Annotated in this window: 58 protein-coding genes, 1 tRNA gene and 1 riboswitch (1 of these 60 only partly in view); of the genes, 36 read left to right on the top strand and 23 right to left on the bottom strand. The window is 64.4% G+C overall.

From position 1 onward, the window contains the following. Positions 1 to 67 carry the final stretch of an ATP-dependent Clp protease proteolytic subunit gene (locus RM190_RS12650; protein ID WP_311759812.1) on the top strand. The gene continues 572 nt to the left of window position 1, outside the view, so only the last 67 of its 639 coding nucleotides appear in the window; the start codon falls outside the window, past its left edge; it ends in the stop codon at positions 65 to 67. Then, on the top strand, positions 64 to 570 hold the full coding sequence (locus RM190_RS12645) for a GNAT family N-acetyltransferase (protein WP_311759811.1): 507 nt from the start codon (positions 64 to 66) through the stop codon (positions 568 to 570). The genes RM190_RS12650 and RM190_RS12645 overlap by 4 nt, the downstream gene beginning before the upstream one ends. A 10-nt stretch (positions 571 to 580) precedes the next feature. On the opposite strand, the gene RM190_RS12640 is transcribed toward RM190_RS12645, so the two are convergent. Continuing rightward, entirely contained in the window at positions 581 to 1735 is a 1155-nt protein-coding gene (locus RM190_RS12640; protein ID WP_311759810.1) for a BamA/TamA family outer membrane protein, read from the bottom strand. Positions 1736 to 1949: 214 nt separating this feature from the next. Between RM190_RS12640 and fghA the strand changes: the two genes are divergently transcribed. The 5 genes from fghA to RM190_RS12615 all read left to right on the top strand — a co-directional run bounded on the left by fghA (position 1950) and on the right by RM190_RS12615 (position 6893). After that, positions 1950 to 2783: an S-formylglutathione hydrolase gene (fghA, locus tag RM190_RS12635; protein ID WP_311759809.1), complete on the top strand. Its 834-nt coding sequence runs from the start codon at positions 1950 to 1952 to the stop codon at positions 2781 to 2783. Between the two features lie 192 nt (positions 2784 to 2975). Next, positions 2976 to 4778, top strand: coding sequence for a methanol/ethanol family PQQ-dependent dehydrogenase (locus tag RM190_RS12630; RefSeq protein ID WP_311759808.1), 1803 nt, complete (start codon positions 2976 to 2978; stop codon positions 4776 to 4778). 107 nt (positions 4779 to 4885) lie between these two features. After that, a complete protein-coding gene (locus RM190_RS12625; RefSeq protein ID WP_311759807.1) occupies positions 4886 to 5545 on the top strand; it encodes a c-type cytochrome, methanol metabolism-related in 660 nt (219 codons plus the stop codon). Next, positions 5545 to 6363, top strand: coding sequence for a substrate-binding domain-containing protein (locus RM190_RS12620; protein WP_311759806.1), 819 nt, complete (start codon positions 5545 to 5547; stop codon positions 6361 to 6363). Before RM190_RS12625 ends, RM190_RS12620 begins: the two co-directional genes overlap by 1 nt. Next, complete coding sequence (locus RM190_RS12615) at positions 6360 to 6893, top strand: PQQ-dependent catabolism-associated CXXCW motif protein (protein WP_311759805.1); 534 nt, start codon at positions 6360 to 6362, stop codon at positions 6891 to 6893. The genes RM190_RS12620 and RM190_RS12615 overlap by 4 nt, the downstream gene beginning before the upstream one ends. On the opposite strand, the gene RM190_RS12610 is transcribed toward RM190_RS12615, so the two are convergent. After that, positions 6874 to 7803: a YncE family protein gene (locus tag RM190_RS12610; RefSeq protein WP_311759804.1), complete on the bottom strand. Its 930-nt coding sequence runs from the start codon at positions 7801 to 7803 to the stop codon at positions 6874 to 6876. The two genes, RM190_RS12615 and RM190_RS12610, sit on opposite strands and share 20 nt — an antisense overlap. Further along, positions 7800 to 8351 (bottom strand): SRPBCC family protein, encoded by a 552-nt coding sequence (locus RM190_RS12605; RefSeq protein WP_311759803.1) that lies wholly within the window; start codon positions 8349 to 8351, stop codon positions 7800 to 7802. The genes RM190_RS12610 and RM190_RS12605 overlap by 4 nt, the downstream gene beginning before the upstream one ends. Before the next feature lie 192 nt (positions 8352 to 8543). On the opposite strand from RM190_RS12605, the gene RM190_RS12600 reads away from it, so the two are divergent. From RM190_RS12600 to RM190_RS12565, 8 genes are all read left to right on the top strand, one after another. After that, positions 8544 to 9749, top strand: a complete 1206-nt coding sequence (locus RM190_RS12600; protein WP_311759802.1) for an ABC transporter substrate-binding protein — start codon at positions 8544 to 8546, stop codon at positions 9747 to 9749. Between the two features lie 8 nt (positions 9750 to 9757). Further along, positions 9758 to 10732: a YVTN family beta-propeller repeat protein gene (locus RM190_RS12595; RefSeq protein ID WP_311759801.1), complete on the top strand. Its 975-nt coding sequence runs from the start codon at positions 9758 to 9760 to the stop codon at positions 10730 to 10732. A gap of 29 nt (positions 10733 to 10761) precedes the next feature. Next, positions 10762 to 11334 (top strand): hypothetical protein, encoded by a 573-nt coding sequence (locus RM190_RS12590; RefSeq protein ID WP_311759800.1) that lies wholly within the window; start codon positions 10762 to 10764, stop codon positions 11332 to 11334. Between the two features lie 39 nt (positions 11335 to 11373). After that, positions 11374 to 12096 carry an ABC transporter ATP-binding protein gene (locus tag RM190_RS12585; protein WP_311759799.1) on the top strand — a complete coding sequence of 241 codons (723 nt, stop codon included), beginning with the start codon at positions 11374 to 11376 and terminating at the stop codon, positions 12094 to 12096. After that, positions 12093 to 12911: an ABC transporter permease gene (locus tag RM190_RS12580; protein ID WP_311759798.1), complete on the top strand. Its 819-nt coding sequence runs from the start codon at positions 12093 to 12095 to the stop codon at positions 12909 to 12911. The genes RM190_RS12585 and RM190_RS12580 overlap by 4 nt, the downstream gene beginning before the upstream one ends. Then, a complete protein-coding gene (locus RM190_RS12575) occupies positions 12908 to 13501 on the top strand; it encodes a hypothetical protein (protein ID WP_311759797.1) in 594 nt (197 codons plus the stop codon). The genes RM190_RS12580 and RM190_RS12575 overlap by 4 nt, the downstream gene beginning before the upstream one ends. Next, the gene (gene mobA / locus RM190_RS12570; RefSeq protein WP_311759796.1) at positions 13498 to 14100 is read left to right on the top strand and encodes a molybdenum cofactor guanylyltransferase MobA; all 603 of its coding nucleotides are present in this window, start codon (positions 13498 to 13500) and stop codon (positions 14098 to 14100) included. Before RM190_RS12575 ends, mobA begins: the two co-directional genes overlap by 4 nt. A 137-nt stretch (positions 14101 to 14237) precedes the next feature. Then, complete coding sequence (locus RM190_RS12565; protein ID WP_311759795.1) at positions 14238 to 15500, top strand: Nramp family divalent metal transporter; 1263 nt, start codon at positions 14238 to 14240, stop codon at positions 15498 to 15500. A 39-nt stretch (positions 15501 to 15539) separates the two neighbouring features. On the opposite strand, the gene RM190_RS12560 is transcribed toward RM190_RS12565, so the two are convergent. The 12 genes from RM190_RS12560 to RM190_RS12505 form a co-directional block, all read right to left on the bottom strand. Next, the gene (locus tag RM190_RS12560; protein ID WP_311759794.1) at positions 15540 to 16271 is read right to left on the bottom strand and encodes an ABC transporter permease; all 732 of its coding nucleotides are present in this window, start codon (positions 16269 to 16271) and stop codon (positions 15540 to 15542) included. Beyond that, positions 16268 to 16969, bottom strand: coding sequence for an ABC transporter ATP-binding protein (locus tag RM190_RS12555; protein ID WP_311759793.1), 702 nt, complete (start codon positions 16967 to 16969; stop codon positions 16268 to 16270). Before RM190_RS12555 ends, RM190_RS12560 begins: the two co-directional genes overlap by 4 nt. Next, positions 16966 to 17634, bottom strand: a complete 669-nt coding sequence (tenA, locus tag RM190_RS12550; protein ID WP_311759792.1) for a thiaminase II — start codon at positions 17632 to 17634, stop codon at positions 16966 to 16968. The genes RM190_RS12555 and tenA overlap by 4 nt, the downstream gene beginning before the upstream one ends. After that, positions 17631 to 18581 carry an ABC transporter substrate-binding protein gene (locus RM190_RS12545; protein WP_311759791.1) on the bottom strand — a complete coding sequence of 317 codons (951 nt, stop codon included), beginning with the start codon at positions 18579 to 18581 and terminating at the stop codon, positions 17631 to 17633. The genes tenA and RM190_RS12545 overlap by 4 nt, the downstream gene beginning before the upstream one ends. Continuing rightward, positions 18578 to 19540 (bottom strand): HesA/MoeB/ThiF family protein, encoded by a 963-nt coding sequence (locus RM190_RS12540; protein ID WP_311759790.1) that lies wholly within the window; start codon positions 19538 to 19540, stop codon positions 18578 to 18580. Before RM190_RS12540 ends, RM190_RS12545 begins: the two co-directional genes overlap by 4 nt. Continuing rightward, positions 19537 to 20133, bottom strand: a complete 597-nt coding sequence (locus RM190_RS12535; protein WP_311759789.1) for a thiamine phosphate synthase — start codon at positions 20131 to 20133, stop codon at positions 19537 to 19539. The genes RM190_RS12540 and RM190_RS12535 overlap by 4 nt, the downstream gene beginning before the upstream one ends. Next, positions 20130 to 20894 carry a thiazole synthase gene (locus RM190_RS12530; RefSeq protein WP_311759788.1) on the bottom strand — a complete coding sequence of 255 codons (765 nt, stop codon included), beginning with the start codon at positions 20892 to 20894 and terminating at the stop codon, positions 20130 to 20132. The genes RM190_RS12535 and RM190_RS12530 overlap by 4 nt, the downstream gene beginning before the upstream one ends. Position 20895: 1 nt before the next feature. After that, positions 20896 to 21093, bottom strand: coding sequence for a sulfur carrier protein ThiS (thiS, locus tag RM190_RS12525; protein WP_311759787.1), 198 nt, complete (start codon positions 21091 to 21093; stop codon positions 20896 to 20898). After that, a complete protein-coding gene (locus RM190_RS12520) occupies positions 21077 to 22054 on the bottom strand; it encodes an FAD-dependent oxidoreductase (protein ID WP_311759786.1) in 978 nt (325 codons plus the stop codon). The genes thiS and RM190_RS12520 overlap by 17 nt, the downstream gene beginning before the upstream one ends. Continuing rightward, positions 22051 to 22866, bottom strand: coding sequence for a bifunctional hydroxymethylpyrimidine kinase/phosphomethylpyrimidine kinase (gene thiD / locus RM190_RS12515; protein ID WP_311759785.1), 816 nt, complete (start codon positions 22864 to 22866; stop codon positions 22051 to 22053). The genes RM190_RS12520 and thiD overlap by 4 nt, the downstream gene beginning before the upstream one ends. Positions 22867 to 22936: 70 nt before the next feature. Beyond that, positions 22937 to 23041, bottom strand: a riboswitch (TPP riboswitch). Positions 23042 to 23083: 42 nt separating this feature from the next. After that, positions 23084 to 24082 carry an NAD-dependent epimerase/dehydratase family protein gene (locus tag RM190_RS12510; RefSeq protein WP_311759980.1) on the bottom strand — a complete coding sequence of 333 codons (999 nt, stop codon included), beginning with the start codon at positions 24080 to 24082 and terminating at the stop codon, positions 23084 to 23086. Continuing rightward, the gene (locus RM190_RS12505; RefSeq protein WP_311759784.1) at positions 24079 to 25245 is read right to left on the bottom strand and encodes a nucleotide sugar dehydrogenase; all 1167 of its coding nucleotides are present in this window, start codon (positions 25243 to 25245) and stop codon (positions 24079 to 24081) included. The genes RM190_RS12510 and RM190_RS12505 overlap by 4 nt, the downstream gene beginning before the upstream one ends. Before the next feature lie 138 nt (positions 25246 to 25383). Here RM190_RS12505 and RM190_RS12500 point away from each other — a divergent pair, with 138 nt between their 5' ends. Further along, positions 25384 to 26898: an aldehyde dehydrogenase (NADP(+)) gene (locus RM190_RS12500; protein ID WP_311759783.1), complete on the top strand. Its 1515-nt coding sequence runs from the start codon at positions 25384 to 25386 to the stop codon at positions 26896 to 26898. A 76-nt stretch (positions 26899 to 26974) separates the two neighbouring features. On the opposite strand, the gene RM190_RS12495 is transcribed toward RM190_RS12500, so the two are convergent. Beyond that, positions 26975 to 28948, bottom strand: a complete 1974-nt coding sequence (locus RM190_RS12495; protein ID WP_311759782.1) for an alkyl/aryl-sulfatase — start codon at positions 28946 to 28948, stop codon at positions 26975 to 26977. A 71-nt stretch (positions 28949 to 29019) separates the two neighbouring features. Here RM190_RS12495 and RM190_RS12490 point away from each other — a divergent pair, with 71 nt between their 5' ends. Continuing rightward, entirely contained in the window at positions 29020 to 29361 is a 342-nt protein-coding gene (locus RM190_RS12490; RefSeq protein WP_311759781.1) for a hypothetical protein, read from the top strand. A gap of 146 nt (positions 29362 to 29507) precedes the next feature. After that, positions 29508 to 30137 (top strand): HAD family hydrolase, encoded by a 630-nt coding sequence (locus RM190_RS12485; protein ID WP_311759780.1) that lies wholly within the window; start codon positions 29508 to 29510, stop codon positions 30135 to 30137. Between the two features lie 289 nt (positions 30138 to 30426). Here the strand turns inward: RM190_RS12485 and aroQ are convergent, their stop codons facing one another. The 3 genes from aroQ to RM190_RS12470 form a co-directional block, all read right to left on the bottom strand. Next, positions 30427 to 30867: a type II 3-dehydroquinate dehydratase gene (gene aroQ, locus RM190_RS12480; RefSeq protein WP_311759779.1), complete on the bottom strand. Its 441-nt coding sequence runs from the start codon at positions 30865 to 30867 to the stop codon at positions 30427 to 30429. 79 nt (positions 30868 to 30946) lie between these two features. Continuing rightward, on the bottom strand, positions 30947 to 31648 hold the full coding sequence (locus RM190_RS12475; RefSeq protein WP_311759778.1) for a response regulator transcription factor: 702 nt from the start codon (positions 31646 to 31648) through the stop codon (positions 30947 to 30949). Continuing rightward, the gene (locus RM190_RS12470; RefSeq protein WP_311759777.1) at positions 31641 to 33509 is read right to left on the bottom strand and encodes a PAS-domain containing protein; all 1869 of its coding nucleotides are present in this window, start codon (positions 33507 to 33509) and stop codon (positions 31641 to 31643) included. The genes RM190_RS12475 and RM190_RS12470 overlap by 8 nt, the downstream gene beginning before the upstream one ends. Positions 33510 to 33629: 120 nt before the next feature. On the opposite strand from RM190_RS12470, the gene RM190_RS12465 reads away from it, so the two are divergent. From RM190_RS12465 to RM190_RS12420, 10 genes are all read left to right on the top strand, one after another. Then, on the top strand, positions 33630 to 35615 hold the full coding sequence (locus tag RM190_RS12465; protein ID WP_311759776.1) for an AMP-binding protein: 1986 nt from the start codon (positions 33630 to 33632) through the stop codon (positions 35613 to 35615). Further along, positions 35612 to 35866, top strand: a complete 255-nt coding sequence (locus RM190_RS12460) for a hypothetical protein (protein ID WP_311759775.1) — start codon at positions 35612 to 35614, stop codon at positions 35864 to 35866. Before RM190_RS12465 ends, RM190_RS12460 begins: the two co-directional genes overlap by 4 nt. 62 nt (positions 35867 to 35928) lie before the next feature. After that, the gene (locus RM190_RS12455; protein ID WP_311759979.1) at positions 35929 to 36687 is read left to right on the top strand and encodes an ABC transporter ATP-binding protein; all 759 of its coding nucleotides are present in this window, start codon (positions 35929 to 35931) and stop codon (positions 36685 to 36687) included. A gap of 9 nt (positions 36688 to 36696) precedes the next feature. After that, positions 36697 to 37677, top strand: a complete 981-nt coding sequence (locus tag RM190_RS12450) for a branched-chain amino acid ABC transporter permease (RefSeq protein WP_311759774.1) — start codon at positions 36697 to 36699, stop codon at positions 37675 to 37677. 106 nt (positions 37678 to 37783) lie between these two features. Beyond that, entirely contained in the window at positions 37784 to 38860 is a 1077-nt protein-coding gene (locus RM190_RS12445) for a branched-chain amino acid ABC transporter permease (protein WP_311759978.1), read from the top strand. A 43-nt stretch (positions 38861 to 38903) separates the two neighbouring features. Then, the gene (locus tag RM190_RS12440) at positions 38904 to 40184 is read left to right on the top strand and encodes an ABC transporter substrate-binding protein (protein ID WP_311759773.1); all 1281 of its coding nucleotides are present in this window, start codon (positions 38904 to 38906) and stop codon (positions 40182 to 40184) included. Between the two features lie 53 nt (positions 40185 to 40237). Next, positions 40238 to 41062: an ABC transporter ATP-binding protein gene (locus tag RM190_RS12435; RefSeq protein ID WP_311759772.1), complete on the top strand. Its 825-nt coding sequence runs from the start codon at positions 40238 to 40240 to the stop codon at positions 41060 to 41062. A gap of 21 nt (positions 41063 to 41083) precedes the next feature. Further along, entirely contained in the window at positions 41084 to 42301 is a 1218-nt protein-coding gene (locus RM190_RS12430) for a phenylacetate--CoA ligase family protein (protein ID WP_311759771.1), read from the top strand. A 32-nt stretch (positions 42302 to 42333) separates the two neighbouring features. Continuing rightward, positions 42334 to 44109 (top strand): peptidoglycan-binding protein, encoded by a 1776-nt coding sequence (locus tag RM190_RS12425; RefSeq protein WP_311759770.1) that lies wholly within the window; start codon positions 42334 to 42336, stop codon positions 44107 to 44109. Further along, complete coding sequence (locus RM190_RS12420) at positions 44106 to 44543, top strand: DMT family transporter (RefSeq protein ID WP_311759769.1); 438 nt, start codon at positions 44106 to 44108, stop codon at positions 44541 to 44543. The genes RM190_RS12425 and RM190_RS12420 overlap by 4 nt, the downstream gene beginning before the upstream one ends. A gap of 120 nt (positions 44544 to 44663) precedes the next feature. Here the strand turns inward: RM190_RS12420 and ykgO are convergent, their stop codons facing one another. Both ykgO and RM190_RS12410 read right to left on the bottom strand, forming a co-directional pair. Continuing rightward, the gene (gene ykgO, locus RM190_RS12415; RefSeq protein ID WP_011746405.1) at positions 44664 to 44789 is read right to left on the bottom strand and encodes a type B 50S ribosomal protein L36; all 126 of its coding nucleotides are present in this window, start codon (positions 44787 to 44789) and stop codon (positions 44664 to 44666) included. Positions 44790 to 44867: 78 nt separating this feature from the next. Beyond that, positions 44868 to 44942, bottom strand: a tRNA-Val gene (locus RM190_RS12410). A gap of 203 nt (positions 44943 to 45145) precedes the next feature. On the opposite strand from RM190_RS12410, the gene RM190_RS12405 reads away from it, so the two are divergent. The 4 genes from RM190_RS12405 to RM190_RS12390 are packed head-to-tail and all read left to right on the top strand — an operon-like array spanning position 45146 to position 47581. Beyond that, positions 45146 to 46009, top strand: coding sequence for an N-formylglutamate amidohydrolase (locus RM190_RS12405; RefSeq protein ID WP_311759768.1), 864 nt, complete (start codon positions 45146 to 45148; stop codon positions 46007 to 46009). A gap of 14 nt (positions 46010 to 46023) precedes the next feature. After that, on the top strand, positions 46024 to 46914 hold the full coding sequence (locus RM190_RS12400) for an SPFH domain-containing protein (RefSeq protein WP_311759767.1): 891 nt from the start codon (positions 46024 to 46026) through the stop codon (positions 46912 to 46914). After that, positions 46914 to 47180, top strand: coding sequence for an NfeD family protein (locus RM190_RS12395; RefSeq protein ID WP_311759766.1), 267 nt, complete (start codon positions 46914 to 46916; stop codon positions 47178 to 47180). Before RM190_RS12400 ends, RM190_RS12395 begins: the two co-directional genes overlap by 1 nt. After that, positions 47177 to 47581, top strand: a complete 405-nt coding sequence (locus tag RM190_RS12390) for an NUDIX hydrolase (protein ID WP_311759765.1) — start codon at positions 47177 to 47179, stop codon at positions 47579 to 47581. Before RM190_RS12395 ends, RM190_RS12390 begins: the two co-directional genes overlap by 4 nt. On the opposite strand, the gene pyrF is transcribed toward RM190_RS12390, so the two are convergent. After that, positions 47578 to 48270 carry an orotidine-5'-phosphate decarboxylase gene (gene pyrF / locus RM190_RS12385; protein WP_311759764.1) on the bottom strand — a complete coding sequence of 231 codons (693 nt, stop codon included), beginning with the start codon at positions 48268 to 48270 and terminating at the stop codon, positions 47578 to 47580. The genes RM190_RS12390 and pyrF overlap by 4 nt on opposite strands. Before the next feature lie 153 nt (positions 48271 to 48423). On the opposite strand from pyrF, the gene clpB reads away from it, so the two are divergent. The 4 genes from clpB to RM190_RS12365 all read left to right on the top strand — a co-directional run bounded on the left by clpB (position 48424) and on the right by RM190_RS12365 (position 54449). Beyond that, complete coding sequence (clpB, locus tag RM190_RS12380; RefSeq protein ID WP_311759763.1) at positions 48424 to 51051, top strand: ATP-dependent chaperone ClpB; 2628 nt, start codon at positions 48424 to 48426, stop codon at positions 51049 to 51051. A gap of 144 nt (positions 51052 to 51195) precedes the next feature. Next, on the top strand, positions 51196 to 52830 hold the full coding sequence (locus tag RM190_RS12375) for an alpha-D-glucose phosphate-specific phosphoglucomutase (protein WP_311759762.1): 1635 nt from the start codon (positions 51196 to 51198) through the stop codon (positions 52828 to 52830). Positions 52831 to 52920: 90 nt separating this feature from the next. Beyond that, the gene (msrP, locus tag RM190_RS12370; RefSeq protein WP_311759761.1) at positions 52921 to 53823 is read left to right on the top strand and encodes a protein-methionine-sulfoxide reductase catalytic subunit MsrP; all 903 of its coding nucleotides are present in this window, start codon (positions 52921 to 52923) and stop codon (positions 53821 to 53823) included. Further along, the gene (locus RM190_RS12365) at positions 53823 to 54449 is read left to right on the top strand and encodes a protein-methionine-sulfoxide reductase heme-binding subunit MsrQ (protein ID WP_311759760.1); all 627 of its coding nucleotides are present in this window, start codon (positions 53823 to 53825) and stop codon (positions 54447 to 54449) included. Before msrP ends, RM190_RS12365 begins: the two co-directional genes overlap by 1 nt. 141 nt (positions 54450 to 54590) lie before the next feature. Here the strand turns inward: RM190_RS12365 and RM190_RS12360 are convergent. Further along, positions 54591 to 54774, bottom strand: a 184-nt coding sequence (locus RM190_RS12360) for a hypothetical protein (protein ID WP_311759759.1), incomplete at its 5' end; no start/stop codon positions are given.

Genomic DNA, 54774 nt, shown 5'->3' with positions numbered 1-54774 from the left:
CACTCAGGAAGCGCTGGACTATGGACTGCTGGGCAAGGTGATCCGGTCGGTGGACGAACTGAAATGACGGCGGGCGGGATCCTGATCCGTCCCGCCACGCTTCAGGACCGGGATGCGATCTGGTCGATTCTCGAACCGGTCTATCGGGCGGGCGAGACCTATTGCATCCCCACCGACATCTCGCGAGATGAGGCGCTGGCGGATTGGTTCGCCGCGCCTTTTTCCGTCTTCGTGACCGAGTTTCAGGGGATGGTGCTTGGCACCAGCCATGTCGGTCGCAATCGCCCCGGCCCGGCAAGCCACGTCGCCAATGCCAGCTTCGCCACCCATCCGGACGCACGGGGCAGGGGTATTGCGCGGGCGTTGGTGACGCATGCCAAGGACTGGGCGCGCGACCAGGGCTTTCGGGCGATGCAATTCAACTTCGTGGTCGCGACCAATTCCGATGCTGTCCATTCCTGGCAGCGCGCGGGGTTCGAGATCGTCGGCCGGCTGCCGCGGGCATTCCTGCATCCCCGGCTGGGCTATGTCGACGCGCTGGTGATGTTCCAGGATTTGGCCGCGGATTGATCCGCGGCGGTCAGTCCATCTGCCGCATCCACGCGTGGCCGAACTGGATATAGAAAATCGTGTCCTCGGGGCCTTTGGCGACATCCAACCCCGCATCGATGCCCATCTTGCGCGCGATGCGATAACGGAAGCCCGCGCCATAGGTCCATATCCCGTCCTCGGCGTGAAACAGGCGCGAATCCTCGACATGGGTTTCGCCATAGCCGCCGAAGACCACTCCGGCCCAGCGGGGGGTGAACTGTCGCCTCAGCTCGATTTCCGAGGTCAGTGCGCTGTCCCCGGAATAGCGCCCGTGCTGGACCCCGCGCAGTGCCACGCTGGGCGCCATGAAGAAGGGCGCGCCGCTGCTGACCGCGTCATATTCCGTCAGGATGCCAAAGGACCAGGCATCCCCGAACTCGGTAAAGCTGGTGACCACGGCGGACAGGTTGTTGAAATCCGCATCGCTGCCAATGGCGTCGTCATAGCGGTCGAATTTCAGGACCGCGTTGATCCCGCTTGTAGGAGAGACAGGGTTGTTGCGCGTGTCGTAATGCAGCGAGGCGCCCAGCGAGATATATTGCTGCGGGTCGATCACGTCGTTGATCGCGCTTCGCACGCGGCCGCCCAACTCGGTTTCTTCCTCGGACCCGCCCAGCGAGATTTCAGTATGGCGATAGGTCAGGCGCGGGCCCAGCCAGAAGTTCGTTTCACCAAGCTTGAACCGTGCCGCCGCAATCCCCCCAAAGACCGAGTTGTTGTAATCGACCGAGCGGTCCAGCCCGAAGGGGAAGATCGGCAGCGTGATATCCGCCCCACCGAAGGCAAGCTGATAGCGCGCCTTGCCTTCGCGGAACTGACCCGTCCTCATGATGCCGCCCGCCTTGGAATCGTTCCCCGTCAGGGCAAGCCCGACCATCGTGCGCGCGCCCTGTCCGCCCGGACCCAGCGCGCTGTTGATGAACTGGCCGACGACGCCGAAGCCACCCTGAACGGCGGGCTCGGTGATAATGACCGGGATCGGGATGAAGCCGCCCCGCGCCAACAGGGCCGAGGCATCGAACATGTGGTCGTCAGGGTCGACGAAGATCGAAAAGTCGAACGCGTCCGCCGCGTCCGCTGAAAGCGAAATCACGAAAGCTGAAGCGAAACCAAGGAATGCGGACGACCGGGGCAGAGTGGACATGGTAGACCTTCCCGCTGTTGGCGCGCCTCAAGGTAGCATGCAGACGGTGGACAGCACGGGGTAATTGCGGTTTTCTGCGCGCCGTGTCCTTGGGGTCACGCCCACGCAGCCGCCCGGCCATTTGTTGCAGAAACGCCGATTGCCGATTGCCGGCCGGTCGCGGAATTGCTTTCCAGCACGTCAGAGCAACCGTTTCGCTTGAAGGGAAAGACCGATGAAGTTCGAAACCGTTTCCGAGAACCGCAGTTTTGGCGGCATCCAGGGCGTCTATCGCCACCAGTCCGAGGCCACGGGCACGACGATGACATTCGCCGTCTACCTTCCGCCGGCTGCCGAGCACGGCAAGGTTCCGGTCCTGTGGTACCTGTCGGGCCTGACCTGCACGCATGAAAACGCAATGACCAAGGCCGGGGCGCAAGAATGGGCCGCTGAATACGGGATTGCGTTGATCTTCCCGGACACCTCGCCGCGCGGCGAGGGCGTGGCCGATGACGAAGCCTATGACCTTGGTCAAGGTGCGGGCTTTTATGTCGATGCGACCCAGAAGCCTTGGGCACCGCATTTTCGCATGTGGCACTATGTGACGCATGAACTGCCCGAACTGGTCTTCTCGAACTTTCCGCTGGACCGCGAGGCGCAGGGAATCACCGGGCATTCCATGGGCGGCCACGGCGCGCTGACCATCGCGATGACCATGCCCGAACGCTACAGGTCCGTCTCGGCTTTCGCGCCCATCGCGAATCCGTCGGATTCCGACTGGGGCCGCAAGCAGTTCACCGCCTATCTGGGTGATGACCACGCCGCCTGGGAGAGCCACGACGCAAGCGTCCTGATGCGCGAGCGCGGTTATCCGGGCGAGGTCCTGATCGACCAAGGGGCGTCGGACCAGTTCCTGGACCTGCTGAAGCCCGCGTCTTTGGCCCAGGCCATGATCGAGCGCCGCCAGCCCGGCGAATTCCGGATGCAGAAAGGCTATGATCACAGCTATTTCTTCGTTCAGACCTTCGTCGCAGACCACATCCGCTGGCATGCGGAACGGTTGGGCTGATACCGCCACAGGGGAATTCCACTGTCTTTTTCGCAGGTGGAATTCCCTCCCGGATTACCTTGATTCCCTAAGACTTTAGTTTGGCGAAGCGGTCGGCTTCGTTGACGCAGGGGCGCGCGGACAGAAACACTCCCCGAGGAGGGCCACCCCGCGAATGAGGAGTCGCGCTGGCCTACAAGCGGAGGGAAATTCATGAAGAATTTGATGAAGGGCGCCGTCATGGCGTTGCTGCTGTCCGGCACCTCGGCAATGGCCAATGACAGCGTTCTTGCAGAAATCGCAAAGCCCGAACAATGGGCAATCCAGACGGGTGACTATGCCAACACCCGCTATTCCACTCTGGACAAGATCAACAAGGACAACGTCAAGGACATGCGCGTGGCATGGACCTTCTCGACCGGCGTACTGCGCGGTCACGAAGGTTCGCCGCTGGTGATCGGGGACGTCATGTTCGTCCACACCCCGTTCCCGAACAATGTCTTTGCGCTGGACCTGAACGACAACGGCAAGATCCTGTGGCGTTATGAGCCGCAACAGGATCCGAACGTGATCGCGGTCATGTGCTGCGACACCGTCAGCCGCGGTCTTGCCTATGCAGATGGCATGATCCTGCTGCATCAGGCGGACACCACGCTGGTGGCGCTGGACAGCAAGACCGGTGAGGTCAAGTGGTCGGTCAAGACCGGCGATCCGGCAGTTGGCGAAACCAACACCGCGACCGTTCTTCCGGTCAAGGACAAGGTCATCGTCGGTGTCTCGGGCGGCGAATACGGGGTGCGCGGTCGTGTGACCGCCTATAACCTCAAGGACGGCACCGAAGCGTGGAAAGCCTATTCCACCGGTCCGGACGCAGAAATGCTGGTCGACCCCGAAAAGACCACCGTGCTGGGCAAGCCGATCGGCAAGGACAGCTCGCTGAGCAGCTGGGAAGGCGATCAGTGGAAGATCGGCGGCGGTACCACCTGGGGCTGGTATTCCTATGACCCGGACCTGAACCTGATCTATTACGGGACCGGCAACCCTTCGACCTGGAACCCCTCGCAGCGCCCTGGCGACAACAAGTGGTCGATGACCATCATGGCCCGCGACGCCGATACCGGTATGGCCAAGTGGTTCTACCAGATGACGCCGCATGACGAATGGGACTTCGACGGGGTCAACGAGATGATCCTGACGAACCAGCAGATCGACGGCAAGGACCGCAAACTCCTGACCCACTTCGACCGGAACGGCCTTGGCTATACGCTGGACCGTGAATCGGGCGAACTTCTGGTGGCGCAGAAATATGATCCGGCGGTGAACTGGACCACCGGCGTGGACATGGATCCCAAGTCCGAGACCTATGGCCGCCCGGCCGTGGTCGCGGAGTACTCGACCGAACAGAATGGCGAGGATACCAACTCGACCGGCATCTGTCCGGCGGCCCTTGGTTCGAAAGACCAGCAGCCGGCGGCCTTCTCGCCCAAGACCAACCTGTTCTACGTCCCGACCAACCACGTCTGCATGGACTACGAGCCGTTCCGCGTCGCCTATACCGCGGGCCAACCCTATGTCGGTGCGACCCTGTCGATGTATCCCGCGCCGAACAGCCATGGCGGCATGGGTAACTTCATCGCCTGGGACAACACCAAGGGTGAGATCAAGTGGTCGCTGCCTGAGCAGTTCTCGGTCTGGTCTGGTGCCTTGGCGACTGCGGGCGACATCGTCTTCTATGGTACGCTGGAAGGCTATCTGAAGGCTGTGGACTCCGAAACGGGCAAGGAACTCTACAAGTTCAAGACCCCGTCGGGCATCATCGGCAACGTCATGACCTATGAACATGGCGGCAAGCAGTATGTGGCCGTGCTGTCCGGTGTCGGCGGCTGGGCAGGCATCGGCCTTGCGGCTGGCCTTACCAACCCGAACGAAGGTCTGGGTGCCGTGGGCGGTTATGCGGCTCTGTCGCAATACACCGAACTGGGCGGCCAGCTGACCGTGTTCGAGCTGCCCGGCTGACCTCATACTTTGGTGCCGAATACCAAACTGTGACTCGAAATGGGCCGTTCCAAGGGTAACTTGGAGCGGCCCTGTCCTTTCAAAGGACGGAGTAGGGAGGAAGATTCATGAACAACAGAACGACCGCCAGACTGATGGCGATCTGCGTCGCATGTGCGACCGTAGCCATGGCCCAGACGGCCGTTGGGCAGGACAATACGACGCCTCCGGCACAGGCCGGGGCAGGTGCTGCCGCCGCGACTTCGGGGAACGCCCCCGCGGCAGAAGCACCCGCCGAAACCGCCGAGGTGAAGGCCGAGGGGGGCAAGCTGGTCCTTCCGAACGGCCAGGACATGACCCCGGACCATCAGGAGAACGGACGCTGGTACAATGCCGAGGGCATTCCCACGTTCAAGATGTCCGAGGATGGGACGATCGATTATGCCACCTTCTCTGGCTATCGCCGCTATTCGGCGGAATGCCATGTGTGCCACGGCCCGGATGGAGAAGGTTCGACCTATGCGCCGGCGCTGAAGAACTCGGTCCTCAAGATCGACTATTACCAGTTCCAGGAAATCGTCGCTTCGGGCAAGCAGGACGTGAACACGGCCGCGAACCTGGTCATGCCCGCGTTCGGCACCAACAAGAACGTCTGGTGCTATATCGACGACATCTATGCCTATCTGCTGGCCCGCGGGACGGGCGATCTGCCGCGTGGCCGCCCGGCCAAGAAAGAGGCCAAGCCGGACGATTTCGTGACCCAGGAAAACTCGTGCATGGAAGGATGATGGGACACCGTCTTCTTCCAGCCGTTCTGGCGACCTGCTGCCTCGTGGCTTCGGCTGCGACGGCGCAGGTCGCCGACCTGCGCTCGCATGGCGAATTCCGCGTCTGCGCCGACCCCGCGGCCGTTCCGATGTCGTCCGAGGATGGTTCGGGTTTCGAAAACAAGCTGGCCAGCTTCGTCGGGGACCAGCTTGGCCTGCCGGTGACCTATACCTGGTTCCCGCAGGGTTCGGGTTTCATCCGCAAGACCCTGCGCGCTGGACTTTGCGACGTGGTCATGGGCTATGCTCAGGGCGATGAGATGGTGTTGAACACCAATCATTACTACACCTCTGCCTATGGCATCGTGACGCGCAAGGACAGCAAGCTGGCCTCGGTCGACATGCTTGAGGATCCTGCGTTGAAGGGCCAGCCCATCGGCGTGGTGGCGGGGACGCCCCCTGCGAGCAACCTGGCGCGGGCGGGCCTGGCCAAGGACATGCGCGGCTGGGACCTGTTCGTCGATCGCCGCGTCGAAAATCCGGTTGGCGACATGCTGTCCAAGGTTAAATCGGGCGAGCTTGCCGCTGCCGTCCTTTGGGGGCCGATGGCGGGACCGCTGATCAAGAACGATTCTGATCTGCAATTCACGCCGCTGCTGAAGGAAACGACCGGTCCGAAGATGTTCTATCGCATCACGATGGGCGTCCGGCCGGGCGAGGACGCGTGGAAGCGCGAATTGAACAGTCTGATCCGGCGCAATCAGGACCAGATCGACGCCATCCTGCGCGAGGCAGGGGTGCCGATCCTGGACGACTATGGCAAGGGGCTGAAGCCATGAAATTGGGGGCCTTGGCTGCACTGATGTTGCTGGCCGGGCCCGCGCTGGCACAGGATGCCCCTGTGCCCGAGCCGCAGGACTATCATGGCGAGCCCTATCGCTCGGCCGTGCCGGCGACGCTTTCGGGTGCCCGGGTCGTGGATACGGCGCAGGCAATCGCCCTGCATGATCAGGGCGTGCCCTTCATCGACGCCATGCCGCGCAAGAAGCGTCCCGACGGCCTACCCGAAGGGACGATCTGGAACGCGCCACCGCATATGACCATTCCCGGCGCGCTGTGGCTTTACGATACCGGGTATGAACGGATTTCCCCTGAAGAGGCTGAGCGGCTGGCGCAGGGTCTTTCGCGGGCCACCCATGGCGACAAAGCGGCGCCCGTGGTGCTGTTCTGTCGCTCCGATTGCTGGATGAGCTGGAATGCCGGCAAGCGCGCGGTGCAGTTGGGTTACACCGGGGTCGCCTGGTATCCCGAGGGCAGCGACGGTTGGCAGGCTGCCGGGCGCGAATTGGTTACGGCTGACGCCCCGTGAACGCTCCGAAGGCGCGGGGGCCGTCGGGAAGCTCGATCTCGCGCGTGATCTTCAGTGTCGCGGCATCGATCCAGACCAAGGTGTTCGAATCCCAATGCGCGACGACGACGCCCGAGCCGTCGGGCAGCGGCGCGATCCCTTCGGGATAGTCGCCTGTTTCCAGGGTGTCCAAGACGGTCAGGGTTTGCGGATCAAAAACCGTGACGGTGCCGGCATATTGGTTGGTGACAAATCCGCGCCCGCCGGCAAACGCGACACCATAGGGGTGGCTACCGGTCGGAACCTGACCAATCTTCTGACCCGCGACAGGATCGACAACACTGACGGTGTCGCTTTGCACATCGGCGGTCCACAGCTTGCCGTCATGGAACAGGACCGCGTAGGGGTGCTTGCCGACCGGCACGGTCGCCAGGCGCTTTCCCGTTCCGGCATCCAGGATCGAGACCTGATCGTCGTCCCGATCCGCAGTCGCCACCAGCTTGCCATCGGTCGCAACCCCGGCGGGGGCCTTGCCGGTCGAGGCGGTCCACAGGACGTTCAGATCCTTGTCCAGGCGCAGCAGGCGCGACTGATACCATTCGGTCACGAAAAGCCCGCCATCGGGGGCCAGCGCGATGCCGAAGGCACCCTCCGGCAAGGGCAGGGTGCGGACCACTGCAGCCTTGTCGTCCAGCACCGTCAGAAGCCCCGTCCCCGCCGAGATGACATAGGCGCGGCCATGTTCCGGATCGAAGGCCACGGGGGCGGGGGCGCCGGGCACCGGCGTCTCGGCCATGACCTGCCCGTTCTGCAGGTCGACCAGGCTGACAACCTCGGCATTCTGCGAGGTCACGAAGGCCAGATCGGCGGCGACGGCAGGGAAGGTGCAAACCATCCCCGCCAGCGCCAGCCGGATTGCGTGGCGGATCATTCCGCCTTGCCGAACCTTTCGGCCAGCGCGTCCAGCCCGGCCTGATAGATACCGCCCACCGCCTTGAGCGCGGCGTCGTCGTTCTGGTCCGGTGGGGGGTTGTTGTTCGGGAAACCGCGATAGAATCCGGCGCGCCAGGTGACCGTGGCTTTGCCGCCCTCATCCTTGACGCAAAGCGTCGAGGCATAGTTTGTCACTGGCAGCACCGCGACATCGACATTCTCGATCCGGTAGGCATAGCAGCGCTTGTCGGGCTGCCATTTCGACAGGATTTCGGTGATCGTCGGATCGCCCGCATCGGCTTTCAGATGCAGGACGCGTTCGGATTTCTCGGGCTGGTCGACCGAGCCGTCGCCTTTCAGTTCGGTCTTGGCAATGCCGGGATGCCAGCTCATGTCTTCGAACTTGCCGATTGCGGCCCAGACCTCGTCAGGCGAGGCGTTCAGCTTTTGGTCCAGTTCCAGCTTCAGCCGCACAGGACCATGCGCCTGGGCCGCGCTTGCCAGCGCCATCGTGGCGCCCAGGGTGATGGCCAAAAATCGGTTCATCCGTTCAGTCTCCTCGCAATGGGTGCCCGGGCCTCTTCGACCCGCCGCGCCCGACTGTGCGACCATGCCTTCGGCACCCAAGCCACGTCCATACGACAAACGTATCGGGTGAATTTCCCCGGATCGGGACGGGGTCTTTGTCGGGTTGGCGGGGGCGCATTTGCCCGCCATGATATGCGGGGGAGGATGGGCATGACGGGCAGAATCATCATACTTTTGGCGGGGTTGGGCATCGCCGCACCGGCGATCGCGCAACAGGCCGCGCAGGCCGGCGGACAAAAGCCGATGCAGATCGTCCACGCGGCGGTGCTGCGCGTCGACGTTCCCGAACTTCCGCCGATTTCGCGGCTGGATACGCCGCCCGCCGACCTGGGTTTTGCCGGCGCGCGCCTTGCGATCGAGGATAACGACACCACCGGTCGCTTCATGGGCCAGGATTTCGAAGCGGCCGAGATTGCGGCGACCCCCGAAACTGCGGCGGCCGAGATGGACAAGCTGTTGTCCCAGGGTGTCACCTTCATCGTGACCCTGGCGGACGAGGATCAGACGCTGAAGCTGTCGGATCAGGTGGGCGACCGCGCGACCCTGCTGAACGCGCGGGCACGGGGCGACCGCCTGCGGGGCAAGGACTGCCGCGCCAATGTCATCCACACCGCGCCCAGCCATGCGATGCTGGCGGACGGGCTTGCGCAGTTCCTGATGTGGAAAAAGTGGAGCGACTGGTTCCTGATCTCGGGCAGCCACCCCGAAGATATCGCGCTGGCCGACGCCTATCGCCGCGCTGCCAAGAAATTCGGCGCAAAGATCGTCGAGGAGCGGACCTATGAGGATACCGGCGGCGGACGCCGGACCGACAGCGGCTATGTCCAGGTCCAGCAGCAGATGCCCGTCTTCACCCAGCGCGCAGCGGATCATCAGATCGTGATCGCTGCGGACGAGGCAGGGGTCTTCGCTCCGTGGCTGCCCTATCAGACCTGGGATCCGCGGCCAGTCGCCGGCTCGGCCGGGCTGGTGCCGCGGTCCTGGCATCCCGCGCTTGAGGCATGGGGCGCGACCCAGTTCCAGAACCGCTTCGAAAAGCTCGCCACGCGCCGCATGTGGGACGAGGACTACCAGACCTGGCTTGCCCTGCGGATGATTGGCGAGGCTGCGACCCGCACCCAAAGCACCGACCCCGTCAAGCTGAAGGAGTTCATGCTGTCCGACAAGTTCGAGGTTGCGGGCTTCAAGGGGCAGAAGCTGACCATGCGCGACTGGGATCACCAGTTGCGCCAGCCGATCCTGCTGACCACCGGGGATGTCACCTCTTCGGTCAGCCCCCAGGATCAATACCTGCACCAAAGCTCGGCCCTGGATACGCTGGGCATCGACCGTCCCGAAACCGAATGCAAGTTCTGAGGCCAAAGATGAACCATCTTGCGACTGCCATCCTGACCTCGGCGATCTGTCTGGGGCTGGGATCACCCGCACTGGCGAACCGTGTCTTCGTCAGCAATGAAAAGGGCAATGACGTCACCGTTCTTGACAGCGACACCCTGGAGGTGATCGGCCACTACCCGGTCGGCGCGCGCCCCCGCGGCATCACGATCAGCCCGGACGGGAAGGAACTTTACGTCTGCGTCTCGGATGACGACCTTGTGCGTGTCTTTAACCCCGAGACCATGGAGGAAACCCACACGCTGCCCTCCGGCCCCGACCCCGAACTGTTCGTCCTGCACCCGTCGGGGAACCCGCTTTACATCGCGAACGAGGACGACAACCTGGTCACGGTCGTCGATACCAAGACGCACAAGGTTCTGGCCGAGATCCCCGTCGGGGTCGAACCCGAGGGCATGGGCGTCAGCCCCGATGGCAAGGTGGTCATCAATACCTCGGAAACCACCAACATGGCGCATTTCATCAACAGCGAGACGTTCGAGATATTCGGCAACGTGCTGGTCGATTCGCGCCCCCGTTTTGCCCAGTTCAACAGTGCCGGGACCAAGCTTTACGTCAGTGCCGAAATCGGCGGCACGGTCACGGTCATCGATCCCGCCGCCCAGTCGGTCGAAAAGAAGATCACCTTCGAGATTCCCGGCGTCCTGCCCGAGGCGATCCAGCCCGTCGGCATCCGCGTGACCAATGATGGCAAGAAGGTGTTCGTGGCGCTTGGACCCGCGAACCGCGTCGCCGTCATCAATGGCGAGACCGACGAGGTCGAGGATTACCTTCTGGTCGGCCAGCGGGTCTGGCAGATGGCCTTTACCCCGGACGAGAAATTCCTGTTCACGACCAACGGCAACTCGAACGACGTCTCGGTGATCGACGTCGACGCCAACAAGGTCGTGAAATCCGTCGCGGTCGGCCAGCAACCCTGGGGCGTCGTCGTCGCGCCGAACTGACAAGAACGAAAAACCAAGGAGGGAAGAACATGACGCGTTTGCTGACGATCCTGATGGTCATGGCCGGGCTGGCCGCGCCCGTCTCGGCCCAGGAAGCCCCGGCGCCGAAGCCGGCGGATGCCGCCGCCCATGCCGAGCACGCCACGTCCGAGAATGCCGAGGATGATGACGACGACGACGAGGAAGAGGCAAAGGCCACCGAAGACGGCGTCCACGAGGCGGGGGCGAAATTCGACTTTGGCTTCTCGGGGATGCTGGCGCGGGACAACCGTACCCAGCTGGCGCCGCTGACACTGGCTTCGGGCAAACCTGTCGCAAGCGGTGAATACAAGCTGAAATCCGGCGGCTATTATCGCATCGACATCACCGCAGACGGCAGCCAGGAGCTTGCCTTGTCGGGTGGCGACTTCTTCCGCGCGATCTGGGTGAACGAGATCGTCATCAACGACATCGAAATCCGGCCCATGGGCGTCCATTCGCTGGAATTCGACGATGCGGGGACCGCCTCGCTCAGCTTCGTGGCCATCGTTCCGGGCCGCTATACGCTTTCCATCCCCGGCTCGCATGGGGAAACCCAGCAGGCCGTGTTCAATATCCAATAACTGCAAAGGGGGAGCGGGCATGGCCCGCTCCCGTCGACCATGCCGCAAGACGCGCTTTCCGTTCAGAATGTCAGCCACAGTTTCGGTCGTTTCCAGGCGCTGAAGGACGTCTCGCTGGCCGTGCCGAAGGGCGGGTTCACCGCCCTTCTTGGCGTCAATGGCGCGGGCAAGACCACGCTGTTTTCACTGATCACCCGTCTGTACAACAGCACGTCCGGCCGGATCGAGGTCGCGGGTCATGACCTGCGTCGCGAACCCGGTGCCGCGCTTGCGCGCCTGGGGATTGTCTTTCAGTCCCGTGCGCTGGATGCCGACCTGACCGTCAGCCAGAACCTGACCTATCACGCGGCGCTGCATGGGATTCCACGTCGCGAGGCGATGTCCCGCGCCGTCGATGTGCTGGCGCAGGTCGGGCTAGGCGACAAGATGGATGCCCGCGTCTCGGCCCTGTCTGGCGGCCAGAGCCGCCGGGCCGAGATCGCCCGCGCCCTGATCCACCGCCCCCAGATCCTGCTTCTGGACGAGGCGACCGTCGGGCTGGATGTGAAATCCCGCGCCGAGGTTGTCGAACTGACCCGCGCGCTGACGCGGCAGGGCGTCTCGGCGCTGTGGGCCACGCATATCATGGACGAGATCCGCCCCGAGGACGGGCTTGTCATCCTGCACAAGGGGCAGGTTCTGGCCGCGGGCAAGACCGCCGAGGTCACAGGGGGCGATGATCTGACTGAAGCCTTCCTGCGCCTGACCGGAGAACAGGCATGAGCCACATCCTGACACCCCGCATGTGGCTGACCGCCTTTCTTGGCATCACCCGGCGCGAGACGCTGCGCTTCGTCAACCAGCGCGGGCGGTTCCTGGCGGCATTGGTTCGGCCGCTGGTCTGGCTGTTCATCTTTGCCGCCGGATTCCGCGCGGTCCTTGGCCTGTCGATCACGCCGCCCTATCAGACCTATGTGCTGTACGAGGTTTACGTCACCCCCGGGCTTATCGCGATGATCCAGCTGTTCAACGGCATGCAAAGCTCGCTCACGATGGTTTACGACCGTGAGACGGGAGCGATGCGGACGCTGCTGGTCAGCCCGTTTCCGCGCTGGTTCCTGCTGGGATCGAAGCTGGTCGCAGGGGTGATCGTGTCGATCATCCAGGTCTACACCTTCCTGGCCATCGCCTGGTTCTGGGATGTCGAGCCGCCCTTGATGGGTTATGTGACGGTGCTGCCCGCCCTGATCCTGTCGGGGCTGATGCTGGGCGCGATGGGGCTGTTCCTGTCCTCGGCCATCCGCCAGCTGGAAAACTTCGCAGGGGTGATGAATTTTGTCATCTTCCCGATGTTCTTCGCTTCGACCGCGCTTTACCCGCTGTGGCGGATGCGCGAAAGCTCGACCCTGCTTCACGACATCTGCGCGATCAACCCCTTCACCCATGCGGTGGAGTTGATCCGCTTTGCCCTTTACGAACAGTTCGATCTGCTGTCCTTTTCGGTCGTGCTGGGTTGCCTGATCCTGTTCTTTGCAGGGGCTGTGTTCATGTATGATCCGGCCAAGGGACTTTGGGCCCGGCGAAAGGGGGGAGCATGAAATATTTGGTTCTGGCACTGGCACTGGCCGCGGCGGGCGCCGCCCATGCCGAGTCGAGCACCGATCCCGACTGGCCTTGCGTCCAGCGCAAGCAGCCGCATTTGTCGCTGGGCCAGATGTGGTCCGGGCCGGAGCCTACGGATGCGGTTCGCGAACTGGCCGGATCGCCCGAGATCGCGCGGATTGCCGACCGGCTGGAGGAACGCCGGGTGACCGTCGACCAGGCCTCGGCCGAGATCGCTGAGTTTTCGGCCACTGCGAATAACGACCAGCTTGGTGCGCTGATGGTGGCACTGTTCGACCGCATCGATCCGCACCGGACCGCCCTGATCGCCGGGATCGCGCGTTATGGCAACAAGCAGGTCGAGCTTGCCAAGCGCATCGATGACCATCGCGTCAAAATGGCCGAGATGGAAAAGGCCGAGAAGCCCGATTTCGACGCCATCGATGCCGAGGAAGCAAAGCTCGACTGGGACATGCGCATCTTTCAGGATCGCCAGCAGGCGCTGACCTATGTCTGCGAGACGCCGGTGATCCTTGAACAAAGGCTGTTCACGCTGGCCCGCGCGATCCAGACCGGCATCAAATGACCGCGCCCGCCGCCGTCATTCTGGCCGGGGGGTTGTCGACCCGCATGGGCGGCGGGAACAAGGCCCTGCGTCTGCTGGGCGGAGAGACGCTGCTGGCGCGCGTCATCTCGCGGCTTCAGCCGCAATGCGGGGCGCTGGCGATCAACGCGAACGGCGATCCCGAACAGTTCGAGGATTACGAGCTTCCCGTGATCGCGGACGGATTTTCGGGCTATGCCGGACCGATGGCCGGCGTGCTTGCGGGCATGGATTGGGCAGCGGCACAGGGCCTGGCCGAAGTGGTCAGCGTCAGCGTCGATACTCCGTTCCTGCCCCATGATCTGGTCCACCGCCTGATCGAGGCCAGGGGCAGGTCGGGCCTTGCCGTCGCGGCGAGTGCGGGCCGAAACGGGGTGCTACGCGACCATCCGACCTGTTCGCTTTGGCCGGTGGCGCTGCGTGGCGATCTTCGCGCGGCGTTGGAATCCGGGTTGCATCGCATCGGCCAGTTCGCGGCCGCCTATGATCCGGGGCGTGCTGTTTTCGACAGCAACCCGCGCGATCCCTTCATGAACCTGAACACGCCCGAAGACCTCAGCGACGCCGCGCGCCTGCTGTGATCCGCCCACAAGTGGACCTTCGGGTTCATTTTTACCCGCGCAGGCTGTAACCAGTCTGTGGGGCTTCTGGAATCCTTGAGCGGAACTGCCTTGGCATCAACAGGAGCATCGATCTTCAACAACTGAGAGGAAGCGGGATGACCAACCGAAGCGTCGATCCGTCGGTCGCAGAGCCGAAATGGAATTTGGTCGGGCCGGGACTGGTCGTGGCCGCGACAGGCGTCGGTGCGGCCGACCTGATCGCCACCACGGTCGCCGGAAGCAAATACGGCTATGCGCTGCTTTGGGCGGTCGTCGCGGGCTGCATCATGAAGGTCATCCTGGTCGAGGGCGCGGGTCGTTACAGCCTTGCCACCGGCAAGACCATCTTCGAGGGGTGGAGCAGCCTGGGCCGCTGGACGCATTGGTATTTCGGCCCCTATATCGTCATCTGGGGCTTCGTCTATGGCGCGGCGGCGATGGCGGGAACAGGGCTTGCGCTTTACTCGCTTTTCCCGTTCCTCAGCGTCGCGGCCTGGGGAATCCTGTCCGGGCTTGCCGGCATGCTGCTGGTCTGGTCGGGCCGCTACGACCTGTTCGAAAAGATCCTGACGGCGATGGTGGTGCTGATGTTCGTCACCATGCTGCTTGCCGCGGCCCTGACCCTGCCCAACCTTGGCGAGGTGCTGAAGGGCTTGGTCCCGATGATCCCCGAAGGCGCGCTGATCAACGTCCTCAGCGTCGCGGGCGGTGTCGGCGGGACCATCACGCTGGCGGCCTATGGCTATTGGCTGCGTGAAAAGGGCTGGGACACGCCCCGCTTCATGCGGGTCATGCGGATGGACAACGGCATCGCCTATCTGGTGACCGGGCTTTTCGTCATCTCGACCCTGATCGTCGGGGCCGAGCTGCTGCATTCCGCGGGTATCGCCATCGGCAAGGGGGACCAGGGCATGGTCGACCTGGCCAGTGTCCTGGGCGAGCGCTACGGCACCTGGATGAGCAAGCTGTTCCTGATCGGCTTCTGGGCCGCGTCCATGAGCTCTCTGGTCGGGGTCTGGAACGGCGTCAGCCTGATGTTCGCCGACTTCCTTGGCCATGTGCAGGGCAAGCCGCATGACCATCCCGACCGGCTTGCGGGCGGGCGTTACTACAAGTTCTACATCTTCTGGCTGACCGTGCCGCCGATGGTCATGATGTTCCTGGGCCAGCCCGTCTATCTGATCCTGGCTTACGGCGTGCTCGGGTCGCTGTTCATGCCCTATATGGCGATCACGCTGCTGTGGATCCTGAACACGGACCGCGTTCCGGCGGAGTGGCGCAACCGGCCGCTGACCAACCTGATGCTGCTGCTTTGCGCGCTGGCCTTTATCGCGCTGGCGCTGAACGAGCTTTACACCCGCATCGCCGGCCTGTTCTAGGACGGCCTTCCGGGTCCGGCGTGCTGCCGGGCCCGGAGTTCACACGCCGAAGCGCCGCCATGCCCGGGCCAGTGCCAGCCCGACCAGACGCGCAAAGACGACCGTCAGCACGGCAAGGACCAGCAACGCGGCAAAGACCAGGTCGGTCTTCATCCGGCCGTTCGCATGGATCATCAGCGCGCCAAGTCCGCGCGCCCCCCCGACCCACTCGCCGATGACCGCGCCGATCGGCGCATAGACCGCCGCCAGCCGCAGGCCCGTCGCCAGTTGCGGCAGCGCCGCAGGAATGCGCAGGTGACGCATGATCCGGGTGGGAGACGCGCCCATCACCCGCGCCAGATCCAGCGCCGATTGTGGCGTCCGGGTCAGCCCGTCCAGAAAGGCCGAGGCGACCGGGAAAAACACGATCAGAACTGTCATCGCGATTTTCGGCGCCATGCCGAAGCCCAGCCACAGTGTCAGGATCGGGGCCAGCGCAAAGACAGGAATGGTCTGGCTGAAGGTCAGGATCGGGCGCAGGACGGCCGTCAGCCTGTCGGAAAATCCCATTGCGATGGCCAGCAGCGCGCCCAGCAGCGCGCCCAGCAGAAAGCCCAGCACCACCTCGGAAAGGGTGAAACCGGCATGGCGCAGGATCTCGGCCCGGTTCAGCCAAAGCGCCTCTGCCACCGCAGTGGGCGAGGGCAGCAGGAAGGGCGGCATGCCCGCCAGCCAGATCACGCCCTGCCACAGCGCAAGGGTGACGACGATTAGCGCGGCGATGGTCTTCATGCCATCATCCCCCGCATCAGATCGGCCTGCAGCGCCAGCACCTCGGGCGCGTCATAGGGGCGCGCGCCGCCCGGTGGCCGGGGCAGGGGCACGGGCCATTCGCTCAGCCCTTCCTCGCGCAGCAGCAGGATGCGGTCGCCCAGCCGTGCGGCTTCGGCCGGGTCATGCGTCACCAGCAGCACGGTCCGCCCCGCCAGCAGGCGCGCAGACAGGTCCTGCATCTGAGCCCGCGTCCGCGCGTCCAGCGCCGAAAAGGGTTCATCCAGCAGGACCAGCGGCCGGTCCTCGAACAGGGTGCGGGCCAGCGCCACGCGCTGGCGCTGGCCGCCCGACAGGTTGGCGGGCAGGTGATGGGCGCGGTCGGCCAGACCGACCGCCTCGATCAATGCGCTAGCGCGGTTCTGGTCGGGGGTTTCGCCGCGCAGGCGCGCGCCCAGCGTCACGTTGCCGGTCACATCCAGCCAGCCGATCAGCCCGGCATCCTGCGCCATCAGGGCGACGGGACGGTCCGTCATCACCTCGCCTTCGAAGCGCGCGCCGGTGTCCAGTCCGGCGATCAGGCGCAGGATCGTGGACTTGCCGACGCCCGAGGGGCCCAGCAGGCAGGTCCAGCCACCCTCGGCCAAGGTCAGGTCGACCGGAGCAAACAGCGGCGCATCGCCCACCCAGGCCTGTCCGTGGACGCGCGCGGCGGTCATGCCCGGCCCAGACTCCAGAAAGCGACCTCAAGCCGGGTCGCGGTGGCAAACCGCTCCTGCAGGGCGGCCCAGCGGGGTGAGGTCTCGGGGTGATCTCCCAGCCGCTTGACCAACGCGCTGTCCAGAAGCTGTCCGGCCTTGACGCAGGCGTCCTGATACTCGGCCCCGGCATAGGTCTCGATCCAGTCGCGATAGGGCGTGTCGGGTGCGCAGTCGCGGGCAAGGCGTGTCCCGATTTCGCCATACCCCAGCACGCAGGGCATCAAGGCAGCCAGCAGGTCAAGGAAATCGCCCGAAAGTCCGGCATCCATGACATAGCGGGTATAGGCGATGTTGGTTATCGCCTCGGGCGTGCGGGTCAAGGCGTCCACGTCGATCCCCGCGCTTGCGCAGGTCTGGACGTGCAGGCTCATCTCGTGATCCAGCAGCGCGTGGACCGTCGCCGAACAGGCGCGCATCTCGTCCAGGTCGCCGGCCTTGACCACCGCCAACGCCCATGCGCGCGAGAAGTGGATCAGGAACAGATAGTCCTGCACCAGATAGGCAAGGAAATCCGCCCGCGGCAATGTGCCGTCACGCATGCCCTCGACAAAGGCGTGGCGGGTATAGGCATCCCAATCGGGCGCGGCGTCCCGCCATGCGGCGAATGTGCGGCCATAGGTCATTCTGCACCCAGATCTTCGGCCAGTTCCGACACCGGCAGCACGCTGTCGGTCAGCCCGGCCTCATGAAGAAAGGCCTCGAAGCGGGAATAGCGGCCCTGGTCCAGTGCGGCGGGGCTTTGCGAAAAGCGGGGCAGGGTGTCCTTCCACGCCGCTGCGTTCAATTCGTCCTTGAGATCGGGCGCAGTGCCCGAGAACAGCTGCCACGCCTCGTCCGGGTGGTTCACCATGTATTGGGCGCCACGTTCGACCGCGTGCAGGAAGCGGCGGGTCTTGTTCGTGTCCATCGTCTGGGGATTGGCGACGAAGATCAGCTCGTCATAGGTCGGCACCCCCTGTTCCTCGATGAAGAAGCAGCGGCCCTCGGCCCCTTCCTGGCGCATCTGGGTCAGCTCGAAATTGCGATAGCCGCCGATCGTCGCATCGACCTGGCCAGCGATCAGGGCGGGGGACAGCGACCAGTTCACGTTGACCATCTCGACATCGGACATGCCAAGGCCCGCGGTCTTGAGGATCTGGCCAACCAGCGCCTCTTCGACGCCCGAGACCGAATAGCCGATCTTCTTGCCCTTCAGGTCGGCGATCGTCTGGACGGGGCCGTCCGCCTTGACCATCAGGCAGTTCAGCGGGGTCGCGACCAGCGTGCCCACCCGCTTCAGCGGCAGGCCCGCATGGACCTGCAGATGCAGTTGCGGCTGATAGCTGATCGCAAGGTCCGCCTTTCCGGCGGCGACTAGTTTGGGCGGATCGGCCGGATCGGCAGGGGCGACCACCTCGACGTCCAGCCCTTCATCGGCAAAGAAGCCCTTTTCCTGCGCGATGATGACGGGGGCGTGGTCGGGGTTCACGAACCAGTCCAGCATCAGGGTCAGCTTGTCCTGCGCGAAAGCGGGCTGGGCCAGCAGGGCCAAAGCGGCGGCCAGGGCATGGGGCAGGGCGAAATGCTTCATTCCGGTATTCCTCCAAGGGCAAGCAGGGTGATCTCGCCGTTCCAGCGGCGGGACAGGGCATCGGCGGCGCGCCACGACCGCAGCCCCGAGCGGCAGGCCAGCACCACGCGCTGACCGGGTCGGGGCAGGGGGCCTGTCGCACCATAGCCGGGGTGACGCAGGGCATCAGGGGTGGCCTTGCGGGGGGCCTCGTCCTCGGGGCGCAGGTCGACCACCATGTCATCGTCGCGGATGTCTTCGGCCGCGATGAAGCGGGGACCGTCGCATTCGGGTGCCGCATCGAAACGGAACTGGGTCAGTCGTCCGCCCTCGAACCGGGTGAATTGCCCCAGCGGAGAGGGTTCCAACCCCAGGATAACCGCCAGCGCCATCTGCGCCTGCAGGCAACCCAGCATTCCGACGACCGGGCCCAGCACGCCCGCCGTGGCGCAGGTCTGGCCGGTATCGGGCGGGTCGGGGAACAGCGCCCGCAGGCTGGGTGCGCCCGCGCAGAAGCCGCCGACATAGCCTGAAAGCCCCAGAGCCGAGGCCGAGATCAGCGGCCGCCTTGCGGCAAGGCAGGTGTCGGACAGCGTATAGCTGGCGGCATAGCTGTCGGCACAGTCCAGCACCACATCCGCCCCGGCGACCAGGTCGGGGGCATTCGCAGGGGTCAGCCGGTCGACCAGCGCCACCATCTGCACTGCGGGGTTAAGCCGCACCACCGCTTGCGCGGCCGCCTGCACCTTGGGCTGGCCCAGATCCTTCATGCGAAAGATCGGCTGGCGGTGCAGGTTCGTTTCCTCGACAGTGTCGGGGTCGATCAGCGTGATCCGACCGATGCCCGCCCCAGCCAGATATTGCAGCGCGGGAACGCCCAGCCCGCCAGCGCCGACCATCAGGACATGCGCCGCGCCGATGCGCGACTGACCTTCGGCCCCGACCTCGGGCAAGATCATCTGGCGGGCATAGCGGTTCATTTCGCCACCGCCAGCCATTCGCGAATCCGGCCTTCGGGATCAGCGTTCAGTGTGATGTCGGTCACGGCCGAGGCGATATCGGCCCCCGCCGCATAGGCCTGCTTCGCGCGGTCGGGGGTCACGCCGCCAATGGCGACAAGCGGGGTCGTGCCCACCAGGTTGCGCCACTCGCTGACGCGCTCCAGCCCCTGCTGCTCCCATTTCATCTTCTTCAGGATGGTCGGCCAGACCGGGCCAAGGGCGATGTAATCCGGCTTCAGCGCCAGCGCCCGGTCCAGTTCGGCATGGTCATGGGTCGAGACGCCCAGCCGCAGCCCGGCCTTGCGGATCGCGGCGATATCGGCGGTGTCCAGATCCTCTTGCCCAAGATGGACGAAATCGCAGCCAAGCTCGATAGCGGCCTGCCAATGGTCGTTGATGACCAGCGTCGCGCCATGACTGCGGCACAATTCGTGGCAAAGCGCCAGCTCGCCCAGCAGCTTGCGCGGCGACTGATCCTTGATGCGGATCTGGACCAACCGGACGCCCAGCGGCAGCGCCCGCCTGAGCCAGTCGGCATTGTCGAAGATCGGGTAAAATCGGGGAAGCCTCATCCCAGCACCGCCATTCCAAAGACAGGGGTCGAAGGCGCGGCCATGTCGCGCGCCTCGATCGGGTTCGCGGCATGGGCAAGCTGCCCCGCCTCGATCGCCAGCGCCATCGCGCGCGCCATCGCCACCGGATCGCCAGCCTTGGCGACGGCGGTGTTCAGCAGGACCGCGTCATAGCCCAGTTCCATCGCCTGCGCGGCATGGCTGGGCAGGCCGATCCCGGCATCGACGACCAGCGTCACCTGCGGGAAATGGGCGCGCAGGGACCGCAGGCCATAGGGGTTGTTCAGCCCCCGGCCCGAACCGATGGGCGCACCCCAGGGCATCAGCACCTCGCATCCCGCATCCAGCAGGCGGCCACAGACGGACAGATCCTCGGTGCAATAGGGAAAGACCTGGAAGCCGTCATCGGCCAGGATCTTCGCGGCCTCGACCAGTGCGATCACGTCGGGGCACAGGGTGTCGTCGTCGCGGATGACTTCAAGCTTGATCCAGGGAGTGCCGAACAGCTCGCGCGCCATCTGCGCGGTGGTCACGGCCTCGCGCACGGAATGGCATCCGGCGGTATTGGGCAGGACGGGAATCCCAAGACCCCGGATGATGTCGTGAAACGCCTGTCCCGCCCCGCCTTCGCGGCGCAGGGATACGGTGGCGATACCCGCGCCCGACGCCCGGAACGCCTGCTCCATGATCGCGGGCGAGGGGTAAAGCGCGGTGCCCAGCATCAACGGGCTGTCGACCGGGGTTCCGTAAAAGACCGGCATCTCAGCCTCCTTGCATCGGCGCGACGACTTCCAGCGCGTCGCCCGGTTTCAGCGTGGTGCCCGCGCGCAGACCGGCGGGCAGGAAATCCCCGTTCAGCGCGGTGGCCACCTTGGCCTCGCCCAGCCCGATTTCGGCCAGCGCCTCGGCGACGGTCGGACCGATCAGGTCGCGCGCCTCTCCGTTAAGGGTGATCTTCATCCATGAACTCCGGTTTCCGGCCCGTGGTCAGGTACTCGGCGGCCATGCGGGCCACGGCGGGGGCCAGAAGATAGCCGTGGCGGTAAAGGCCGTTTGCGAAAAGCGTGTTCCCGCGCCGCCGAAGGCGGGGCAGGTTGTCGGGAAAGGCGGGGCGGGCATCCGCGCCCAGCTCCATGATCTCGGCCTCGGCAAAGCCGGAATGCAGGGCATAGGCGGCGCTCAGCATCTCGACGGCCGAGCGGGCGGTGACGCGGTGCTTGCCGCCGGTTTCCAGCATCGTCGCCCCGATCATGTAGATGCCGTCGCCGCGGGGGACGATGTAAAGCGGGATGCGGGGATGAAGCAGCCGCACGGTCCGGGTCAGCGTCACCTCGGGGCAGCGCAGGACCAGCATCTCTCCCCGGACGCCGCGCAGGTCTGTCAGCGCGTCGCGGGCGGTCAGTCCGCGCGCATCGACGACGCGATCGGTGGGGGTGCCCTCGGTCTGGATGACCATGCCCCTGGCCGCCAGACGGTCGCGCAGGACGCGAAGGGCGTCGCGCGGGTTCAGATGCGCCTCGGTCCCGAAGAACAGGCCGCGGGGGAAGCGCCCGGCAAGCTCTGGCTCCAGCTCGGCGATCTCGGCACCGGTGACGGGGCGATGCTCGGTCGTCATGCGGGCAAAACGGTCCAGCTCGGCCCGGTCGCGCGAGGGTGCAAGGACCAGCGTGCCGCGACGCGTGACCTCCACCCCCTGCGCCTGCCACCAGTCGGCGGCATCAAGACCAAGGCGGACCACCACCGGCTCGGCGCTTTCCGCCTCGCAATAGGGGGCCAGCATCCCGCCCGCGCGCCAGCTGCAGGCATGGTTGCCGGGGCCGCCAGCAGGGTCGATGATGCGCGGGGTATGGCCGCGGGCGGCAAGCTCGGTCGCGATGGCAAGGCCCATCACCCCGGCGCCAAGGACGGTGATCTGGGTCATGACCGCCCCCACAGCGCGTGGAAATGGTGCACCGGGCCGTGACCCAGCCCGACGGACAGGTCATCCGCCGCCGCGATTGCACCCTGCAGCCAGCGATGCGCGCGGGTGACGGCCTCGGGCACGGTCATGCCCTGCGCAAGGCCCGCGGCGATGCCCGAGGAAAGCGAACATCCCGTGCCATGCGTGTTCCGTGTCGCAAGACGCGGGGCGGTTAGTGTCAGGGGGTGGGGTCCGATCAGCAGGTCGGTGCAGGTCTCGCCCTCGGCATGGCCGCCCTTCATCAGGACGTGGGCGGCGCCAAGCCGGGACAGGGCATGGCCCTGCTCGGCCATCTGGCCGGGCGTGACGGCGGGGGCAAGGCCCAGCAACCGCGCGGCCTCGGGAAGGTTCGGGGTCAGGACCGTTGCCAGAGGAATCAGCTGATCCCTGAGCGCCGCGACCGAATCCTCGGGCAGCAGCGCATCGCCCGATTTCGCCACCATGACCGGGTCCAGCACGACCGGGATCGGATTGGTTTCAAGCAGCGCCCGCAGCCGTTCGGCGACGGCTGTGATCACATCCGGTCCGCCCAGCATGCCGATCTTGATCGCGCGGATGTCCAGATCGCCGAAAACGGCATCGATCTGGGCGACAACCATCGCCGGGCTGACGGCTTCGACCGCTGCCACCGTGCGGGTATTCTGCGCGGTGATCGCTGTGATCACAGAGGCGCCGAAAACCCCCAGCGCCGAGAAGCTTTTCAGATCCGCCTGAATGCCAGCGCCGCCCCCGCTGTCGGATCCGGCGATGGTCAGGGCGATGGGATGCGACATGTCCCGCCTTTCGTTTCGGCCGGTCCATGCTGGTGGGTGGATATGCGCGTCCGTGGTCGGGGCTGTCCCGTCGCGGCGCTCTACCCTTCCCTACGCCGGCATGACCCGGATCAGGTTCGATGGGTCGGTGCCCGGCACCTCTCAGCCCCGTTGCGGGACTCCCCAAGTGTAGAAATTGTGACGTCAACCTAGGGCCGAAGCCCGCGCCCCGCAAGGGTCATCGATAATAGGAACGGAACCACTCGACATAGGCGGCCATCCCGTCCGGCACCTGTGTCTGGGGTGCATAGCCGGTCAGGCTGCGCAGCAGCGTGGTATCCGCCCAGGTGGCGGGCACATCACCGGGTTGCATCGGCAGCAATTGGCGGATCGCCTGCTTGCCGGTCGCCTTTTCGATCGCCGCAATGAAATCGACCAGTTCGACTGGCGCGCCATTGCCGATATTGACGACCCGAAAGGGGGCGACGGGCGATAGGCTGTCCTCGGGGCCGACGGGTTCCTTGCCAGGCACCGCGTCCATCAGCAGGCGGATCGCCCGGGCAAGATCGGTGACATAGGTGAAGTCGCGGCGCATGTTCCCGTGGTTGAAGACCTTGATAGGTTCGCCCCGCAGGATCGCGTTGGTGAAAAGCCAGGGCGCCATGTCGGGGCGCCCCCAAGGTCCATAGACCGTGAAGAAGCGGAACATCGTCACCGGCAGGCCGAACAGATGCGCATAGCTGTGGGCCATCGCCTCGGTCGATTTCTTGCTGGCGGCATAGAAGGACATTTGGCAATCGGCCTTGTCCGTCTCGCGATAGGGCATCCGGGTATTCGCACCGAAGACGGAACTGGTCGAGGCCAGCAGCAGGTGTCGCGGCGGATGGGCGCGCGCCGCCTCGAGCAGTTCGAACGTGCCGACGATGTTCGACTGCAGATAGGCGCGGGGATTTTCGATCGAATGCCGCACTCCGGCCTGCGCGGCCAGGTGAACGACCAGATCCGGCTTGTGCTCGCCCAGAAGCGAGGTCAGCAGCCCCGGTTCCTCGACTCGCGCGCGGATGGCGGTGAAGCGTGGATCGCCGCGCAGAAGCGCTTCCCGAGATTCCTTCAGCGCCACATCGTAATAGGGATCGTGGGCGTCCAGGCCGATGACTTCGGCATCCTCATCCAGCAGGTGCCGGGCCAGGTGAAAGCCGATGAACCCGGCGGCGCCGGTGATCAGCACGCGCATCAGTCGACTCCGTAAAGGTCGCGGGTAAAGACCTTGTCCTCGACATCGGCCAGTTCGGGGGTCATGCGGTTGGTGACGATCAGGTCGACCTGCTTCTTGAAGGCGTCAAGGTCGCGCACCACGGGGCTGTGGAAGAAGTGATCCTCGGCCAGCACGGGTTCATAGACGATGCAGGGGATGCCCTTGGCCTTGATCCGCTTCATGATGCCCTGGATCGAGCTGTCGCGGAAATTGTCCGAGCCGGCCTTCATCACCAGACGATAGACGCCGACCAGCTTGGGCTGGCGGGCGATGATCTGGTCGGCGATGAAATCCTTGCGGGTGCGGTTCGATTCCACCACCGCCGCGATCAACTGCTGCGGCACCTGATCGTAATTGGCCAGAAGCTGCTTGGTGTCCTTGGGCAGGCAATAGCCGCCATAGCCGAAGCTGGGATTGTTGTAGTGGGCCCCGATCCGGGGATCGAGGCCGACCCCCTCGATGATCTCGCGCGTGTTCAGTCCGCGCGACACGGCATAGCTGTCCAGCTCATTGAAATAGGCGACCCGCAGCGCAAGATAGGTGTTCGAGAACAGCTTGATCGCCTCGGCCTCGATCGCGCCGGTGAACAGGACGGGCATGTCCTTGCGCAGCGCGCCCTGGACCAGCAGGTCGGCAAATTCCCGCGCGGCCGGGCTGTGGTCGCCGACGACGATGCGCGAGGGGTGAAGGTTGTCGTAAAGCGCACGCCCCTCACGCAGGAATTCGGGCGAGAAGACGATCCCGTCATAGCCGGTCGCGGCCCGCATCTCGTCGACGAAGCCTACGGGGACGGTAGACTTTACCACGATCGTCGCCTCGGGTGCGTGGCGGCGGGCAAGGTCGATCACCTTCTGGACGCTGGACGTGTCGAAATGGTTGCTGCGGCTGTCATAATTCGTGGGCGTCGCGATGACGACGAAATGCGCGTCCTGCAGCGCCGCGGTGGCATCGGTGGTCGCGGTCAGGTCCAGCGATTTTTCGGACAGCCATTGCGTGATGTCCGGGTCTTCGATGGGCGAGCGCCGGGCATTCACCAGATCGACGCGGACCGGGTTCACATCAAGTGCGACAACCTTGTTGTGCTGGGCCAGCAGGACGGCAATCGACATGCCGACGTAACCCAGACCTGCTACGGTAATCTTCATCTGCGAATTCCGCCCCTGTTTTCACTTGCCTAGCACAGCCATTACCGCCGCAGAAGCCCGGCAGGTGCCTTCTCTGCCTTGCGACTGGTATACCAAGATGCCAAATAGGGGCGACCCCAAGGAGAGAGGACCCTCCCCATGACCTTCACCCCCCATGGTAAACATTTGATCGCCGGCGAATGGGTCGGCTCGGACCAGCAATTCATGTCGGAACCGGCGCATGGCCCGGCCCATCCGTTCAGCGTCGGCACCGTCGATCTGGTGAACCGCGCCTGCGAGGCCGCCGAGGACGCATTCTGGTCCTATGGCTATTCCACGCGTGAGGAGCGCGCGCGCTTCCTGGACACCATTGCTGACGAGATCGAGGCCCGCGCCGAGGCGATCACCCAGATCGGCACCCAGGAAACCGGCCTGCCCGAAGGCCGCCTGCAGGGCGAGCGTGGCCGCACCACCGGCCAGCTGCGCCTGTTCGCGGACCATATCCGCAAGGGCGAATACCTTGACCGCCGCGTCGATGCCGCGCTGCCCGATCGCAAGCCCGCGGCGCGCCCGGAAATCCGCCTGGTCGAGCGTCCGATCGGACCGGTCGCGGTCTTTGGTGCCTCGAACTTCCCGCTGGCCTTCTCGACCGCGGGCGGCGACACCGCTGCGGCGCTGGCCGCTGGCTGCCCGGTCGTGGTCAAGGGTCACTCGGCCCATCCCGGCACCGGAGAGATCATTGCCGAGGCGGTCGCCGCCGCGATCGTCAAATGCGGCGTGCATCCGGGCGTCTTCAGCCTGATCCAGGGCGGCCGCCGCGATGTCGGCACGGCGCTGGTCCAGCACCCGCGCATCAAGGCCGTCGGTTTCACCGGATCGCTGGGTGGTGGACGTGCGCTGTTCGACCTTTGCGCGCAGCGCCCCGAGCCGATCCCCTTCTTCGGGGAACTCGGTTCCGTGAACCCGATGTTCCTGATGCCGCAGGCGATGGCCGCGCGGGCCGAAGAAATCGGCGCCGGCTGGGCCGGGTCGCTGACGATGGGCGCAGGCCAGTTCTGCACCAACCCGGGCATTTCCGTCGTGATCGACGGGCCGGAAGCAGACCGCTTCACTTCTGCCGCAAAGGCCGGACTGGAAAAGGTCGGGCCGCAGGTGATGCTGACCGAAGGCATTGCGAAAGCCTATCGCGACGGCAAGGAACGCTTCGAGTCGCGCAACTCGGTCACGCCGGTCCACACCACCGAATCCTCCGGTCGCGAGGCGAACCCGAACCTTTATGAAACCACCGCCGAGGCCTATCTCCAGGACCACGCGCTGGGTGAAGAGGTCTTCGGACCGCTTGGCCTGATCGTGCGCGTTTCGTCGGTGGACGAAATGGTGAAGCTGGCCAAGGGCTTCGAGGGTCAGCTGACGACCACGATCCACATGGATGCGGGCGATCTGGCCGACGCGCAGAAGCTGCGCCCGGTGCTGGAGCGCAAGGCTGGCCGCGTGCTGGTCAACGGCTTCCCGACCGGCGTGGAAGTGGTGGACGCAATGGTTCATGGCGGGCCTTACCCGGCTTCGACCAATTTCGGCGCGACCTCGGTCGGCACCCTGTCGATCCGTCGCTTCCTGCGCCCGGTCAGCTATCAGGGCTTCCCCGAGGAGCTGCTGCCCGAAGACCTGCGCTGAGCGCGGGCACGGGCCGGAGGAAAGACGAAGGGCCGGGATGCAAATCCCGGCCCTTTGCATGTCGTGGCCAGGCGCCTTACGGCGTGACGATGTTGAACCAGAACTCGAACTTGTCGAGATACGAGACCAGCTCGGTCAGCTTGGCCTGATCGCCCGTGACCTTGACCTCGCCCGAGGAGGTCGCCTGATCCAGGGTTTCCTCGCCCAGCATGATCTTGTTCAGGGCCGAACGCGGCAGGGTCACCGTCGCGGCGGCATCGTCGGCCTGAATATCCTTGGTGTGGTTCAGGACGCCGTTTTCCAGCTGCACAAGATATTTGCCGTCTTCGCCGAAGTCGAAGTTCAGCTTCATCGCGGCATCACCCGCTTTCGCGGCATCAAGACGGACACCGGCATAGTCGAAGATCATCTCAAGCGACATGGCCTCGATCGTGTCGGGGCTGGCGGTGTTCGGGGTCGGCAGTTCAGCCACGCCCTTGCGCAGTTCCTGCGCGCCCGACAGGTAGAAGTTGCGCCACGGGCCGGATTCGGCCTGATAGCCCAGCTGTTCCAGAGCGTCCGCGGTCAGGTCCTTGGCCGGCTGGTTGTCGGGATCGGCAAAGACGACCTTGTTCATGACCTCGGCGACCCAGCGATAGTTGCCGGCGTCGTAGTCTTTCTTCGCCTTTTCCATCACGGCATCGGCGCCGCCCATGTATTCCACGAACTTCTTGGCGCCATCGACCGGCTGCAATTCGTGCAGGGTCGAGGGGTTTCCGTCGAACCAGCCCAGATACAGCACATAGGTCGCGGCGACGTCGTGATAGATCGAGCCGTAATAGCCGCGGCTGGCCCAGAACTTGTCAAGCGCCGGCGGCAGTTTGAAGTTCTCGGCGATCTCGCGCATGGTCATGCCCTTGTTGACCATGTTGAGCGTGCTGTCGTTGATGTAGCGATACAGGTCGCGCTGCTTCTCAAGCAGTTCGACGACCTTATCGTTGCCCCAGGTTGGCCAGTGGTGCTGCGCAAAGACGACCTCGGCCTTGTCGCCCCACATGACCAGCGCTTCGTTCAGGTATTTCGACCACGGCAGCGGTTCGCGGATCTTGGCGCCACGCAGCGAATAGGTGTTGTGCAGCGTGTGGGTCGCATCCTCGGAAGCTTCGATGGCCTTGTATTCCTCGACATACCACAGCATTTCCGAAGGCGCTTCCGAACCCGGCGCCATCAGGAATTCATAGGTGCGGCCGTCGATGGTTTCCTTCTGGCCGGTCTTGGTGATGATGTCGGTCGGCGGGATCAGTGTGACGGTCCCGGCCGAAGTCGTGGTGCCCAGGCCAGCGCCGACCTGACCTTTTTCATCGGGGGGCAGAAGGTTGCCATACATATAGCTGGCGCGGCGGCTCATCGCGTTGCCGGCAAAGACGTTCTCGGCAACGGCTGCTTCAAGGAAGCCCTCGGGCGCATAGATCTTGACCGCGCCGGATTTGACATCATCCTCGTTCACGACGCCGCGGACGCCGCCATAATGGTCGACGTGGCTGTGCGTATAGATGACCGCCTTGACCGGTTTCTTGCCGCGATGCTGGTAATAAAGGTCCAGCGCGACCTTGGCGGTTTCGGCCGAAACCAGCGGGTCGACGATGGTGATGCCCTCATCACCCTCGATGATCGTCATGTTCGACAGGTCAAGGTTGCGGACCTGATAGATCCCGTCCTTCACAACCTCGAACAGGCCGCTGATATTGATCAGCTGCGACTGACGCCAAAGGCTGGGGTTGACGGTTTTCGGGGCTTCGGAGCCTTCCTTGATGAAACCGTATTTACCCGGGTCCCAGATCAGCGCGCCATCCGCGGTCTTCAGCATTTCCGGGGGGAGGTCGGCGAGCTTTCCGCGGTTGGCATCGTCGAAATCGGTCTTGTCGTCGAAGGGCAAATAATCGAGCAGCGCCGCATTGGCCTGGTTCGTCGCCTCGGTCGCGTCCTTGCGGGGGTCGCTGTCCTGAGCCATTGCCGGCACCGCAAAGGCAACAGCAATTGCTGCCGCCTGCATTAGGCGAAACTTCTGCATCGAACTAACCTTTCCAGTTTGGAGGGTGAGTCATACCTTTCTCCGAGGCATGTTCCCTGCGGGAAGGATGCATGAGGGTTGTATATCGTCAAGCGCCTTCGCTTTGCCTTTGGACGGTTATTCGATTGACCTGCGCGAGCCCCGGATATTTGATTTTCTTGCCAATTTTGTCGCTTTCGCTGGCAAACTGCGGCATTATGACGGGGCAACCACGCGGGCTTGCAGAGATTCTGCAGGTATCTGCCATACTGCGACAAAAAGGCGCGGAATTGGGCCCCGACAATTACGTCAATGGCATTTTCGGGGGCATTTTTTCGGATTCCGCGGTCGCTTTTGTCTTGTCGAATTGTCAGATTAATCGAATTTCTGGTTGGGGAACTTTGGTATTTCTCATTTTGATCTCGAAGGATTGATAAGGTCATATTCTCTTCCCCGAGGATAATATCCTCCTTCCTCCTGCAGAAAACGGGACCGAGCGCCTCAAAAAACCGCATCGCAATGCGCTTGACCCCCGTGCCGTCCATGAACAGAATCAAGGGCCGCCGGGCGGGATTTGAAAATGCAGGAGTTGGGTGTGGTGACAGGCAGGAACGTGATCTTCGACCTTGGGGCGGTACTGATCGAATGGGATGCGGCACTTGCCTTTGCCGACGTCTTCACCACCCGCGACGCGGCCGAAGACTGGATGCGGCAGATCGATTTCGCGGGCTGGAACCGGCTTCAGGATGGCGGGCGCAGCTTTGCAGAAGGAGTCGCCGTGGCACGGGCGCAGCATGGTCCGTTGGCCGATCCGCTGGAGGGGTATCTTGCCGCGTTTCACCTGACGATCGAGAATCCCGTTCCCGGTAGTTGGGCCATTGTCGATGCGCTGAACGCGCGCGAGGTGCCGCTGTTCGCGATCACCAACTGGGCGGCCGAAACCTGGCCCGCGGCGCTGGAGGTCCATCCCCGCCTTGCCAGCGTGTTTCGCGACATCGTCGTCTCGGGGCAAGTGGCGCAGTTGAAGCCCCAGCCCGAGATCTTTCGCCTGCTGATGCAGCGCAACGGATTGTCGCCCGCGGATTGCGTGTTCATCGACGACAGCCGCGCGAATGTCGAAGGTGCGCGCGTTCTTGGCATGGACGCGATTCACTTCACGGATGCCGAAAACCTGGAGCGAGAGCTGGCGGAACGCGGATTTTTTGCCTGACTGGCCATTTTTCACCCCGAAAGGGGCGATTTTTCACGCCCCGATCACGGGACCATCACATGATGCGGTGCATGTTGTCCTTGCCAGACGCCCGAAGCGGATGCCAGCGCATCCCGGCAACCGGGTCGGGCGGAAGGTCGAAGCCATTTTCAGCATCGCCGGCGGCAGAGCGGCGTGAACGTTTGTATGATCCGTTTTCGAGTATGATGTTTCAGTAATCCTTCGCTTCGCAAGATCCGCGCGCCTGTCTCCTCCTGTGGCAGGCGCGCAATTCTTTTGTGCAGCGGGATCAGCGCGCGCCGATCAGTGGAGCGATGTGGCGCAGCGCCATCAGGTAGCCGTTCGTCCCCAGCCCGGCGATCACCCCTTCGGCCCGCAGGCTGACATAGGAGTGGTGGCGGAAGCTTTCGCGCTTGTGGATGTTCGAGATATGGACCTCGATCACCGGGGCGTCGAAGGTGTTCAGCGCATCCAGGATCGCGACCGAGGTATGGGTCAGCGCGCCGGGATTGATGACGATCGCGTTCGCTTCGTGCCGGGCCTCGTGGATCGTGTCGACGATGACGCCTTCATGGTTCGACTGGAAGAAGCGGATCTCGATCCCCAGTTCGTGCCCCAGTTCGGTGCAGGCGCGTTCCACGTCGGCCAGCGTCGTGCTGCCATAGATCTCGGGTTGGCGCTGGCCCAGAAGGTTCAGGTTCGGGCCGTTCAGGATATAGACGGTGGGCATGGTTTCCTCGCATCCGCGGGTGACCGACCCGCCGTTTCGGCGCGAAGGATAATCCACGCGGGCCGCGCCGCAAGCGCGATCAGCCCGGTTCGGCCAGGAAGATATAGCCCGCGCCGTAGATCGTCTTGATCAGTCGCGGGTTCTTCGGATCCTCGCCCAGCTTGGTGCGCAACCGCGAGATGCGCACATCCATCGCCCGGTCGAAGCTTTCCCCCGCGGTCCCGCCCAGTGTCTCAAGCATCTGTGTGCGCGAGATCAGGCGGCGAGGATTGTCCAGGAACATGCGCAGAAGCTCGGCCTCGGCATGGCTGATCGGGGTCTCCTCTCCTGCGGGAGAGGTCAGGGTATAGCGGTCGAAATCCGCCGCCCAGCCCGAGAAGCGCTGCTGCTGGCGCGCCGCCCCGGCATCGCGCTGGGGCTTACGCAGGCGGGCGCGGATGCGGGCGACGACCTCGGCCGGCTCGAAGGGCTTGATAATGTAATCGTCCGCACCCAGTTCCAGCCCGGCCACGCGGTCCTGCACCTGCGCTCGGCCAGAGATGATGATGATCGCCGCCCCGGAGTCGCGCGCCAGCCGGTGGACCAAAGCCAATCCGTCGCGATCGGGAAGGCCCAGGTCGATCAGGCAGGCATCGGGTTCGATCCTGCGCAAGGCGGCCTCGAACTCGGTCGCGCGGGCGAAGGAAAGGCTGCGGAACCCCGCCTCATCCAGCGCGGCGGATAAAAGGCGCCGGATCTCGGGCTCGTCGTCAAGGATCGCGATCAGGGGGGCTTCAGTCATCCGTCACCATCATCAGGGCCGCGGCCAGCGCCGCATCATCGAAAGGCTTGGTCAGCACCGGGCCCGGCAGCGCGGCGCGCAGCGGATCCGACGCGGGCAGTGCGGTCATCAGGATCAGGGGCAGCCCGGCTTCCACAAGCAGGGTGCCCGATCCGTCGCCCAGCTGCAGGTCGGACAGGATCACGGTCACGCCGGGAAGGTCGGTCAGGCCGCGTGCCTCGGCAAGTCCTTCGGCCTCGATCACCGCATGGCCCAGCAGCGTCAGCATCTCGCGCGTGGCGGCGCGGATGTCGGGATCGTCCTCGACCAACAGGACAAGGTGCGGGCGGGCCGACCGCCAGGGCAGGCGTATCGTGACCTGTGCGCCCCCGGCATTGGCCAGCCGCAGCGTCCCGCCCGCCAACTTGATCTGGTCATAGACCATCGACAGGCCCAGCCCGGATCCCTGACCGCCCTTGGTCGAAAAGAAGGGCTCGGTCGCGCGGCGCAGCGCCTCATCCGTGAAACCGGGGCCGGAATCGGTCACTGTCAGCTCCAGCCAGCGACCCGCCGCGCGACCGGCGATGACGATCTCACCCTGGCCCCGCATTGCGTCCCGCGCGTTCAGGATCAGGTTCAGCAGCGCGTCCTGCAGCGCGCCCGGATCCAGCATCAGGCGCGTATCCGGCAGGCCGGGCGCAATCTCCAGCGTGACGTCGCCGCCCAGTGTCGGGCGGGTCATCGCGGCCAGGTCATCCAGCAGGCCGCGCAACTCCACGGGGCGGGGGCGGTGTTCGCGCTGCCCGGTCAGGGTGGCGATGCCGTCCAGAAGCGTCACCCCCCGACGCGCCGCGGCCAGCGTGGCCTGAACGTCCTCAACCTGCCCGGCCGAAAGCCCGGACCGCCCCAGCCGGGTCTGAAGGCCCAGGATGATCGTCAGCAGGTTCCCGAAATCATGGGCCATGCCCGAGGTGACTTGCGCCGCAACCGCGCGCTTGGCGGCATGGGCCAGCGCCTCGCGCGACTGCACCTCGGCGCTCACGTCGGTCGACAGGACATAGGCCCCGCGCCCGGTCTGGTCCGGCGTCAGGGCGATGCGGATGCGCCGCCCCGAGGGCGGATGCGTGATTTCGAACACCTGCGGCTGGCCCGCGACGGCGCGGTCCATATGGGGCCGGATACGGTCAAAGGTCTCGCTTCCCAGAACCTCCTCGCCGGTGCGGCCCAGCACCGCGACATCGGAGCCGGGGAACACCGCCGAGATCTGGTTGTTCGAGAAGGTATAGCGATAGGTGCGGTCCATATGGGCGATATGGGCCGGGACCATCGCCGTCACCTGCCGCGTCCGGGCCTCGGATTCGGTCAGGATGCGCTTGGCCTCCTCCAGCGCGGCATTGGTCGCGGCCAGTGCGCGGTTTGCGGCGGAAAGCCGTTCGGCATTTTCGAAGACACGTTCCGACAGTTCGGCCGAGCGCGCACGCAGCAGTTCTTCCTGTCGCTTGATCTGGGTGATGTCGGTATAGACGGCGATCCAGCCACCCTGCGACAAAGGTGCGCCTTCGACCGAGATCCAGCGCCGGTCGGCCCGCTTTCGCTCCATGTAATGGGGCTGGAAGGTCCGGGCCTGATCGACCCGTTCGCGGATCGCGGCCTCGGGGTCATCCTGTGGGCCGTATTCGCCGCGCTCGACCAGAAAGCGGATCGTGTCCTCGAAACTGGCGCCGGGCAATGTCAGGCGGTCGGGCAGTCCGAACATCGCCTGATAGGGCCGGTTCGACACCGCGAGCCGCAGTTCCGCATCGAAAATCGAGATCGCCTGCTGAATCAGGTTCAGCCCGGAGCGGGTCAGTTCTGCGTGCCGTTCCTCGGGAAGCATAAGCATGGGTAGCATTGCCGGGCGCGTGTAACAATTCGTAGGATTCGCGAAAAACTGGCGCAAGGATTGGCATCGTAAGCTGCAAGTGTCGGACGGGAGGGGAGCCCGAACGACAAGGGAGGAAGCATGCAGACCACGCAAGTGGCCGAAGCCGGGTTGCAATCCATTCCCGCGTTGCTGGCACGCAATGCCGCCGTCTTTGGCGCGCGTCCGGCCTATCGCGAGAAGGAATTCGGAATATGGCAAAGCTGGACCTGGGCCGAGGCGGCGGGGCAGACCCGCGACCTGGCGCTGGGATTGCTGAAGCTGGGCCTGCGTCCCGGCGACCATGTCGCGATCATCGGGCGCAACCGGCCAATGCACTACTGGTCTATGGTCGCGGCCCAAATGTGCGGCGCGGTCCCGGTGCCGCTGTATCAGGACGCCGTCGCCGACGAGATGGCCTATGTCCTGGGTAACTGCGGCGCGCGCTTCGTTGTCTGCGGCGACCAGGAACAGGTGGACAAGGTGCTGGAGGTGGGCGAACGCGCCCCCGCGGTCGAGCGTCTGATCTATACCGACCAGCGCGGCATGCGGAAATACGACCATGCCCGGATGAATGCCCTGGCCGATCTTCAGGCGCAGGGGCGCGCTGCCGAAAGCCAGCTGGGGGTGGAACTTGATGCCCGCATTGCCGGCCTTGGCTATGACCAGACCTGCGTCATGCTTTATACCTCTGGCACGACCGGCAAGCCAAAGGGCGTCGTCCTGTCGAACCGCAACATCATCGAGACCTCGAAGAACAGCGCCGGGTTCGACCACCTGACCGAGCGCGAGGAGATCCTGGCCTATCTGCCGATGGCCTGGGTCGGCGATTTCATCTTTTCGGTCGGGCAGGCCTATTGGGCGGGCTTCACGGTGAATTGCCCTGAAAGCGCGCGGACGATGATGACCGACCTGCGCGAGATCGGACCGACCTATTTCTTCGCCCCGCCCCGCGTGTTCGAGGGGCAGTTGACCAGCGTGATGATCCGCATGGAGGACGCGGGCCGCGTCAAGCGCTGGCTGTTCGATCACCACATGGCGCTGGCCCGCCGCGTGGGTCCGGGCATTCTTGAGGGCCGCCCCGTCGGCATCATTGACCGTCTGCGCTATGCGTTGGGGGATGTGCTGGTCTATGGACCGCTGAAGAACACCCTGGGCTATTCGCGCATCCGCGTCGGCTATACCGCGGGCGAGGCGATCGGCCCCGAGATCTTCGACTTCTACCGCAGCCTCGGGATCAACCTGAAGCAGCTTTACGGCCAGACCGAGGCCTCGGTCTTCATCACCCAGCAGCCGGACGGCGAAGTCAGGGCCGATACGGTTGGCGTTCCCAGTCCGGGCGTCGAACTGAAGATCGCGGAGTCTGGCGAGGTCTTCTATCGCAGCCCCGGCACCTTCGTCGAATATTTCAACAATCCCGACAGCACCGCTTCGACCAAGGATGGCGAGGGGTGGGTGGCGACGGGCGATGCCGGCTTCTTCGAGGAAGGCACGGGCCATCTGCGCATCATCGACCGGGCCAAGGATGTCGGGCGCATGGCGGATGGCCGCATGTTTGCCCCGAAATATGTCGAGAACAAGCTGAAGTTCTATCCCAGCATCCTTGAGGCGGTGGTGTTCGGCGCGGGCCGCGATGCCTGCACGGCCTTCATCAACATCGACCTTGCGGCAGTGGGGAACTGGGCCGAGCGCAACAACATCGCCTATGCCAGTTATCAGGAGCTGGCCGGGCATCCGCAGGTCTATGCCGCGATCCGCGAGCATGTCGAGGCGGTGAACGCCTCGGTCGCGCAGGATCCGATGCTGTCGAGCTGCCAGATCGCGCGTTTCCTGGTCCTGCACAAGGAACTGGACCCGGACGACGGCGAAATGACGCGGACCCGCAAGGTCCGGCGCGGGGTCATCTCGGACAAATATGCCGACCTGATCGCAGCGCTTTATGACGGGTCGCGAAATGTCTTTACCGAAACCGAAGTCACATATGAGGATGGCCGCAAGGGCAGGATCAGGGCGACGCTGCGGATCGAGGAGGCCCGGACCGTCCCCCCGGCCCTTCACGATGTGAAAGCAAAGGGAATCGCAGCATGACCTCGGACAAGCCCGCCTATTTCTTCGCCGCCATCTTCGCCATTGCAGGGATCCTGCTGGCCTGGCTGATCGCCTCGATCCTGCCACTGGCTGTCTACAATGTCCTGGCCGGCGCCATCGGCGCCATTTTCGGCGTGCTGATGATCTCGCGCCTCTGGCCATCCTTGCCGGTGCGCGAGGCGCATCTGTGGGGCGGGGCGCTGATTGCCTACAACATCCTGCTGTCGCTGCTGGAAAGGATATGGACTTGAACCCTGCCGCCGCAGCCCAGGACGTGACGCCGCCCGTCGGGCGCCAAAGCGGTCCTGTCATCATGGACCTGAAGAACATCACCCTGCGCTTCGGCGGGGTGGTGGCGATCAAGGATATCAGCTTCGACATCCGCGAGGGAGAGATCCGCGCGATCATCGGCCCGAACGGCGCGGGCAAGTCGTCGATGCTGAACGTGATCTCGGGCTTCTATGTGCCCCAGCAGGGCGAGATCTGGTTTGATGGCCACAAGCGCGGGCCGATGAGGCCCTATCAGGTCGCGCGGCTGGGCATCGCCCGTACCTTCCAGAACATTGCGCTGTTCGACGGCATGTCGGTTCTCGACAACATCATGACCGGGCGGCTGAACATGATGACGGCGCCGCTGTGGTCGCAGGCGTTGTGGTGGGGCCGGGCCGAGCGCGAAGAGGTCGAGAACCGCGAAGAGGTCGAGCGCATCATCGATTTTCTCGAGATCCAGAACATCCGCAAGACCCCGGTGGGACGCCTGCCTTACGGGCTGAAAAAGCGGGTCGAACTGGCGCGCGCACTGGCGGCGCAGCCGCGCATCCTGCTGCTGGATGAACCCATGGCGGGCATGAATGTCGAGGAGAAAGAGGACATGTGCCGCTTTATCCTGGATGTGAATGACGAATTCGGCACGACCATCGCGCTGATCGAACATGACATGGGCGTAGTCATGGACCTGTCGGACCGCGTGGTGGTGATGGATTACGGTCGCAAGATCGGAGACGGCACCCCGGACGAGGTTCGCGCCAATCCCGATGTCATCAGCGCTTATCTGGGCGTCGTGCAGGAATAGGAGCCGGCGATGGAAATCCTTTATGCAAGCGAGGTGCTGCTGAACGGCCTGATGGCGGGGGTGATGTATTCGCTCGTCGCTCTGGGCTTCGTGCTGATTTACAAGGCCTCGGGCGTCTTCAACTATGCCCAAGGCGTGATGGCCTTGTTCGCCGCGATGACGCTGGTCGGCATCATGGAGGGGCGGGTTCCCTTTGCGCATCTGATCAACGCGGCCTTCGGCATCCATGTCAGCAGCTTCGGCTGGACGGTGCCAGCCATCATCGGCATCGCCCTGACCGCATTGGTCATGGTGGGTCTGGCCATAGCCGTCGAGAAGCTGGTCCTGAAACACCTTGTCGGGCAGGAACCGATCATCCTTTTCATGGCGACGATCGGCCTCGCCTGGTTCCTGGAGGGACTGGGCGACGTGATGTGGGGTGCCGACGTCAAGGTTCTGGACGTCGGCCTGCCGCAAGGCATCTCGGACAGGGTCGAGGCCGCGACGAATGCGTGGTTCGGCTATGGCTTCTTCATCGACCGCCTCGACATCTGGGCGACGGTCATCGCGGCGGCATTGGTCGCGGCGCTGGTCGGCTTTTCGCAATATACCAAGCAGGGTCGGGCGATGCGCGCCGTGGCCGACGACCATCAGGCCGCGCTGTCGGTGGGGATCAGCCTGCAGTTCATCTGGATCATGGTCTGGTCGATTGCAGGGTTCGTGGCGCTGGTCGCCGGCATCATGTGGGGCACCAAGTCCGGGGTGCAGTTCAGCTTGTCGCTGATCGCGCTCAAGGCGCTGCCGGTGCTGATGCTGGGCGGCTTCACCTCGATCCCCGGCGCGATTGTCGGCGGGCTGATCATCGGCATGGGCGAGAAGCTGTTCGAATATTTCATCGGCCCGATGGTCGGCGGCGCGACCGAGAACTGGTTCGCCTATGTCCTCGCGCTCATCTTCCTCGTCTTCCGGCCGCAGGGCCTGTTCGGCGAGCGGATCATCGAGAGGGTCTGAAGCGTGCCGCGGGTGGAAAGCAGGGGATTGGGTATTTTCGAAACGGTGAGAGTTTCATCGTTTTCCAAATACCCGAATGTCGGGACGGTCCGACCGGGAGGGGCTGATGTTCTATCGCGAGGCAGGTGACTTCAAGACAAGCTACCGCGACGACGGTCAGACCTTTCCGATCCGGCTGGATCGCTGGGGTTATTACGGGCTGCTGGCCGTGGCCTTTCTGGTCGTGCCCTTCGTTATCGACAGCTACTGGGCCAACGCGGTTCTGGTGCCATTCCTGATCTATGCCATAGCGGCGATCGGGCTGAACATTCTGACGGGCTATGCCGGCCAGGTCAGCCTTGGCACCGGAGGCTTCATGGCCGTGGGCGCCTATGCGGTCTACAAGCTGATGACCGCATTTCCGGGCGTGCCGATATTCATCCACATCCTGCTGGCGGGCGCGATCACCGCCGTGGTCGGGATGCTGTTCGGCCTGCCCAGCCTGCGGATCAAGGGCTTCTATCTGGCGGTCGCGACCTTGGCCGCGCAGTTCTTCCTGGTGTGGCTCTTCAACAAGGTGCCGTGGTTTTACAACTACTCCGCCTCGGGACAGATCAACGCGCCCGAGCGTACGATCCTGGGCTGGGCGGTGACCGGACCCGCGACGACCGCTTCCGCGAAATACCTGACCTGCCTTGTCTTTGCCGTCGTGCTCGCCTGGGTCGCGCGGAACCTGACGCGGGGCACGGTCGGGCGCAAGTGGATGGCGATCCGCGACATGGACATCGCGGCCGAGATCATCGGGGTCAATCCGCTGACCGCCAAGCTTTCGGCCTTTGCGGTGTCCAGTTTCTTCGTCGGCATCGCGGGCGCGCTGCTTTTCTCGGTCTATCTGGGCGCGGCCGAAGCCAGTGAAGCCTTTGGCATCAACAAGAGCTTCCTTGTCCTTTTCATGATCATCATCGGCGGGCTTGGCAGCATCTTCGGCAGCTTCGCGGGTGCGGCCTTTCTGGTGTTGCTGCCGGTGCTGCTCAAGAACCTGCTGGTCGCGCGGCTGGGCTGGCCCACAGATCTGGCCGCTCATATCGAACTGATGATCATCGGCGCGCTGATCATCTTCTTCCTGATCGTCGAGCCGCATGGCCTTGCCCGGCTCTGGCGGTTGACGAAGGAGAAGCTGCGGCTTTGGCCGTTCCCGCACTGAACCGGAATCCCGGCAGACGAACACCCTTGGGGAGGAGACCAAGATGAGACTGAAGCTAGCAACCATCGCGCTTGCCGCCACCATGGCGGCGGCCCCGGCAATGGCCGATCTGGTCGTGCCGAACCTCAGCTATCGCACCGGCCCCTATGGCGCGAACGGCACGCAATATGCGGATGGGTTCAACGACTATTTCACGCTGCTCAATGAACGCGACGGCGGCATCGGGGGCGAGAAGATCCAGACGCCGGAATGCGAGACCGCCTATAACACCGAAAAGGGCGTCGAGTGCTATGAGGCGACCAAGGGCAATGGCGCGCTGGTCTATAACCCGCTGTCGACCGGAATCACCTATCAGCTGATCCCCAAGGTCTCGGCCGACAAGATCGTGCTTTATACGCCGGGCTATGGGCGGACCTCGGCCAAGAACGGCAAGGTCTTCGAATGGGTCTTCAACGCGCCCGCGAACTATTGGGACGGCGCATCGGTCGCGGTGAAATACCTGCTGGACCAGAATGGCGGCGATCTGAAGGGCAAGAAGATCGCGCTGGTCTATCACAATTCGGCCTATGGCAAGGAGCCGATCCGTACATTGCAGGATCTGGCCCAGAAGCACGGCTTCACGCTGAACGAGCTGCCGATCGATCCGCCGGGGCAAGAGCAGAAAAGCCAATGGTTGCAGATTCGCCGCGACAAGCCGGACTATGTCATCATGTGGGGCTGGGGCGTGATGAACCAGACCGCCATTCAGGAAGCCGCGAATATCCGCTTTCCGATGGAGAATTTCATCGGCGTCTGGTGGTCGGGGTCCGAGGTTGACGTGCTGCCCGTCGGCGCTGCCGCCAATGGCTACAAGTCGCTTACCTTCAACGGGGTGGGCACCGACTATCCAGTCTATGACGACATGAAGAAGTTCGTCATCGATCCGGGCAAGGCCTCGCAGGGCGGTCAGTTCGTCGGCTCGGCCCTGTATTCGCGGGGCATGTACGCGGCGGTGGTGATCGCCGAGGCGATCAAGAAGGGGCAGGAACTTGCCGGGACGCCCACGATCACCGCGGCACAGCTGCGCGACGGGTTCGAGGCGCTCGACATCACGCCCGAGCGGCTGAAGGAGATCGGCCTTCCCGACTTTGGCCCCGAAATCAAGATGAGCTGCGACAACCACGGCGGCAGCGGCATGGCCCGGCTTCAGCAGTGGGATGCCAATGCCAAGAAATGGACCCTGATCACCGAGTTTACCCAGCCCGACCAGGATGTCCTGACCCCGCTGATCCAGGAGGACAGCGAGGCCTATGCCAAGGAAGCGGGCATCACGCCGCGCTGCTGATCCCGCGTGCCCCGGCGGGACGTCCGCCGGGGCCAATCCGACAGGGGGAAACCATGCTTGATGCCACGCCCAAGCCCGATGCGCTGCTTGAGGTCAACAATATCGAGGTGATCTACAACCACGTCATTCTGGTTCTGAAAGGGGTCAGCCTGTCAGTGCCCAAGGGCGGAATTACTGCGCTTCTGGGCGGGAACGGTGCGGGCAAGACGACGACGCTGAAGGCGATCTCGAACCTTCTGCATTCCGAACGGGGCGAGGTCACCAAGGGTTCGATCAGCTATCGCGGCGAAAGGGTGCAGGACATGGACCCCGCCAGCCTGGTGAAGAAGGGCGTGATCCAGGTGATGGAGGGGCGGCACTGTTTCGAACACCTGACGGTCGAGGAGAACCTTCTGACTGGCGCCTATACCCGGACCGATGGTCGCGCCGCAGTCGCCCGCGACCTGGAGATGGTCTATTCCTATTTCCCGCGCCTGAAGGAGCGGCGGAAATCCCAGGCGGGTTACACGTCGGGGGGCGAACAGCAGATGTGCGCGATGGGCCGCGCCCTGATGTCGCGCCCCGAGACGATCCTGCTGGACGAGCCGTCGATGGGATTGGCGCCCCAACTGGTCGAGCAGATCTTCGAGATCGTGAAGGCCGTGAACGAGGGCGAGGGCGTGACCTTCCTGCTGGCCGAACAGAATACCAATGTCGCGCTGCGCTATGCCCATCACGGCTATATCCTGGAAAGCGGCCGGGTCGTGATGGATGGTCCCGCCGAGGCGTTGCGCGAAAATCCCGATGTGAAGGAATTCTATCTCGGCATGTCCGAGCAAGGCCGCAAAAGCTTCCGCGACGTGCGGTCCTATCGCCGTCGCAAGCGCTGGCTGGCGTGACGGTCCCGGAAAGGCGATCCCATGACATTCTATGACGAGCTTGAGACGCGCAGCGCCGATCAGCGTGCCGCATGGCTGGCGCAGGAACTGCCCGCCGCGCTGCTGCGCGCCCGCACCTCTCCGGCAATGGCGCGAATCCTGCAGGGGGTCGAGCCAGAAACGGTGACGACGCGCGAGGCGCTGGCCGGCCTGCCGGTCATTCGCAAGTCCGAACTGTCCGAGGCACAGAAGAAGCAGCCCCCCTTCGGCGGCTTCACCACGCGCAGACCGCATGAGTTCGAGAATGTGTTCCAAAGCCCCGGCCCGATCTATGAACCTGGACGGCGCGGCAATGACTGGTGGCGGCTGGGCCGGTTTCTGTTCGCGGCGGGCGTGGGGCCGGGGGACATCGTCCATAATTGCTTCGGCTATCACCTGACGCCCGCCGGCATGATGTTCGAAAGTGCCGCGCGCGCGGTCGACGCCGCCGTCCTGCCCGCCGGCACGGGCCAGACCGAATTGCAGGTGCGCGCCGCCGTCGATATCGGCACGAGTGTCTATGCCGGGACGCCGGATTACCTGAAGATCATCCTCGACAAGGCAGACGAGATGGGCGAGGCGCTGGCACTGACCCGCGCCACGGTTTCGGGCGGGGCGCTGTTTCCGGGCTTGCGCCAGTCCTACGCCGATCGGGGAATCGCGACGACGCAATGCTATGCGACCGCCGATCTGGGACTGATCGCGTACGAGTCCCCCGCGATGGACGGAATGATCGTCGACGAAGGCGTGATCGTCGAAATCGTTCGCCCCGGCACCGGTATTCCCGTCCCCGAAGGCGAGGTCGGCGAGGTTGTCGTGACCAGCTTCAACGCCGATTATCCGCTGGTTCGCTTTGCGACCGGCGACCTGTCGGCGGTGCTTGCGGGACAAAGTCCCTGCGGCCGCACCAACATGCGAATTCGGGGCTGGATGGGCCGCGCTGATCAGACCACCAAGATCAAGGGCATGTTCGTGCGACCCGAGCAGGTGGCGGTTCTGGTCTCGCGCCATCCCGAGATTGCGCGGGCGCGCGTCGTCGCGGATCGGGCGGGCGACATGGATTTGATGACGGTGCAACTGGAAACCGACAGCAAAGATGCGGCAAGATACGAAGCAACGGTGTTGGACACCCTGAAACTTCGCGGCCGGATCGAACTGGTTGCGCCCGGATCGCTTCCGAATGACGGCAAGGTCATCGAGGATCGGCGCAGCTATGATTGACCTCGGGCCGCACAAGGCCACGAGGTTCGTTGATGCGATATTCCCTGTTTCTGCTGGCCGCCCTTGCGGGCGCGGCTCCGGCCCTGGCCGAGAATCGCGCGGTGGTCATCGGGAATGCGGACTATCGGACTGCCCCGGATCTTGCGGGTTCCGACACGCCTGCGCTGGCCGAGGTGATGCGGGTCGCGGGATTCGTCACGGCGCAGGGAATCGACCAGCCCGCGGACGAATTGCGCCGCACGTTGGACCTGCTTGCGCGCAGGGATGACGCGCCGGGCGCCCGAATCGTCGCGCTGAATGGGCGATTCCTGAACCGCGATGGCGAAACCTGGCTTCTGGGGACCGATGCCGGCAAGCCTGACGCCCAGGAAGTGGGGCATCAGGGCGTGCCGCTGTCGTTGGTCATGCAGCTGATCGCCGAGGCGAAGCCTGGGGCGGTCCTGCTGCTGGGGACCGACCAGCAGGAGATGCCTCATCGCGAGGGGCTGGAAAGCGGCATTGGCGAATTGGCCGAGATGTCTGGTGTTTCGGTCATCGTCGGCCCGCCCGAGGCGACGGCGCGGGCGCTGCGCGAACTTGCGGCGGGGGGCACCGTGTCCCGCGCGCTGTCGTCGGCGCGCAACCTGCGGCTTTTGCCCGGCGGTGAGGTGGATCTGGTGCCGGCGCGGCGCAGTGGCAAGCCCGCACCCGGTGACGAGACCCAGCCGGTCGAGGCCGACCGTCAGGCCTGGGCCGATGCGGCCGAGGGGGACAGCGCGGAATCCTATCTTGCGTATCTGGAAACCTATCCTTCGGGCATGTTCGCGGGCGCGGCCGAAACGCGGCGCCGTGTCCTGCAGGATGGCCGCAGCAAGGCAATGTCAGACCGCGATGCCTGGTCAGCCGCTGCGGCATTGGATCGCACCGCCGGGTATCGCGATTACCTGTCGCAGTTTCCGGGTGGGCAGCGCTCTGCCGATGCCTTGCGCCGGTTGGCCGAGCTGGCCGGTTTGGCGACCAAGCCCATCAGCCGCGCCCCTTCGGGGATCGAGACGATGCTGGGTCTGGACCGAGCCGCCCGTCTGGGCATACAGAAAAACCTGTCGCGCCTTGGTTATGAACCCGGAGAGCTGGACGGTATCTTCGGCAAGCGCACGCGCGAGGCGCTGGCAACCTGGCAAGAGGTGAACCGGCTTGAACCGACTGGATACCTGACCTCGGCCCAATATGACCTGCTGCGCCGCCAGATCCATTTCCTGGACGGGAAAAGCGGCAGGCGCGACGATGAATACTGGCAGCGGACCGGCGCACTTGGCGAGACGCGGCAGCTGCTGGCCTATCTTCGCCGCTATCCCGAAGGCCGCCACGCGGTCGAGGCGCAGCGCGTGCTGGCAGCGATGGCCGGCACGCAGATGGCCGCCGCCCAGCTTGCCGGCGCGGATGCAACCTGGCGGTGGGCGCGGCGTCAGGACAGCGCTGCCGCCTATCGTTCGTATCTGGAGCGGTTCCCCGATGGCAGCCATGCAGACGAGGCCCGCCAGCGGCACGACAACCTTCAGGCCCTGACCGAAGCGTCGCGGCGCGAGGAGGAGGAACTGCAGCTGAACGCCGCCACCCGCCAACGCATTGAGAGCCGCCTGAGCGAGGAAGGGCTTGATCCGGGCGAGATCGACGGACGCTTCACCGACGAGACGCGGGATGCCTTGCGCCGCTATCAGGCGGCCCAGAATCTTCGCGTCACCGGATATCTGTCACGACAGACCGTGTCGCGCCTGCTTGAGACGGCGGCACCACAGGGTAACGACATCCGTCAAGGAGAGGGACGATGAGCTATTTGGCCGCATTGCTGATCACGGTGGCAGGGGTCTGCATCGCCGTGCAGGCGCCGATCAACACTGCGCTGGGACGCCAGGCTGCCAGCCCGCTGGTCGCTGCGGCGATTTCGTTTGGCGTGGGCTTCGTGCTGCTGACCAGCCTGTCGCTGATCCTGGGGCAGGGGCGCGGCTTCCTGCGAGCCTCGGGGGCCGAACCCTGGATGTGGGTCGGTGGCATTCTCGGCGCGTTCTATGTCTGGGCGATGGTCTGGTCGCTGCCGCGACTGGGGGCGCTGACAGCGCTTTGCGCGCTGGCCCTGGGCCAGATCCTTGCCGCGATCCTGCTGGACCGGGCAGGGGCGTTCGGCCTGCCTGTGCGCGAAATCTCGATCCCGCGTGTGCTGGCCGCGCTGATGGTCGGCGGCGGGCTGATCATGTCGCGATTCTGATTCGCCGGAGCGCATCGGGGGATCGCCGTTTCCCGGCTGTGCGGGCAGCGATGCATGGCAAAACGCCCGCAGCGCAAACACGCAGCGGGCGTTCAAATCGGGCAACAAGTGCCGCGAAACTTAGCCCTGGCGGGCCTTGAAGCGCGGGTTGGTCTTGTTGATGACATAGATGCGGCCTTTACGGCGCACAACTTGGCAATCGCGGTGGCGGCTCTTGAGCGAGCGGAGCGAATTGCGAACCTTCATCGGTCTTCTCCTATCGCGGCGCATCGCAAGGCGCCATGAAACTGAAACGCCCCCGGAATGCCCGGGGGCTGGGAATAATGGTGGGCGGTACTGGGATCGAACCAGTGGCCACTACGATGTCAACGTAGTGCTCTACCGCTGAGCTAACCGCCCTCCTTACCTTGCGAGTCTGTCAGCATTCGCTTCCAAATCGCCTTGGTCTGCGGCTCTATATAGAGGCCCGCGGGGGGTTTCAACCCCTCTTCTTACGGTTTTGCAACTGGACTTGGCCGGCGCGGAACTTGGGCTATAACCGTCGTGTTCCATGCCCGGCACAGGATGCCCAGCCAGCAGCGCCTAGGACCAGGATACCGGATATGAGTTTGGACGACGCCACCTTCGACCTGATGCGGCCCCGCGACTGGCAGGGTGGGGTCATTTTTGCCTCGCCGCATTCCGGACGATGCTATCCAGACTGGTTTTTGGCTGAATCCCGGCTGGATTCGCAGAATTTGCGGTCGTCCGAGGATGCTTTTGTCGATCGGCTGATCGCCCCTGCCGTTGATCATGGCGCGGTCGTGCTGACGGCGCGGGTGCCGCGCTGCGTCGTCGATCTGAACCGTGGCCCGGACGAGATGGACCCACTTGTCGTGGCGGGCGCGGTCCCCCGCGTGATGAGTCCTCGAATCATGGCGGGACTGGGGGTGATTCCCCGCGTCGTCTCGCAAGGGCGGGCGATCCATGACCGGCCGATTCCCCTGGCCGAGGCGGATCAGCGAATCGCGCGACTGTGGCATCCCTATCACGAGGCGCTTTCGGCCCTGATCGACGAGGCGATTGCCCGCTTCGGCGGTGCGATCCTGATCGACATGCATTCGATGCCCCGCGACGCCCTGGCCCATCTGCCGCGGCCGCGACCCGATTTCGTGCTGGGCGACCGCAATGGTGTCTCGGCTGCGCCGCGCATCGCCGCCGCCGCCGCCGAGGCTGTCGCCTCGGAAGGGTTCCGGCTGCGGCGCAATTCGCCCTTTGCGGGCGCCTATATCGTCGCGGCCTATGGCAAGCCCACGCGCAACGTCCACGTCCTTCAGCTTGAGATGGACCGTTCGCTTTACATGGACGAGCAGAAGATCGAGCCGCGGGCCGATTTCGATGTCTTCGCCCAGCGTTTCGCGCGTATCGTCGCGCGGCTGGCCCGGCTGCGACCGGATTCCGGCGAATCCGCGATCGCGGCCGAATAATCAGGGGGAAGATGATGGAAGAACAGTTGTTGGACCTGGTCAGCCGCAACATCGCGCTGATCGTGCTGGCCTTCGTGATCTTCCTGGCGGTCAGCTCGGCGGTCCGCATCGTGCCCCAATCCGAGAAGTTCGTGGTCGAACGGTTCGGCCGCCTGCGCGCGGTTCTGGGGCCGGGGATCAACTTCATCGTGCCCTTCCTGGACCGGGTGGCGCACAAGATCTCGGTGCTTGAGCGGCAGCTGCCGACCAACCGGCAGGACGCGATCACCGCCGACAACGTGCTGGTGCAGGTCGAGACCTCGGTCTTCTATCGCATCATCGAGCCGGAAAAGACGGTCTATCGCATCCGTGACATCGACGCGGCCATCGCCACCACGGTCGCTGGTATTGTGCGCTCCGAGATCGGGACGATGGAGCTGGACCAGGTCCAGTCGAACCGGGCAAGCCTGATCGAGCGTATCCGTGGATCTCTGGCCAATGTCGTCGACGACTGGGGGATCGAGGTGACGCGGGCCGAGATTCTGGACGTGAACCTGGATGACGCGACCCGTGCGGCCATGCTCCAGCAGCTGAACGCCGAACGCGCCCGCCGCGCCCAGGTCACCGAGGCTGAGGGGAAGCGTCGCGCGGTCGAGCTTGCCGCCGATGGCGATCTGTACGCCGCCGAGCAACAGGCCAAGGCCAAGCGCGTGCTGGCCGAGGCCGAGGCATTTGCCACCAATGCCATCGCCGGCGCGATCCGCGATGGCGGTCTTGAAGCCGCGCAATATCAGGTCGCCATGCGTCAGGTCGAAGTCCTGGCCGAGGTCGGCAAGGGGCAGGGCAAGCAGACGATCATCCTGCCCGCTTCGGCAGTCGAGGCCATGGGCGATGCCTTCAAGCTGTTTCGGGGTGCCAAGCCGTGATGAACGGCTGGCTGTGGGTGATTGCCGCGCTGATCCTGGGGGCGCTGGAGATCGTGCTGCCCGGCTGGTTCTTCCTGGGGATCGCGCTGGCGGTCGGCCTGATGGGGCTGGCGCTGCTGGTCGGGATCTGGACAGGTGGACTGCCCCTGGCGCTGGTGGTGACTGCGGCGCTGAGCGGGGCGGCCTGGCTGGTCCTGCGCCGGATCTTCGGCAGCAGCCGGGGCGAGGTCACGATCTGGACCCGCGACATCAACGACGACAAATGAGCTTCTGCGGCGCCAAGCTGGTGCTGACGCTGGGACAGGATCTCCTGACCTGCCTGCGCGACGATTACGACTGGATCCCGTTCCCGGCGCATTGGGATCTGCCGGGCGGCGGGGCTGAACCCGGCGAGGCGCCCGCGGACTGCGCGCTGCGCGAGCTGGAGGAGGAATTCGGCCTGCGCCTTGACCCGAACCGGATCACGGGGACGGCCTTTCCCTCGATCACGCAGCCGGGACATCAATCCTGGCTGTTTCGCGGTCACCTGACCGCTGCCGAAATCGCGGCCATCCGCTTCGGCGACGAAGGGCAGAAGTGGCGCATGATGCCCGTCGCCGAGTTTGTGGCACATCCGCGCGCCGTGCCGCATTTTCGCGACCGCGTCGCGCGGATGCTGGCGCTTTAGCGCGCCGGAAATTCCGCGACGATGGCCTGGGCTGCGGCGCGAGGATCCTGGGCCTGCCAAATCGGGCGGCCGACGACGATGTGATCGGCGCCATTGGCGATGGCGGTGGCCGGGGTCTCGATCCGCTTCTGGTCGCCCGCGTCGCTGCCCGAGGGGCGCACGCCTGGCGTGACGATCAGCCGCCCGGCCGCCTCCGGCAGGGCCCGGATCAGCCCGGCTTCGCGGGGCGAGGCGATGACGCCGTCCGCCCCGGCCTCGAAGGCGCGGGCGGCGCGGGTCGCGACGATCTCGGTCACGTCGCCCGGCAGGATCAGCCCGGCGTCAAGATCGCCCCGGTCCAGCGAGGTCAGGATGGTGACGGCCAGGATCTTCAGGTTGGATCCTGCCGCGCCCGCCTTTGCCGCGCGCACGACATGGGGGTCGCCATGCACGGTCAGGAAGTCCAGATCGTATTGCGCGATGCCGCGGACCGCCGCCTCGACCGTGGCGCCGATGTCGAAGAACTTCATGTCCAGGAAGATGCGCTTGCCATGTTCCTGCTTCAGTTCGTTGGCCAGCGCCAGCCCGCCCCCGGTCAGCATTCCAAGGCCGATCTTGTAGAAGCTGGCTGCGTCCCCGATCTTCTCGGCAAGCTCCAGCCCGGCCAGCGCATTCGGCACATCCAGTGCCACGATCAGGCGATCATCCATCCTCAACCCCGATTTTCTGATAAACGGCGCGCTTATATGGGGGAACCGCGCGTCTTGAAACCCCGTTTTTCCCTGCCCATCTGACAGGCAGGACCCGAGGGACCGTGCCGAATGCGGGCGGTTCCAGGCGGGGGCTGAGGAAAGGAATTTCATATGGATATGGAAAAATTCACGGAACGGTCGCGTGGCTTCCTGCAGGCGGCGCAGACGATCGCGATCCGCGAGAACAACCAGCGCGTCATGCCCGAACATCTGCTGAAGGCGCTGATGGATGACGACCAGGGCTTTGCCAGCAACCTGATCGCGCGGGCCGGTGGCGATGCGCAGGCCGTGCGCGTTGCCGTTGACGAGGCGGTGGCGAAGCAGCCCAAGGTCAGTGGCGGCCAGGGTCAGGTCTTTGTCGATCCCTCGATGGTGCGCGTGTTGGACGAGGCCGAGAAGCTGGCGAAGAAGGCCGGGGACAGTTTCGTTCCTGCCGAACGCGTCCTGACCGCATTGGCGGTGGTGAACACCAACGCTCGCGACGCGCTGAGTGCTGGCAAGGTGACCGCGCAGACGCTGAACGCCGCGATCAACGACATCCGCAAGGGCCGCACCGCCGACACTGCCAGCGCCGAGGACAGCTATGAGGCATTGTCTAAATATGCCCGCAACCTGACCGAGGCGGCCGAGCAGGGCAAGATCGACCCGATCATCGGACGGGACGAGGAAATCCGCCGTGCCATGCAGGTGCTGTCGCGCCGGACCAAGAACAACCCGGTCTTGATCGGTGAACCCGGCGTCGGCAAGACCGCCATCGCCGAAGGGCTGGCGCTGCGCATCGTGAACGGCGACGTGCCGGAATCCCTGCGCAACAAGCAGCTTTGGGCGCTGGACATGGGTGCGCTGATCGCCGGTGCGAAATATCGCGGCGAATTCGAGGAGCGGCTGAAGGCGGTCCTGAAAGAGATTGAGGACGCAGCCGGGGAAATCGTGCTGTTCATCGATGAGCTTCACGTTCTTGTCGGCGCTGGCAAGACAGACGGCGCGATGGATGCGGCGAACCTGATCAAGCCCGCGCTGGCCCGGGGTGAGCTGCATTGCGTCGGTGCGACCACGCTGGACGAATATCGCAAGTATATCGAAAAGGACGCGGCTTTGGCCCGCCGGTTCCAGCCGGTCATGATCGAAGAGCCGACGGTAGAAGATACGATCTCGATCCTGCGCGGTATCAAGGAGAAGTATGAGCTGCATCACGGCGTCCGCATCAGCGACGCCGCGCTGGTGGCTGCTGCGCAGCTTTCGAACCGCTACATCACCGACCGCTTCCTGCCCGACAAGGCCATCGACCTGATGGACGAGGCGGCAAGCCGCCTGCGCATGGAGGTGGATTCCAAACCCGAGGAGCTGGATGCCTTGGATCGGCAGATCCTGCAGATGCAGATCGAGGCCGAGGCCCTGAAGAAGGAAGATGATGCCGCCAGCAAGGACCGGCTGGAAAAGCTTGAGAAACAGCTTTCCGAGCTGCAGGAGAAGTCGGCGACGATGACGGCTCGCTGGCAGGCCGAACGCGACAAGCTGGAAGGCTCGCGCAACCTCAAGGAGCAACTCGACAAGGCCCGCGCCGAGCTGGATCAGGCCAAGCGGGAAGGCAACCTCGCCAAGGCCGGGGAGCTTTCCTATGGCATCATTCCGGGCCTGGAAAAGAAGCTCGCCGAATCCGAAGGCACCGACGAGGGTCCGATGGTCGAGGAGGCGGTTCGCCCCGAGCAGATCGCCGAGGTGGTGGAGCGCTGGACCGGCATTCCCACCAGCAAGATGCTGGAGGGCGAGCGTGAGAAGCTGCTGAAGATGGAAGAGGTGCTGGGCAAGCGCGTCATCGGCCAATCCGAAGCGGTCACTGCCGTCTCGAACGCGGTGCGCCGTGCGCGGGCCGGGCTGAACGATCCGAAACGGCCACTGGGCAGCTTCCTGTTCCTTGGCCCGACCGGCGTCGGCAAGACCGAGCTGACCAAGGCCATCGCCGAATACATGTTCGACGACGACTCTGCGATGGTTCGCATCGACATGTCCGAGTTCATGGAGAAACACTCGGTCGCCCGCCTGATCGGCGCGCCTCCGGGTTATGTCGGCTATGACGAGGGTGGCGTGTTGACCGAGGCCGTGCGGCGTCGCCCCTATCAGGTGATCCTGTTCGACGAGGTCGAAAAGGCCCATCCCGATGTCTTCAACGTGCTGTTGCAGGTGCTGGACGACGGTCAGTTGACCGACGGTCAGGGCCGGACGGTGGATTTCAAGCAGACGCTGATCATCCTGACCTCGAACCTTGGGGCACAGGCGCTGTCGAGTCTTCCCGATGGGGCGGATTCGAGCCAGGCGCGGACGCAGGTGATGGACGCGGTGCGCGCCCATTTCCGTCCCGAGTTCCTGAACCGGCTGGACGAGATCATCATCTTCCACCGCCTGACGCGGGACAACATGGACGGGATCGTCAAAATCCAGCTGTTCCAGCTGGAACATCGGCTGGCACAGCGGAATATCCTGCTGGAACTGGATGAGGATGCGACCAAATGGCTGGCTGACGAAGGCTATGACCCTGTCTTCGGTGCGCGCCCCCTGAAACGGGTGATTCAGCGCAGCCTGCAGAACCCGCTGGCCGAGATGATCCTGTCGGGCGAGGTGCTGGATGGCCAGACGGTCCACGTCAGCGCGGGACCGGATGGGCTGATCGTCGGAAATCGCGTCACCGGGGTCCATCTGGGCGAGGCCGGGGACAGCGGTCCCAGAGTGCCGCTGCACTAATTCGGATGCCTGTGGAAAGGGCGGTCGCGTGGCGGCCGCCCTTTTCCTTTCGGCGGGTCTTTACCCGCAACCGATGCAACGCATGGTAAGCCCTGCGAAAACATGCATGATCGCGCCCAATACTTGCAGAACCAGAGGCGAGACATGACCCGCATCCTGACCGTCCCCACCAAGCCCATCGAGGGACAGAAGCCCGGCACTTCGGGCCTGCGCAAGAAAACCAAGGTCTTCATGGGCCCCCATTACCTTGAGAACTTCACCCAGTCGGTCTTTGACGCGATCGGGGGCGTTCAGGGCAAGGTGCTGGTCCTTGGCGGAGACGGGCGCTACTTCAACGACCGCGCGGTGCAGGTGATCCTGCGCATGGCGGCGGCGAATGGCGCGGCGCGGGTGATCCTGGGGCAGGGCGGGTTGCTGTCGACGCCCGCTGCCTCGAACCTGATCCGCAAGCGCAAGGCGGATGGCGGCGTGATCCTGTCCGCCAGCCATAATCCCGGCGGCATCGACGAAGATTTCGGCATGAAGTTCAACGGCGCGAATGGCGGTCCCGCGCCCGAATCCGTCACCGACCTGATCTTTGCCCGCACTCTGGACCTGTCCGAATACCGTATCCTTGAGACCGGGGACCTGGACCTGACCCCGCTTGGCGAAACCGCGATGGGCGCGATGGTGGTCGAGATCGTCGACCCCGTCGCCGACTATGCCGAGTTAATGGGCCAGCTGTTCGACTTCGACGCGATCCGCAACCTGTTCATCGGCGGCTTCCGCATGCGCTTTGACGCGATGCACGCCGTGACCGGCCCCTATGCCCATGAGATCCTTGAGCGGATTTTGGGCGCGCCCGAGGGCACCGTCGTCAATGGCATCCCCTCGCCCGATTTTGGTGGCGGCCATCCGGACCCGAACCCGGTCTGGGCCGATGATCTGGTCGAGGCGATGTTTGCGAAGGATGCGCCAGATTTCGGTGCAGCATCGGACGGCGATGGCGACCGGAACATGGTGCTGGGTCGCGGAATCTATGTGACGCCCTCGGACAGTCTGGCAGTTCTGGCGGCGAACGCGCATCTGGCGCCGGCCTATGCCGGGGGGCTTTCGGGGATCGCGCGGTCAATGCCGACCAGCCGCGCCGCCGACCGCGTGGCTGAAAAGCTGGGCATCGAGTGCCACGAGACGCCGACCGGCTGGAAGTTCTTTGGCAATCTGCTGGACGCCGGCCGCGTCACGATCTGCGGCGAGGAAAGCGCCGGCACCGGATCGGACCATGTCCGCGAAAAGGACGGGCTTTGGGCCGTCCTGCTGTGGCTGAACATCCTGGCCCGCCGGATCGAGCCGGTCGAGCAGATCATGGCCGCGCATTGGTCGCAGTTTGGCCGCAACTATTACTCGCGTCATGATTACGAGGCAGTGCCCGTCGAACGTGCGAACGCGCTGATCCAGCGCCTGCGCGACATTTCCGGGGATCTGCCGGGCCAGCAGGTCCAGGGAATGGAGGTCGCAAGCGCGGACGACTTTGCCTATCACGACCCGGTCGATGGCTCGGTGTCTAAGAACCAGGGCATCCGCATCGGTTTTGCCGACGGCTCGCGCGTGGTGCTGCGCCTGTCCGGGACGGGGACCGAAGGCGCGACTCTGCGCGTCTATCTTGAAAGATACGAACCCGATCACGCGCGCCACGATCTGCCGGTCGAGGAGGCGCTGGCCCCGGTGATCGCCGCTGCCGAGGAGATCGCGTTGATCCGTGAATTCACCGGCCGCGAGCGGCCGGACGTCACCACCTGACAGGATCACGGGAAAGTCATTCCATCCGCTGCACTGCCCTGCGATCATGTCCGTGACTGGTGTCATGAACACAATGTCTGGGAGGCCGGGATGAAGCTGAAATGGTCCGATGTAACGCCCGAGCAGAGCTATCTTGACCGCCGCAAGTTCATTGCGGCGGGCGCGATTGCCCTGCTTGGCACCCCCGCACTGGCGCTCGCAGGCAAGACCTCGCGCTATTCCACGGTCGAGAAGCAGAACACCTTCGAAGAGATCACCAACTACAACAACTTCTATGAATTCGGCACCGGCAAGACCGATCCCGCCAGCAATGCCGGGTCGCTGAAGACCTCGCCCTGGTCCGTCCGGATCGAGGGGATGGTGGACCATCCCGGCAGCTATGGGGTCGAGGATCTGGTCCCCGATTCCGCGCTGGAGGAACGCATCTATCGCCTGCGCTGCGTCGAGGCATGGTCGATGGTGATTCCATGGCTGGGCGTACCGCTGGCCGCAATCCTGAAAAAGGCGGGTCCGCAATCCGGCGCGAAATACGTCGCCTTCCAGACCCTGCTGGACCCCAAGCAGATGCCGGGGCAGGCCTACGGCGGCGGCATCGACTGGCCCTATCGCGAAGGATTGCGCCTGGACGAGGCGATGAATCCCCTGACAATCCTGGCGACGGGGCTTTATGGGCGGGTCCTGCCCAACCAGAACGGGGCGCCGATCCGGCTGGTCGTGCCGTGGAAATACGGCTTCAAGTCGATCAAGTCGATCGTCGCCATCTCGCTGACCGACAAGCAGCCTCGGACCACTTGGCAGATGCTGCAACCCAGCGAGTACGGTTTCTATGCCAATGTGAACCCGCAGGTCGACCATCCCCGCTGGAGCCAGGCAACTGAAAGGCGGATCGGCAGCGGCCTGTTTGGCGGTCGGCAGGAAACCCTGATGTTCAACGGCTATGGGGACGAGGTCGCCAGCCTCTATGCCGGGATGAACCTGGCCAAAGCTTACTGATGGCGCAGGTTCTGAATCGCTGGTTTCGCCGCCTGCCTGTCTGGGCCGTCTGGCTTCTGGGGGCGATCCCCCTGGTCCTCTTGGTCTGGGACACATTTCACGGCAATCTGGGGGTCGAGCCGGTCCGCGACATCGAACATCGCCTGGGGCGGACGGCGCTTTACTTTCTGATCGGGACGCTGGCGGTCACGCCCCTGTTGCGGCTGACGCGGATAAATCTGGTTCGGTTTCGACAGGCGCTTGGCCTCATCTGCTTCAGCTATGCTGTCCTGCATCTGTCGGCCTGGATCGCCTTCGACATGGCCTTTCTCTGGGCGCAGATGCTGAAGGACGTGGTCAAGCGTCCCTACCTGATCTTCGGGATGCTGGCGTTCCTTATGCTGACGGCACTGGCGGTGACGTCGAACCGCTGGTCGATCCGCCGCATGGGCGCGGGGTGGAGACGGCTGCATCGCCTGATCTATCCCGCCGCGGTTCTTGTCTCCGTGCACTGGCTTTGGGCGCTGAAGCTGTGGGAAGCGAAGCCGTTGACGATGCTGGGTTTGATTCTGGTGCTTCTGGCCCTGCGTTTGCTGAGGTTTTTGCCCGGGGCGGGCCGGAACGCGGCGCGGCGCGCGGGTGCGTGATCCGCTGTCGCAACCTACCTCCGCCGCATCACCGATCCGGTGGAGGATACATTACCGTTTATAATCAACAAGTTGCAATTTAATATCTATTTCCGTCACTTTTGCCCTTGCGGGTATTTGGGTTGGTCCGTAAATACCCGCTCACCGAGACGGCGACGCTGGCTCGGGACGGGATTGAGCGGTGCGGAAGTGTTGCTTGATCTGGGACAATTCGGGAATGAGATGGCTTGACGGCGCCACGAAGGAAATGGCGCGGTTCGGGTTGTTTTTTATCCCCTGCTTTTTGACATTGCGAGATATCTGAAGAGATATGCGGGCGGTCTGG

The sequence above is a fragment of the Paracoccus broussonetiae genome, from assembly GCF_031854425.1.
GTDB classification, from domain to species: domain Bacteria; phylum Pseudomonadota; class Alphaproteobacteria; order Rhodobacterales; family Rhodobacteraceae; genus Paracoccus; species Paracoccus broussonetiae.
The sequence above is the reverse complement of the archived record's forward strand: the minus strand, read 5'-3'. Positions and strand labels throughout refer to the sequence as shown.

What these genes read in the sequence shown, in the direction of transcription:
- RM190_RS12495 (WP_311759782.1), bottom strand. Translation starts at nt 28,948, where the DNA reads ATGCAGAAGTTTCGCCTAATGCAGGCGGCAGCAATTGCTGTTGCCTTT.
- RM190_RS12450 (WP_311759774.1), top strand. Translation starts at nt 36,697, where the DNA reads ATGGAAATCCTTTATGCAAGCGAGGTGCTGCTGAACGGCCTGATGGCG.
- ykgO (WP_011746405.1), bottom strand. Translation starts at nt 44,789, where the DNA reads ATGAAGGTTCGCAATTCGCTCCGCTCGCTCAAGAGCCGCCACCGCGAT.
- pyrF (WP_311759764.1), bottom strand. Translation starts at nt 48,270, where the DNA reads ATGGATGATCGCCTGATCGTGGCACTGGATGTGCCGAATGCGCTGGCC.
- RM190_RS12445 (WP_311759978.1), top strand. Translation starts at nt 37,784, where the DNA reads ATGTTCTATCGCGAGGCAGGTGACTTCAAGACAAGCTACCGCGACGAC.
- RM190_RS12520 (WP_311759786.1), bottom strand. Translation starts at nt 22,054, where the DNA reads ATGACCCAGATCACCGTCCTTGGCGCCGGGGTGATGGGCCTTGCCATC.
- RM190_RS12440 (WP_311759773.1), top strand. Translation starts at nt 38,904, where the DNA reads ATGAGACTGAAGCTAGCAACCATCGCGCTTGCCGCCACCATGGCGGCG.
- RM190_RS12420 (WP_311759769.1), top strand. Translation starts at nt 44,106, where the DNA reads ATGAGCTATTTGGCCGCATTGCTGATCACGGTGGCAGGGGTCTGCATC.
- mobA (WP_311759796.1), top strand. Translation starts at nt 13,498, where the DNA reads ATGACCGCGCCCGCCGCCGTCATTCTGGCCGGGGGGTTGTCGACCCGC.
- RM190_RS12580 (WP_311759798.1), top strand. Translation starts at nt 12,093, where the DNA reads ATGAGCCACATCCTGACACCCCGCATGTGGCTGACCGCCTTTCTTGGC.
- RM190_RS12640 (WP_311759810.1), bottom strand. Translation starts at nt 1,735, where the DNA reads ATGTCCACTCTGCCCCGGTCGTCCGCATTCCTTGGTTTCGCTTCAGCT.
- RM190_RS12605 (WP_311759803.1), bottom strand. Translation starts at nt 8,351, where the DNA reads ATGAACCGATTTTTGGCCATCACCCTGGGCGCCACGATGGCGCTGGCA.
- RM190_RS12485 (WP_311759780.1), top strand. Translation starts at nt 29,508, where the DNA reads ATGCAGGAGTTGGGTGTGGTGACAGGCAGGAACGTGATCTTCGACCTT.
- RM190_RS12630 (WP_311759808.1), top strand. Translation starts at nt 2,976, where the DNA reads ATGAAGAATTTGATGAAGGGCGCCGTCATGGCGTTGCTGCTGTCCGGC.
- RM190_RS12565 (WP_311759795.1), top strand. Translation starts at nt 14,238, where the DNA reads ATGACCAACCGAAGCGTCGATCCGTCGGTCGCAGAGCCGAAATGGAAT.
- RM190_RS12390 (WP_311759765.1), top strand. Translation starts at nt 47,177, where the DNA reads ATGAGCTTCTGCGGCGCCAAGCTGGTGCTGACGCTGGGACAGGATCTC.
- RM190_RS12490 (WP_311759781.1), top strand. Translation starts at nt 29,020, where the DNA reads ATGAGGGTTGTATATCGTCAAGCGCCTTCGCTTTGCCTTTGGACGGTT.
- RM190_RS12405 (WP_311759768.1), top strand. Translation starts at nt 45,146, where the DNA reads ATGAGTTTGGACGACGCCACCTTCGACCTGATGCGGCCCCGCGACTGG.
- RM190_RS12625 (WP_311759807.1), top strand. Translation starts at nt 4,886, where the DNA reads ATGAACAACAGAACGACCGCCAGACTGATGGCGATCTGCGTCGCATGT.
- RM190_RS12610 (WP_311759804.1), bottom strand. Translation starts at nt 7,803, where the DNA reads ATGATCCGCCACGCAATCCGGCTGGCGCTGGCGGGGATGGTTTGCACC.
- RM190_RS12600 (WP_311759802.1), top strand. Translation starts at nt 8,544, where the DNA reads ATGACGGGCAGAATCATCATACTTTTGGCGGGGTTGGGCATCGCCGCA.
- RM190_RS12530 (WP_311759788.1), bottom strand. Translation starts at nt 20,894, where the DNA reads ATGCCGGTCTTTTACGGAACCCCGGTCGACAGCCCGTTGATGCTGGGC.
- RM190_RS12575 (WP_311759797.1), top strand. Translation starts at nt 12,908, where the DNA reads ATGAAATATTTGGTTCTGGCACTGGCACTGGCCGCGGCGGGCGCCGCC.
- RM190_RS12585 (WP_311759799.1), top strand. Translation starts at nt 11,374, where the DNA reads ATGCCGCAAGACGCGCTTTCCGTTCAGAATGTCAGCCACAGTTTCGGT.
- thiD (WP_311759785.1), bottom strand. Translation starts at nt 22,866, where the DNA reads ATGTCGCATCCCATCGCCCTGACCATCGCCGGATCCGACAGCGGGGGC.
- RM190_RS12595 (WP_311759801.1), top strand. Translation starts at nt 9,758, where the DNA reads ATGAACCATCTTGCGACTGCCATCCTGACCTCGGCGATCTGTCTGGGG.
- RM190_RS12615 (WP_311759805.1), top strand. Translation starts at nt 6,360, where the DNA reads ATGAAATTGGGGGCCTTGGCTGCACTGATGTTGCTGGCCGGGCCCGCG.
- RM190_RS12435 (WP_311759772.1), top strand. Translation starts at nt 40,238, where the DNA reads ATGCTTGATGCCACGCCCAAGCCCGATGCGCTGCTTGAGGTCAACAAT.
- RM190_RS12505 (WP_311759784.1), bottom strand. Translation starts at nt 25,245, where the DNA reads ATGAAGATTACCGTAGCAGGTCTGGGTTACGTCGGCATGTCGATTGCC.
- RM190_RS12475 (WP_311759778.1), bottom strand. Translation starts at nt 31,648, where the DNA reads ATGACTGAAGCCCCCCTGATCGCGATCCTTGACGACGAGCCCGAGATC.
- RM190_RS12460 (WP_311759775.1), top strand. Translation starts at nt 35,612, where the DNA reads ATGACCTCGGACAAGCCCGCCTATTTCTTCGCCGCCATCTTCGCCATT.
- RM190_RS12620 (WP_311759806.1), top strand. Translation starts at nt 5,545, where the DNA reads ATGGGACACCGTCTTCTTCCAGCCGTTCTGGCGACCTGCTGCCTCGTG.
- RM190_RS12540 (WP_311759790.1), bottom strand. Translation starts at nt 19,540, where the DNA reads ATGAACCGCTATGCCCGCCAGATGATCTTGCCCGAGGTCGGGGCCGAA.
- RM190_RS12395 (WP_311759766.1), top strand. Translation starts at nt 46,914, where the DNA reads ATGAACGGCTGGCTGTGGGTGATTGCCGCGCTGATCCTGGGGGCGCTG.
- fghA (WP_311759809.1), top strand. Translation starts at nt 1,950, where the DNA reads ATGAAGTTCGAAACCGTTTCCGAGAACCGCAGTTTTGGCGGCATCCAG.
- aroQ (WP_311759779.1), bottom strand. Translation starts at nt 30,867, where the DNA reads ATGCCCACCGTCTATATCCTGAACGGCCCGAACCTGAACCTTCTGGGC.
- RM190_RS12470 (WP_311759777.1), bottom strand. Translation starts at nt 33,509, where the DNA reads ATGCTTATGCTTCCCGAGGAACGGCACGCAGAACTGACCCGCTCCGGG.
- RM190_RS12400 (WP_311759767.1), top strand. Translation starts at nt 46,024, where the DNA reads ATGGAAGAACAGTTGTTGGACCTGGTCAGCCGCAACATCGCGCTGATC.
- RM190_RS12465 (WP_311759776.1), top strand. Translation starts at nt 33,630, where the DNA reads ATGCAGACCACGCAAGTGGCCGAAGCCGGGTTGCAATCCATTCCCGCG.
- RM190_RS12645 (WP_311759811.1), top strand. Translation starts at nt 64, where the DNA reads ATGACGGCGGGCGGGATCCTGATCCGTCCCGCCACGCTTCAGGACCGG.
- msrP (WP_311759761.1), top strand. Translation starts at nt 52,921, where the DNA reads ATGAAGCTGAAATGGTCCGATGTAACGCCCGAGCAGAGCTATCTTGAC.
- RM190_RS12590 (WP_311759800.1), top strand. Translation starts at nt 10,762, where the DNA reads ATGACGCGTTTGCTGACGATCCTGATGGTCATGGCCGGGCTGGCCGCG.
- tenA (WP_311759792.1), bottom strand. Translation starts at nt 17,634, where the DNA reads ATGACCTATGGCCGCACATTCGCCGCATGGCGGGACGCCGCGCCCGAT.
- RM190_RS12455 (WP_311759979.1), top strand. Translation starts at nt 35,929, where the DNA reads ATGGACCTGAAGAACATCACCCTGCGCTTCGGCGGGGTGGTGGCGATC.
- RM190_RS12500 (WP_311759783.1), top strand. Translation starts at nt 25,384, where the DNA reads ATGACCTTCACCCCCCATGGTAAACATTTGATCGCCGGCGAATGGGTC.
- RM190_RS12425 (WP_311759770.1), top strand. Translation starts at nt 42,334, where the DNA reads ATGCGATATTCCCTGTTTCTGCTGGCCGCCCTTGCGGGCGCGGCTCCG.
- thiS (WP_311759787.1), bottom strand. Translation starts at nt 21,093, where the DNA reads ATGAAGATCACCCTTAACGGAGAGGCGCGCGACCTGATCGGTCCGACC.
- RM190_RS12555 (WP_311759793.1), bottom strand. Translation starts at nt 16,969, where the DNA reads ATGACCGCCGCGCGCGTCCACGGACAGGCCTGGGTGGGCGATGCGCCG.
- RM190_RS12375 (WP_311759762.1), top strand. Translation starts at nt 51,196, where the DNA reads ATGACCCGCATCCTGACCGTCCCCACCAAGCCCATCGAGGGACAGAAG.
- clpB (WP_311759763.1), top strand. Translation starts at nt 48,424, where the DNA reads ATGGATATGGAAAAATTCACGGAACGGTCGCGTGGCTTCCTGCAGGCG.
- RM190_RS12545 (WP_311759791.1), bottom strand. Translation starts at nt 18,581, where the DNA reads ATGAAGCATTTCGCCCTGCCCCATGCCCTGGCCGCCGCTTTGGCCCTG.
- RM190_RS12365 (WP_311759760.1), top strand. Translation starts at nt 53,823, where the DNA reads ATGGCGCAGGTTCTGAATCGCTGGTTTCGCCGCCTGCCTGTCTGGGCC.
- RM190_RS12535 (WP_311759789.1), bottom strand. Translation starts at nt 20,133, where the DNA reads ATGAGGCTTCCCCGATTTTACCCGATCTTCGACAATGCCGACTGGCTC.
- RM190_RS12430 (WP_311759771.1), top strand. Translation starts at nt 41,084, where the DNA reads ATGACATTCTATGACGAGCTTGAGACGCGCAGCGCCGATCAGCGTGCC.
- RM190_RS12560 (WP_311759794.1), bottom strand. Translation starts at nt 16,271, where the DNA reads ATGAAGACCATCGCCGCGCTAATCGTCGTCACCCTTGCGCTGTGGCAG.